The 54603-nt window shown below is 63.0% G+C and carries 49 protein-coding genes; 22 read left to right on the top strand and 27 right to left on the bottom strand.

What is annotated here, in order from left to right:
- Window positions 1-86 precede the first annotated feature (86 nt).
- The 5 genes from ACWGTO_RS08325 to ACWGTO_RS08305 are packed head-to-tail and all read right to left on the bottom strand — an operon-like array spanning window position 87 to window position 7634.
- The gene (locus ACWGTO_RS08325; protein ID WP_454574373.1) at window positions 87-2549 is read right to left on the bottom strand and encodes a GcvT family protein; all 2463 of its coding nucleotides are present in this window, start codon (window positions 2547-2549) and stop codon (window positions 87-89) included.
- Window positions 2546-3727, bottom strand: a complete 1182-nt coding sequence (locus tag ACWGTO_RS08320) for a pyridoxal phosphate-dependent aminotransferase (RefSeq protein ID WP_454574372.1) — start codon at window positions 3725-3727, stop codon at window positions 2546-2548. Before ACWGTO_RS08320 ends, ACWGTO_RS08325 begins: the two co-directional genes overlap by 4 nt.
- Window positions 3727-4626, bottom strand: coding sequence for a homocysteine S-methyltransferase family protein (locus ACWGTO_RS08315; RefSeq protein ID WP_454574371.1), 900 nt, complete (start codon window positions 4624-4626; stop codon window positions 3727-3729). The genes ACWGTO_RS08320 and ACWGTO_RS08315 overlap by 1 nt, the downstream gene beginning before the upstream one ends.
- On the bottom strand, window positions 4623-7076 hold the full coding sequence (locus tag ACWGTO_RS08310; protein WP_454574370.1) for a GcvT family protein: 2454 nt from the start codon (window positions 7074-7076) through the stop codon (window positions 4623-4625). Before ACWGTO_RS08310 ends, ACWGTO_RS08315 begins: the two co-directional genes overlap by 4 nt.
- A gap of 15 nt (window positions 7077-7091) precedes the next feature.
- On the bottom strand, window positions 7092-7634 hold the full coding sequence (locus tag ACWGTO_RS08305; protein ID WP_454574388.1) for a helix-turn-helix domain-containing protein: 543 nt from the start codon (window positions 7632-7634) through the stop codon (window positions 7092-7094).
- A gap of 281 nt (window positions 7635-7915) precedes the next feature.
- On the opposite strand from ACWGTO_RS08305, the gene ACWGTO_RS08300 reads away from it, so the two are divergent.
- The gene (locus tag ACWGTO_RS08300; protein WP_454574369.1) at window positions 7916-8620 is read left to right on the top strand and encodes a nitroreductase; all 705 of its coding nucleotides are present in this window, start codon (window positions 7916-7918) and stop codon (window positions 8618-8620) included.
- Between the two features lie 28 nt (window positions 8621-8648).
- Here the strand turns inward: ACWGTO_RS08300 and ACWGTO_RS08295 are convergent, their stop codons facing one another.
- The 5 genes from ACWGTO_RS08295 to ACWGTO_RS08275 all read right to left on the bottom strand — a co-directional run bounded on the left by ACWGTO_RS08295 (window position 8649) and on the right by ACWGTO_RS08275 (window position 15405).
- Entirely contained in the window at window positions 8649-10091 is a 1443-nt protein-coding gene (locus ACWGTO_RS08295) for an MFS transporter (RefSeq protein ID WP_454574368.1), read from the bottom strand.
- Window positions 10092-10268: 177 nt separating this feature from the next.
- Entirely contained in the window at window positions 10269-10856 is a 588-nt protein-coding gene (gene soxG, locus ACWGTO_RS08290) for a sarcosine oxidase subunit gamma family protein (protein WP_454574367.1), read from the bottom strand.
- A complete protein-coding gene (locus ACWGTO_RS08285; RefSeq protein ID WP_454574366.1) occupies window positions 10849-13842 on the bottom strand; it encodes a sarcosine oxidase subunit alpha in 2994 nt (997 codons plus the stop codon). The genes soxG and ACWGTO_RS08285 overlap by 8 nt, the downstream gene beginning before the upstream one ends.
- Window positions 13839-14135, bottom strand: a complete 297-nt coding sequence (locus ACWGTO_RS08280) for a sarcosine oxidase subunit delta (RefSeq protein ID WP_454574365.1) — start codon at window positions 14133-14135, stop codon at window positions 13839-13841. The genes ACWGTO_RS08285 and ACWGTO_RS08280 overlap by 4 nt, the downstream gene beginning before the upstream one ends.
- Window positions 14136-14145: 10 nt before the next feature.
- Window positions 14146-15405, bottom strand: coding sequence for a sarcosine oxidase subunit beta (locus ACWGTO_RS08275; protein WP_454574364.1), 1260 nt, complete (start codon window positions 15403-15405; stop codon window positions 14146-14148).
- A gap of 331 nt (window positions 15406-15736) precedes the next feature.
- Between ACWGTO_RS08275 and ACWGTO_RS08270 the strand changes: the two genes are divergently transcribed.
- The 12 genes from ACWGTO_RS08270 (at window position 15737) to ACWGTO_RS08215 (ending at window position 31306) form a co-directional block, all read left to right on the top strand.
- On the top strand, window positions 15737-18226 hold the full coding sequence (locus ACWGTO_RS08270) for a mechanosensitive ion channel family protein (protein ID WP_454574387.1): 2490 nt from the start codon (window positions 15737-15739) through the stop codon (window positions 18224-18226).
- Window positions 18227-18373: 147 nt separating this feature from the next.
- Window positions 18374-18637, top strand: coding sequence for a hypothetical protein (locus ACWGTO_RS08265; RefSeq protein WP_023670370.1), 264 nt, complete (start codon window positions 18374-18376; stop codon window positions 18635-18637).
- Between the two features lie 207 nt (window positions 18638-18844).
- The gene (locus ACWGTO_RS08260) at window positions 18845-20278 is read left to right on the top strand and encodes a UbiA family prenyltransferase (RefSeq protein WP_454574363.1); all 1434 of its coding nucleotides are present in this window, start codon (window positions 18845-18847) and stop codon (window positions 20276-20278) included.
- 3 nt (window positions 20279-20281) lie between these two features.
- Window positions 20282-21634 (top strand): FAD-binding oxidoreductase, encoded by a 1353-nt coding sequence (locus ACWGTO_RS08255; RefSeq protein WP_454574362.1) that lies wholly within the window; start codon window positions 20282-20284, stop codon window positions 21632-21634.
- Window positions 21635-21756: 122 nt separating this feature from the next.
- Complete coding sequence (locus ACWGTO_RS08250; RefSeq protein WP_454574361.1) at window positions 21757-22191, top strand: EamA family transporter; 435 nt, start codon at window positions 21757-21759, stop codon at window positions 22189-22191.
- Window positions 22188-23195, top strand: a complete 1008-nt coding sequence (locus tag ACWGTO_RS08245; protein WP_454574360.1) for an NAD-dependent epimerase/dehydratase family protein — start codon at window positions 22188-22190, stop codon at window positions 23193-23195. The genes ACWGTO_RS08250 and ACWGTO_RS08245 overlap by 4 nt, the downstream gene beginning before the upstream one ends.
- 69 nt (window positions 23196-23264) lie before the next feature.
- Window positions 23265-24695 carry an aspartate aminotransferase family protein gene (locus ACWGTO_RS08240; protein ID WP_454574386.1) on the top strand — a complete coding sequence of 477 codons (1431 nt, stop codon included), beginning with the start codon at window positions 23265-23267 and terminating at the stop codon, window positions 24693-24695.
- Between the two features lie 14 nt (window positions 24696-24709).
- Window positions 24710-25945, top strand: coding sequence for a hypothetical protein (locus ACWGTO_RS08235; RefSeq protein WP_454574359.1), 1236 nt, complete (start codon window positions 24710-24712; stop codon window positions 25943-25945).
- The gene (locus tag ACWGTO_RS08230) at window positions 25942-26697 is read left to right on the top strand and encodes an FkbM family methyltransferase (RefSeq protein WP_454574358.1); all 756 of its coding nucleotides are present in this window, start codon (window positions 25942-25944) and stop codon (window positions 26695-26697) included. The genes ACWGTO_RS08235 and ACWGTO_RS08230 overlap by 4 nt, the downstream gene beginning before the upstream one ends.
- A 154-nt stretch (window positions 26698-26851) precedes the next feature.
- Window positions 26852-29413: a GcvT family protein gene (locus ACWGTO_RS08225; protein ID WP_454574357.1), complete on the top strand. Its 2562-nt coding sequence runs from the start codon at window positions 26852-26854 to the stop codon at window positions 29411-29413.
- Window positions 29414-29544: 131 nt separating this feature from the next.
- Window positions 29545-30369 (top strand): M50 family metallopeptidase, encoded by an 825-nt coding sequence (locus ACWGTO_RS08220; RefSeq protein ID WP_454574356.1) that lies wholly within the window; start codon window positions 29545-29547, stop codon window positions 30367-30369.
- Between the two features lie 94 nt (window positions 30370-30463).
- Window positions 30464-31306: a DUF1194 domain-containing protein gene (locus ACWGTO_RS08215; protein ID WP_454574355.1), complete on the top strand. Its 843-nt coding sequence runs from the start codon at window positions 30464-30466 to the stop codon at window positions 31304-31306.
- Window positions 31307-31311: 5 nt separating this feature from the next.
- On the opposite strand, the gene ACWGTO_RS08210 is transcribed toward ACWGTO_RS08215, so the two are convergent.
- The 3 genes from ACWGTO_RS08210 to ACWGTO_RS08200 form a co-directional block, all read right to left on the bottom strand.
- Window positions 31312-32250, bottom strand: coding sequence for a GlxA family transcriptional regulator (locus ACWGTO_RS08210; RefSeq protein WP_454574385.1), 939 nt, complete (start codon window positions 32248-32250; stop codon window positions 31312-31314).
- 350 nt (window positions 32251-32600) lie between these two features.
- Entirely contained in the window at window positions 32601-32735 is a 135-nt protein-coding gene (locus tag ACWGTO_RS08205; RefSeq protein WP_023681787.1) for a hypothetical protein, read from the bottom strand.
- Between the two features lie 364 nt (window positions 32736-33099).
- Window positions 33100-33285: a hypothetical protein gene (locus ACWGTO_RS08200; RefSeq protein WP_454574354.1), complete on the bottom strand. Its 186-nt coding sequence runs from the start codon at window positions 33283-33285 to the stop codon at window positions 33100-33102.
- A 203-nt stretch (window positions 33286-33488) separates the two neighbouring features.
- Between ACWGTO_RS08200 and ACWGTO_RS08195 the strand changes: the two genes are divergently transcribed.
- On the top strand, window positions 33489-34388 hold the full coding sequence (locus ACWGTO_RS08195; protein ID WP_454574353.1) for a LysR substrate-binding domain-containing protein: 900 nt from the start codon (window positions 33489-33491) through the stop codon (window positions 34386-34388).
- A gap of 60 nt (window positions 34389-34448) precedes the next feature.
- Here ACWGTO_RS08195 and ACWGTO_RS08190 read toward each other — a convergent pair whose 3' ends face one another.
- The 12 genes from ACWGTO_RS08190 to ACWGTO_RS08135 form a co-directional block, all read right to left on the bottom strand.
- On the bottom strand, window positions 34449-35414 hold the full coding sequence (locus ACWGTO_RS08190) for an alpha/beta hydrolase (protein WP_454574352.1): 966 nt from the start codon (window positions 35412-35414) through the stop codon (window positions 34449-34451).
- A gap of 252 nt (window positions 35415-35666) precedes the next feature.
- Window positions 35667-35834, bottom strand: a complete 168-nt coding sequence (locus ACWGTO_RS08185; protein WP_454574351.1) for a hypothetical protein — start codon at window positions 35832-35834, stop codon at window positions 35667-35669.
- 186 nt (window positions 35835-36020) lie between these two features.
- Window positions 36021-38150: an ASKHA domain-containing protein gene (locus tag ACWGTO_RS08180; RefSeq protein ID WP_454574350.1), complete on the bottom strand. Its 2130-nt coding sequence runs from the start codon at window positions 38148-38150 to the stop codon at window positions 36021-36023.
- Window positions 38101-39075 carry a methyltetrahydrofolate cobalamin methyltransferase gene (locus ACWGTO_RS08175; protein WP_454574349.1) on the bottom strand — a complete coding sequence of 325 codons (975 nt, stop codon included), beginning with the start codon at window positions 39073-39075 and terminating at the stop codon, window positions 38101-38103. The genes ACWGTO_RS08180 and ACWGTO_RS08175 overlap by 50 nt, the downstream gene beginning before the upstream one ends.
- A gap of 77 nt (window positions 39076-39152) precedes the next feature.
- Complete coding sequence (locus ACWGTO_RS08170; protein ID WP_454574348.1) at window positions 39153-40244, bottom strand: methylenetetrahydrofolate reductase; 1092 nt, start codon at window positions 40242-40244, stop codon at window positions 39153-39155.
- Complete coding sequence (locus ACWGTO_RS08165) at window positions 40241-40864, bottom strand: methylenetetrahydrofolate reductase C-terminal domain-containing protein (protein ID WP_454574347.1); 624 nt, start codon at window positions 40862-40864, stop codon at window positions 40241-40243. The genes ACWGTO_RS08170 and ACWGTO_RS08165 overlap by 4 nt, the downstream gene beginning before the upstream one ends.
- Complete coding sequence (locus ACWGTO_RS08160) at window positions 40857-41159, bottom strand: virulence factor (RefSeq protein ID WP_454574346.1); 303 nt, start codon at window positions 41157-41159, stop codon at window positions 40857-40859. The genes ACWGTO_RS08165 and ACWGTO_RS08160 overlap by 8 nt, the downstream gene beginning before the upstream one ends.
- Before the next feature lie 198 nt (window positions 41160-41357).
- Window positions 41358-41945 carry a GNAT family N-acetyltransferase gene (locus tag ACWGTO_RS08155; RefSeq protein ID WP_454574345.1) on the bottom strand — a complete coding sequence of 196 codons (588 nt, stop codon included), beginning with the start codon at window positions 41943-41945 and terminating at the stop codon, window positions 41358-41360.
- On the bottom strand, window positions 41870-42136 hold the full coding sequence (locus ACWGTO_RS08150; protein ID WP_454574344.1) for a type II toxin-antitoxin system TacA family antitoxin: 267 nt from the start codon (window positions 42134-42136) through the stop codon (window positions 41870-41872). The genes ACWGTO_RS08155 and ACWGTO_RS08150 overlap by 76 nt, the downstream gene beginning before the upstream one ends.
- A gap of 55 nt (window positions 42137-42191) precedes the next feature.
- Window positions 42192-42974 (bottom strand): formyl transferase, encoded by a 783-nt coding sequence (locus tag ACWGTO_RS08145; RefSeq protein ID WP_454574343.1) that lies wholly within the window; start codon window positions 42972-42974, stop codon window positions 42192-42194.
- Window positions 42975-43081: 107 nt separating this feature from the next.
- Window positions 43082-43657, bottom strand: coding sequence for a DUF4893 domain-containing protein (locus ACWGTO_RS08140; protein WP_454574342.1), 576 nt, complete (start codon window positions 43655-43657; stop codon window positions 43082-43084).
- Between the two features lie 114 nt (window positions 43658-43771).
- Window positions 43772-44401, bottom strand: a complete 630-nt coding sequence (locus ACWGTO_RS08135) for a DUF1638 domain-containing protein (protein WP_454574341.1) — start codon at window positions 44399-44401, stop codon at window positions 43772-43774.
- 65 nt (window positions 44402-44466) lie between these two features.
- On the opposite strand from ACWGTO_RS08135, the gene ACWGTO_RS08130 reads away from it, so the two are divergent.
- Complete coding sequence (locus ACWGTO_RS08130; RefSeq protein ID WP_454574340.1) at window positions 44467-44607, top strand: EncA/B family entericidin; 141 nt, start codon at window positions 44467-44469, stop codon at window positions 44605-44607.
- Between the two features lie 89 nt (window positions 44608-44696).
- On the opposite strand, the gene ACWGTO_RS08125 is transcribed toward ACWGTO_RS08130, so the two are convergent.
- Window positions 44697-45395, bottom strand: a complete 699-nt coding sequence (locus tag ACWGTO_RS08125) for a corrinoid protein (protein WP_013531175.1) — start codon at window positions 45393-45395, stop codon at window positions 44697-44699.
- 260 nt (window positions 45396-45655) lie between these two features.
- Between ACWGTO_RS08125 and ACWGTO_RS08120 the strand changes: the two genes are divergently transcribed.
- From ACWGTO_RS08120 to ACWGTO_RS08090, 7 genes are all read left to right on the top strand, one after another.
- Window positions 45656-47230, top strand: a complete 1575-nt coding sequence (locus tag ACWGTO_RS08120; protein WP_454574339.1) for a trimethylamine methyltransferase family protein — start codon at window positions 45656-45658, stop codon at window positions 47228-47230.
- An 89-nt stretch (window positions 47231-47319) separates the two neighbouring features.
- Window positions 47320-48003: a hypothetical protein gene (locus ACWGTO_RS08115; RefSeq protein ID WP_454574338.1), complete on the top strand. Its 684-nt coding sequence runs from the start codon at window positions 47320-47322 to the stop codon at window positions 48001-48003.
- 113 nt (window positions 48004-48116) lie between these two features.
- Entirely contained in the window at window positions 48117-48848 is a 732-nt protein-coding gene (locus tag ACWGTO_RS08110; RefSeq protein ID WP_454574337.1) for a dienelactone hydrolase family protein, read from the top strand.
- A gap of 58 nt (window positions 48849-48906) precedes the next feature.
- On the top strand, window positions 48907-50085 hold the full coding sequence (locus tag ACWGTO_RS08105; protein ID WP_454574336.1) for an NAD(P)/FAD-dependent oxidoreductase: 1179 nt from the start codon (window positions 48907-48909) through the stop codon (window positions 50083-50085).
- 211 nt (window positions 50086-50296) lie between these two features.
- Window positions 50297-50857 (top strand): RNA polymerase sigma factor, encoded by a 561-nt coding sequence (locus ACWGTO_RS08100; RefSeq protein ID WP_454574335.1) that lies wholly within the window; start codon window positions 50297-50299, stop codon window positions 50855-50857.
- A gap of 2 nt (window positions 50858-50859) precedes the next feature.
- The gene (locus tag ACWGTO_RS08095; RefSeq protein ID WP_454574334.1) at window positions 50860-52977 is read left to right on the top strand and encodes a YfbK domain-containing protein; all 2118 of its coding nucleotides are present in this window, start codon (window positions 50860-50862) and stop codon (window positions 52975-52977) included.
- A 321-nt stretch (window positions 52978-53298) separates the two neighbouring features.
- Entirely contained in the window at window positions 53299-53487 is a 189-nt protein-coding gene (locus ACWGTO_RS08090) for a hypothetical protein (protein ID WP_454574333.1), read from the top strand.
- A gap of 22 nt (window positions 53488-53509) precedes the next feature.
- On the opposite strand, the gene bmt is transcribed toward ACWGTO_RS08090, so the two are convergent.
- Window positions 53510-54532 carry a betaine--homocysteine S-methyltransferase gene (gene bmt / locus ACWGTO_RS08085; RefSeq protein WP_454574332.1) on the bottom strand — a complete coding sequence of 341 codons (1023 nt, stop codon included), beginning with the start codon at window positions 54530-54532 and terminating at the stop codon, window positions 53510-53512.
- Between the last annotated feature and the right edge of the window lie 71 nt (window positions 54533-54603).

Below are 54603 nucleotides of genomic sequence, written 5' to 3'. Positions count from 1 at the left end.
TGCGATTCCCTCCGAACTTCCGTCTCAGAGAATCACAACCAGCCAATTACGCAACAGGCCCACAGGGGGAGAAGGAAGAAACTGCGCTACATCTTCACCCGCTCCGCCTTCGGATCGTACATCGGCTTCAGCGACGCTTCCGCCGCAAAACGCTCGCCGGCGATCTCGATCTCGTATGACGAGGAAAGCACATCCGCCTCGCTCTCGCCCTTGCACGGCACATAACCCAACCCGATCGCGCCGCCAAGATGGTGGCCGTAATTGCCGGAAGTGATCGGGCCGACGATCTTGCCGTCGCGCAGGATGGCCTCGTTGTGGAAAAGCAGGGGCTGCGGATCTTTCAGCCTGAACTGCACCAGCCGGCGTGACAGGCCGGCTTCCTTTTTCTTCAGCACAGCATCGCGGCCGATGAAGTCGCCCTTGGCTGTCTTGACCGCAAAGCCGAGGCCGGCCTCAAGCACATTGTCCTCGTCGGTGATGTCGTGGCCGAAATGACGGAAGGCCTTTTCGATGCGGCAGGAATCCAACGTATGCAGGCCGCAGAGTTTCAGGCCGATATCAGCGCCGGCTTCATCGATCGCCTCGAAGACGTGCGCTGCCTGATCGGTCGAGACGTAGAGCTCCCAGCCGAGCTCGCCGACATAGGTGACGCGATGGGCGCGGGCGAGGCCCATGCCGATCTCGATCTCCTGGAACGTGCCGAAGGGATTCTTCTCGTTGGAGAAATCGTTTGGGCTGACCTTCTGGATCAGCTTTCGCGCGTCTGGACCCATCAAACAGAGCACGCTTTCCGCCGCCGTCACGTCGGTGATGACGACGAAGTCCTCGCCGACATGCCGGCGTAACCAGGCGAGATCGCGCTGCAGCGTCGCGCCGGGGACGACGAGGAAGTAGGCTGTTACCGACAGCCGCGACACCGTCAGATCGCTCTCGATGCCGCCGCGCTGGTTGAGCATCTGGGTGTAGACGATCTTGCCGGGCGCCACGTCCATGTCGTTGGCGCAGAGCTTTTGCAGGAACGCACAGGCATCGCGGCCCTCGACGCGGATCTTGCCGAACGAGGTCATGTCGAACAGACCGACCTTGTTGCGGACGGCGAGATGTTCCTCGCGCTGGTTGTCGAACCAGTTCTGTCGTTTCCAGGAGTAGCGGTATTCGCGCTCCTGTCCTTCACGGGCGAACCAGTTGGCGCGTTCCCAGCCGGCGACCTCGCCAAACACCGCGCCGCGCGCCTTCAGATGCTCATGCAGGGGCGAGCGACGCACGCCGCGCGAGGTCGCCATCTGGCGGTAGGGGAAATGGTCGGCATAGAGCAGGCCGAGCGTTTCGGAGACGCGCTGCCTGAGGTAGCGGCGGTTCTTCTGGAACGGCTGGGCGCGGCGGATGTCGACCTCCCAGAGGTCGAAGGGCGCTTCACCGTCATTGATCCATTGCGCCAGCGCCATGCCGGCGCCGCCGGAGGAGACGATGCCGATCGAATTGTAGCCGGTCGCCATCCAGTAGCCGGATAGCTCCGGCGCCTCGCCGAGATAGTAGCGGTCGTCCGGGGTAAAACTTTCGGGGCCGTTGAAGAAGGTGTGGATGCCGGCTGTCGCCAGCATTGGCATGCGGTTGACGCCCATTTCGAGGATGGGCTCGAAATGCTCCATGTCCTCGGGCAACTGGTCGAAGCAGAAATCCTCGCGGATGCCATGCATGCCCCAGGGCTTGGCCACCGGCTCGAAGGCGCCGAGCATCATCTTGCCGGCGTCTTCCTTGTAGTAGGCGCATTCGTCCGGCACACGCAGCACCGGCAGGCGGGTCAGACCTGGGATCGGCTCGGTGACGAGATAGAAATGCTCGCAGGCATGCAGCGGGATGGTGACGCCGTTCTGTGCGCCGAGTTCACGCGCCCACATGCCGGCGCAGTTGACGACGATGTCGGCCTCGATAGTGCCCTGATCCTCGCCTTGCGCCCATGACACGCCAGTGACGCGGCCGGCATTGGTGTGAACCTTGGTGACCTTGACGTTCTCGGCGATGGTGGCGCCGCGTTGGCGCGCGCCTTTTGCGAGTGCCATGGCGATGTTGGCGGGATCGCACTGGCCGTCGAGCGGCAGATGCACAGCGCCGACGACGTCGGACACGTTGAGATGCTGATACATCTCTTTGACTTCTTTCGGCGAAATCTCGCGCACGTCGACATCGAAGGCGCGGGCGAGCGAGGCCTGTCGGTAGATCTCGTGCTTGCGCTCCTCGGTCAGCGCCACGGTGATCGAGCCGACCTGGCGCATGCCGGTGCCGACTTCGGTTTCGGCCTCCAGCTTGACGTAGAGGTCGGCCGAATATTTCGCCAGCCGCGTCATGTTCTGCGAGCCACGCAACTGGCCGATCAGGCCGGCGGCGTGCCAGGTTGTGCCCGATGTCAGCTGCTTTCGTTCAAGCAGCACAATGTCGGTCCAGCCGAGCTTGGCCAGGTGGTAGGCAACCGAACAGCCGGAGACGCCGCCGCCGATGATCACGGCCCTCGCTTTATTGGGAATGGCCTTGGTGGGTATCGTCTTGGTCATGCGGCCTCGCGGCGATAGCTGGATGCGAAGCGGTGCAGGCGTTTTGCCGCTTCCTGAAGCACGGGTTCCGGCTGGCAGAGGCTGATGCGGATATGGCCGGCGGCGGCATGGCCGAAGCTGGAGCCGGGCATGACGCCGACATTCTCCTTGTCGAGAAAGGCCCAGGCGAATTTCTCGTCGTCCGGCTCGACGGCGGAGATGTCGAGCATGACATACATGCCGCCTTCCGAGCCGTGCACGGTGACGTTGTTCATACCGCGCACGGCATCGAGCAGGACGGTGCGGCGTGTCGCGTAGCGTTCGGCGATCTCCTTGACGCCATACCGGTTCTCCAGCGCCTCGGCACAGGCGATCGAGATGAAGGCCGGCAAGCCGTAGGTCGTCACCAGATTGAGGTTGGTCAAAAGCGTGATCATCTCAGCCGGGCCGGTCAGCCACCCCATCCGCCAGCCGGTCATGCCGTGGCTCTTGGACATCGAATTGATGACCAGCGTGCGCTCGGCCATGCCGGGCAGGCCGCGCGGCGAGATGTGCTCGCCGCCGCCCAGTGTCCAATAGACCTCGTCCGACAGCAGCCAGAGATCATGCTCTTTGCAGATGTCGGCCAGCTCTTCCAGCCGCTCGCGCGAATAGACGGCGCCCGTCGGGTTGTTCGGCGTGTTGATCAATATGGCGCGCGTGTTGGGCTTGAGTGCCGCGCGGATCCTGTCGGCGCGTGGCTGGAAACCGTCCTCGGCCGGCGTCTCGACCACGGTGAAACTGGCGCCGGCGGCGCTGAATGTGTTGGGGTAGGTGGCGTAGTAGGGCGCCACCACGATAGCGTGGTCGCCCTGGTCGAGAACGGCCTGAACCGCGGCATAAAGGGCTGCCTGGCCGCCCGGCGTGGGGATGACCTGATCCGGGCTCGTCTCGATGCCGCTGCAAGCGGTCGATGCCGCCGCCATAGCCTTGCGCAGGCGCGGAACGCCGGAAAGAGGCGTGTAGTGGTGGTTGCTGCCGCGCACCGCCGTCACGCAGGCTTCGATGGTTTGTGACGGCGTGTCGAAATCATGGTCGCCGACCGATAGCATGATGATGTCCTGGCCGGCCTCCTTGCGGGCCCAGGCCTCGGTATGGACCTCCCAGCCATCCTTGCCCGAAGGCACGATGCCGGTAATGCGCGATGAGGGTCTGGGCATCAGAATACTCCCGAAATTTTGTAACCGGCCTGTTCGAGCCGGCCGCGCAAGGCGGCGATATGGGCCGGGCCGACCTCGCAGCAGCCGCCGACAATGCCAGCGCCGGCCTCGACCCAGCCGATGGCCTGTTCGGCATAGGCATCAGGACCAAGATCGTGGCGAGCGTGCAGCACATCGACGGTGCCGCCGTGCTTGAGCGCCTCGGTAGAGGTGAAGCCGTTGGCATAGGCGCCGACCGGGCCGCCGAGATCGATCAGCTCGGGCAGTGCCGCGGCGATCGCTTCGGGCCGACAGCAATTGACCAGCCGTGCCGCGAGCTGCAGGCCGTCGAGCGCACGGGAGGCCGCGGCGATCCCCTCGCCGCTGCGCAGGCGCGGGGTGCCGTGGTCGGCCAGCGTCCATGATACCCAGACCGGCTTGCCGCTTTCCGATGCCGCCGTGACGGCCGCACGCGCTTCATCGGCCGAGGCCATGGTTTCGCACAGAAACAGATCGACACCGTCCGCCTGCTCGGCAACGATGCGGCGGTAGATGTCTAGTGTGTCCTGATAGGAAATGGTCAGTGCCGGCGCATAGCTGCCGAACAGCGGCGACAGGCAGCCGGCGATGGTTGCCTCTCCGGCTTGCTCGCAAGCTTGCCTTGCAAGCTCGATGCCGCGCTTCTGCAGCGGCTTGAACAGGTCTTCCGCGCCTTCCCGCGCGAGCCGCTCCGGCGTGGCCGAATAGGTGTTGATGGTGATGACGCGGGCGCCGGCACGAATGAATTCCGCATGCAGGTCGCGCACCAGATCCGGTTCGTCGATCAGCACCCTGGCAGACCACAGCGGCGTCGGCTCGGATTTGCTGCGGCGGACCAGTTCCTGGCCCATACCGCCATCGGTGAGAATAACAGTCTTCACGCCCGCAGCCTCTCATTCTTCGGATCCCACAGCGGCTCGTCTTTTTGCACGACCGCCTTGAAGCGGTCGCCAAAAATCTCGATCTCGATGGCGGTATCCGGTTCAGCCAGGTCGGCGCGCAGCATGCCGAGCGCGATCGACTTGTCGATGCGATGACCCCAGCCACCCGAGGTCGTCTCGCCGACGATCTTGCCGTCATGCCACAGCGTCGACACGGAAGGCGCATCGCAATCGCCGGGGTTTTCGACCACCAGGGTGACGAAGCGCTTCTTCACGCCTTGCTGCTTTTCGTTCTGCAGGGCTGCCTTGCCACGGAATTCCGGCTTGTCCCATTTGACGAAGCGTTCGAGCCCGCCTTGCAGGATCGTGTAGTCGGTCGAGAGGTCGCCCTTCCAGGTGCGGTAGCCTTTTTCGAGGCGCAGCGAATCCAGCGCATACATGCCGAACGGTTTTAGGCCGTGTTTTTGTCCCGCCGTCCAGACGGCGTCGAAGATGGCTGATGTGTCGCCCACCTTGGTGTGGATTTCCCAGCCGAGTTCGCCGGCGAAGGACACCCGCACCAGCTTCGCCCAGCGGCCGGCGATAGTAGTTTCCTGATGCGTCAGCCAGGGCAGGGAGAGATCCGCATCGCAGACGTCGGCCAAAATCTTGCGCGAATTGGGACCGGCGAGGATTTGCGTCGAATAGTCTTCGGTCCTGTCGGTGAGGGTGAAAGCTGCGTCCTTCGGCAAGCGCGACTTCAGCCATTCGAAATCGTGCCATTGCGCTACCGCCGCGGTGATCAGCGTCATCTGCTCTTCGCCATGGCGCACCACCGACATCTCGGTGACGATGCGGCCCTTATCATCGGCAAAATAGACGAGGCCGATGCGGCCGGGCTTGGGCACCAGGCCGGTGACCTGCAGCGCCAGCCATTCGGCTGCCCCGGGGCCTTCGAGGTTGAAGCGCGAGAAGCCGGGCAGGTCCAAAATGCCGGCGGCATCGCGCACCGCCAGGCACTCTTCGCGCACGCGGTGGTGCCATGGCCCTTCGCGGCGGAAGGTGAGCGTCGCTTCTTCCGACGTGTCGTCACCGGGTTGCGCATACCAGGTGGCGCGCTCCCAGCCATTGTAAGCGTCGAACCGGGCGCCGAGCGCCTTGATGCGATCGTGGATCGGCGACAGCTTGCGGTCGCGCCCTTCCGGCCAGGCGTGCCTGGGGAACTGGATGGCGTATTCATTGCCGTAGATCTCCATGCCCTTGGCGACGACATAGTCGGGTGCCGCGGCAAAGCTGGTGAAGCGGCGCGGATCGCAGGACCACATGTCCCATTCGGTCTGGCCCTCGGTGATCCACTCGGCCAGCACCTTGCCGGCGCCACCGCCTTGCGCGATGCCGAAAGTAAAGACGCAGGCCTCGAACGCGTTGGGAACGCCGGGCATCGGGCCGATCAGCGGGTTGCCGTCCGGCGCGTAGGGGATCGGCCCATTGATGACCTTGGAGAGGCCCGCGGTGCCGAGGATCGGCACGCGCGCGACCGCGTCGGCCAGATAGTGTTCGAGACGGTCGAGATCGTCGGGAAACAACTGGAAGGAGAAATCCTCCGGCATCGGGTCGTTATGGGTCGCCCAATGCGCGCGGCAATTGCGCTCATAGGGGCCGAGATTCATGCCGTTCTTTTCCTGGCGCAGATAGTAGGAGGTGTCGACGTCGCGCAGCAGCGGCAGTTTCTTGCCCTGTTCCTTCGACCACGCCACCAGTTCGGGGATTTCCTCGAACAATATGTACTGATGGCTCATCACCATCATCGGCACCTCGCGGCCGAACATTTTGCCGACTTCGGCGGCACGGTAGCCGGCGGCATTGACGACGATCTCGCAGCGGATTTCGCCTTGCGGGGTTGCAACCACCCATTCGTCGTTCTCGCGCCGAACACCCGTCACCGGACAGAAGCGGACGATTTTCGCGCCCATGTCGCGCGCGCCCTTGGCCAGCGCCTGGGTCAACTGCGCCGGGTCGATATCGCCATCGTTCGGGTCGTAGAGCGCGCCCTTCAGATCATGCGTCTCGATAAAGGGGTAGCGGCGCTTGATCTCGTCGGGGCCGACAATGTCGATGTCCATGCCCTGGTAGCGGCCCATGCCCTTGGCGCGCTGGAATTCCTGCATGCGCTCTTTGGTGTGGGCGAGACGGAGCGAGCCGGTGACATGGTAGTTCATGGGGTAGTCGACCGCGTCGGCGAGGCCGCGATAGAGCTCGGTCGAATAGCGCTGCATGTTCATCAGCGACCAGGACGAGGAGAAGGTCGGCACGTTGCCGGCGGCGTGCCAGGTCGAGCCCGAAGTCAGCTCGTTCTTTTCCAAGAGCACGCAGTCGGTCCAGCCCGCCTTGCAAAGGTGATAGAGCGAGGAGGTGCCGACGACACCGCCTCCGATGATCACCACGCGTGCCGTGGGAGGCAAACCGGCCATGTCAAAACCCCTCGTTCAATAAACAGGCGGCGAAACCACCCAGATGACCACTGCCGGCTCGGTGCCGGGATTGCGCCAGCGGTACGGTTTGCGCTCGAAGCGGAAGGAATCGCCTTCGACGAGCCGGTGCCAGACGCCTGCTATCTCGATCTCGAAAATGCCCGAAGCGATGTAGCCGGCCTCTTCGGTTGGCCGCAGCTGCTCGCTCTTCAGCTCCGCGCCCGGCGCGAAGATCGAACGCACCATCTCGAAACTACCGCCGAGATCGGGCGACAGAAGCTCCTCCACCAGGCCGGATTCGCTTGTGCCAAGCGTACGCCGGCTGCCGGCGCGCACGATGACGCCGCGCTCCTTCTCGATCGGGACGTCATGGCTGAAGAACAGGCTGAGCGGCACGCCGAACAGGTCGGCGAAGGCCCTGAGGTCGCCGAGCGAAGGGGTCGACAGGCCGCGCTCGACCTGGCTGACCCAGCCGACGGAGCGGCCGAGCTTCAGCGCGATCTCGGAAAGCGTCAGCCCACGCGCCTTGCGCAGCGCACGGATATCGCTCGCCAGCAGGCGTTCGTCAGGTCCCTGCAATGTTCCGGCGGTAGCTGAAGGCACAGCGGTCACATGATGAAAAATCGGAGGTGAATTTCATGAGAAACCACACCCATGAAAAAATCAAGAGGATTTTCATGGGACCACAAGATTTGCTTGCGCGATTTTGACGGTTCATGCAAAGGCTCGGCCACGAACGGTTGAATTGGGGGCGTCCGGTCGACGACCAAGGTTTGGAATCGGCGCATGATTTTTCCGGAAGCCCGTTCAGCTTGACGGTATGCGCAAAGGGACGGCCCATGCTGGAAAAAGAAGCCCAAATTGCGCAAGATGCGGCTGTTGTCGACGAGGCGATCCTGACGCGCCGTTCGGTGCGCGCTTTCCTGCCCGACATGGTCGACGACGATACAATCCGCGCCATTCTGGCCGTTGCCGCGCGTGCGCCTTCAGGCACCAATATGCAGCCTTGGCGCGTCTATGTGACCAAGGGCGAGATCAAGCAGCAGATCACCGATGCCATCCTCAATTCCGGCATCCGCGCCGAAAAGGCGGATTGGGACGAGTATCGCTACTATCCCACCCAGTTCTTCGAGCCTTATCTCACTCGCCGGCGCGCCAACGGCTTCGGGCTTTACGGCGCGCTCGGCATCGGCCGTCGCGAGGTTGACAAGATGCGCGCCCAGCACGACCGCAACTTCGTCTTTTTCGATGCGCCGGTCGGCATGATCTTCACCATCGACCGCCGGCTGAACCAGGGTTCTTGGATCGACTACGGCATGTTCCTGCAAAACATCATGGTGGCGGCGCGGGGCAGGGGCCTGCACACCTGCCCGCAAGCCGCCTTCGCACCCTATCACCGGCAGATCCGGCCGGTGCTGAACATTCCGGACGAGGAGATCGTCGTCTGCGGCATGGCGCTCGGCCATGAGGATACGTCCAAGCCCGAAAACGACTTCCGCACCGACCGCGTGCCTTTGGAAGAGTGGGTGACGTTCAGCGAGTAGGGGTGCACCAGGTAAAGCTGGTGCACGTCTATTCCACGCTCAATTGCGCTCCGTGGCCGCTGACATGGGCACCGTCCTGCGGTGTCAGCTTGAGATAGGCGATCAGCGCGCAGAGCGTGATGATGCCCTCAACCACGAACAGGATGCGGAAGTCGTTGGTCACGGCCGGCCCGCCGCCGGCCAGGAATGAGAGCAGTGCGGCTGCCAGGCCGACGCTGATCGCCACCGCCAGCTGCCACAGAATGTAGTAGAGGGCGCTGAAGCGGGCGAGTTGGTCCGGCGCAATATCGGAATAGGCGAGATTGCCTGTCGAGGCCCATTGCGCCGAGCGCAGAACACCGAAGGCGAAGATATAGGCAAGCACGATCCAGACCGGCGTGGTTGCTTCTATCAGGGCGAAGCCGGCAACCATCGCGGCAACGATCGGCGTGTTGACGACCAGCACGCGGCGAAAGCCGAAGTGGTTGAGCAGGCGCGGCATGAAGACACGCATGATCAGCGAGCCGATCGCCGCGACGAAGGTCAGCGATCCCGCCTGCACCGCGCTCATGCCGAAGCCGAGCTGGAACATCAGCGGCAGCAGGAAGACGACGGAGCTTAGGCCGATCGTGTCCAGCCCGCCGCCGGTGAGGAAGGAGATGCGGAAGGTGCGGATGCGCAGCAGTTTCAGGTCGAGCAAGGGGTTGCGGGCACGCAGGCAGTATAAGGAGGCAATCGTCAGGATGACGATCGCCAGCGCCAGCTCAGCCGCAATCATGCTGCTGCTCGCGTCTTTCGCGGCAAGCGAATCCATGCCGAAGACCAGCAGCACCATGCCGCTGCCGACCAGCAGGAAACCCGGAAAATCAAACGGCGTGCGCACCGGTTTGGTGACCGTCGGAAACAGCGAGGCGGCAAGCACGGCCGCTGCCAGTGCGAATGGCACGTTGATGAAGAAGATCCAGCGCCAGGAGATGTAGGTGGTCAGCGCGCCGCCGACGAGCGGGCCGACCAACGGCCCGGACTGGCCGGCGAGCGAGATATACATATTGATCTTGAGCGTGCGGCTGCGCGGGAAGGTCGACAGGATAACGACCTGGCCGAGCGTCCCCATCAAGGCGCCGCCGAAGCCTTGCAACGCACGGGCGCCGACCAGCGTCCAGATGTCGTTGGACAGCCCGCACAGCGCCGATGACGCCGCAAACACCAGCAAGGCAAAGCAGTAGACATTGCGCAGGCCGAAGCGGTCGGCGGCCCAGCCGCCAAGCGGCATCGAGATGATCAGGCTGGCGACATAGACGGTGATCAACAGGCCGAGCTGGCTCGGCGGGCGCGCGAGGCTTTCGCCGATCCCGGGCAGGGCGGTGACCACGACATTCTGGTCGAGGCTGGTCATGAACACGCCGCAGGCGACCGTCAGCGGCAGCAGGAGCAAGGCTCTGGCCGACACATCGGCGCGATCCGTGGCGCCGGCGGATATTTCAGCAGTCATGGGGATGTTCGAACCAAACGACGATGCCGACTCTGAGACGGGATTCTTTTAAACCCCTTGGACCGGTTGGGCGGCCACGCTTCCCACCATGGGCCTCCACGGCAGGATTCTCTAGCGACAGAACCGGCTGGCCTTGATGCCAGAAGCCGGATGACTGAGCCTTTCTTACCGCGTCCGCTACTGCACTTCGTAGCCGACTTCCTCGCTGGCATGGCAGAGCGCCTTCCAGAACGAACGAGCAAAGGAGCGGAAGACATAGATGTCGAACTGGTCGGCGCCGGTGCGCTGGATCTGGGCGAAGACGTCGTGATGGGTGGTCGAGCGGCCGGCGCCGATGGGGAAGGCGGGCAGGGCGAAGTCGATGGCGAAGAATTTCGCCAGCACCCATTCCGCCTTCGGCCCGGCGATGCGGATCGCGGTGCGGCCATGCGACAGATCGGTCACCGTGCCCATGGCCGGGGTGACGACCTTTGCAAAGGCCGCTGCCAGGCCCTCGGCCGCATCGACGACGGTGAATTTGCCCGGCGCAAAGCCGAACACAGCTTTGGCGCCATCGGCGATGCCGCCGCCGGCGCCATCGGGCAGAGCGAGGCCGGTGACACTGCGGATGGCCGCGATGAGTTTCTTCTCCTCGCCGGGCCATGCGGCGAGCTGCAGGATCGATCCCGGCCTGGTTTCGGACAACAGGACATCGACGCCATGTTCGAAATTGCCGTGCGAACCCGGATGGAACACCGGTTCAAGCGGTGATTGACGCTCAACCATGCATGCGGCTCCCGTCCGGGTCGTAGAAGTGGTTGGAGACGATCTCGACCGGCCCGAACCGTTTGCGCAGCGGATCGGAGACGAACGCGCGGGTGCCGTGCCTGGCCTTGCCGCCCTCGACCAGGGCCAGCGCGATGTGCTTGCCCAGCGCCGGCGAATAGCAGCAGGCGGTGATGTGGCCAATGGAATCGTGCGGGTTGGCTTCGTCCAGTTCCTCGACGATATGGGCGCCGCCATTGAAAGGCCGGTTGTCGAGCGAGACCAAGCCTACCAGCTGCAGCCGGTCCGGCGCGATAAGGCCTTCGCGATCCATCATCGCCGAGCCGATGAACGGCTTCTTCTTCGACAGCATCCAGTCGAGATGCAGGTTGCGCGCCGTGGTGCGGCCGTCGATCTCGGCGCCGGTGACGTGGCCTTTCTCGATGCGCATGGTGCCCAGCGCTTCCAGTCCGTAGGTGACCAGCCCGAACGGCTTGCCGGCCTCGACCAGCGCTTCCCAGACATGAGTGCCGTGGCCGGTGCCGGAATAGACCTCGAACGCCATCTCGCCGGAGAAGGACAGCCGGCAAATCATCACCGGAACGCCGGCAATCTGGCCGTGCACAATGCCCATGAAGGGCAGGGCTGTGTTGTCTACCGCAGTGCCGGAGACGCAGGCGGCCAGGATGGCGCGTGCCTTCGGCCCGCCGATGGCTGCACCAGCCCATTCGTCGGTCACCGAGGTGACGTGCACCTTCAACTCCGGCCAGATGACATCGAGGAAATATTCCAGATGCTGCATCACCTTGCCGGCGTTGGCAGTGGTGGTGGTCATCAGGAAATCCTGTTCGCCAAGCCGCCAGGTGGTGCCGTCGTCGAAGGCAAGCCCATCCTCGCGCAGCATCAGCCCGTAGCGGGCCTTGCCGACTGCAAGGGTGGAAAACATGTTGGTGTAGACGCGGTCGAGGAATTCCGCCGCATCCGGCCCCTGTACGGCGATCTTTCCCAGCGTCGAGACATCGACGATGCCGGCACTTTCGCGCGTGGCCTTGGCTTCACGAACATAAGCCTGCTCGATCGTCTCGCCGGCAAGGCCGTAGATCATCGGCCGGAACCAGAGGCCGGCAGAATACATCGTCGCGCCATTGGCCAAGTGCCAGTCATGCATCGGCGTCAGTCGCTCGGGCTTCAAATCGCCGAAACGTTCAGCGGCGAGCGAGCCGATCGACACCGCCGAATAGGGCGGGCGGAACCGCGTCGTGCCGACTTCGGGGATCGGCTTGCCGAGCGCCTCGGCCATGATGGCGAGACCCGGCACGTTGGAGTTCTTTCCCTGGTCGGTCGCCATGCCGAGCGTGGTGTAGCGCTTCAGGTGCTCGACCGAGACAAAACCCTCGCGATGCGCCAGCCGCACATCTTCCGCGGTGACGTCATGCTGGAAGTCGACGAAGCTCTTTCCTTTCGCCTTGATCTCGAACACCGGCGCCGGATCGGGATTGCCGGGTGCCGCTTCGACATCCGGCAAGGCCGCCGGCGCACTTGCGCCACCTGCCGCGGACAGGCCGGCGGCGCGGCCCTCAGCGATGGCTTCGACGGTCGAAAAACTGCCGTTGAAGGCGCCGGCGCCAATCCATTGCCGAGTCGGTTTCGGCGGCAGGAAGGCTTGGCGGTCGGCGTTCCATTCTGCCCTGGCACCGGCCTGGCTGGCGAGATGGATGGTCGGCGACCAGCCACCCGACATCAGCAGGCAATCGGCGTGGATGCTCCTGATATCGCCGCTCAGCACGCCCGAGTTCATGTCGAAGCGCTGCACCTTGAGGCCACTCAGCGCCTTGCCGCCTTCGGTGGCGACCACCGCATGGCCGGAGAGGATTTCGGCTTCGGCCTCGGTGGCGAGGCTGCGCATCTCGGCGGACAGTTCGGCGCGAACGTCGACGATGGCGACGATGGCCGCGCCGGCTTTCTTCAGCGCCAGTGCCGAGCGATAGGCGCTGTCATTGTTGGTGAACAGCGCGATCCTGTCGCCCGGCAGCACGCCATAGTCATTGGCATAGCGTTCGCCGGCATGGGCCAGCATGACGCCCGGCCGGTCATTGCCGGGAAATACCAGCGGCCGCTCGAAGGAGCCGGTGGCCAGCACCACAGTCTTGGCGCGGATCGCCCAGTAACGATGGCGCGGTTCACCTTTCCCGGGCGTTTCCTTGTGGTCGGTGACGCGCTCGAGTGCGGCGAGCGTGTTGCCGTCATAATAGCCCCACACCGTGGTGCGTGGCAGCAGACGGACCGTGTCATGGCCTTCGAGCTGGCTGACGGTGCGCGCCGCCCATTCGGCGGCCGGCGTGCCGTCGATGGTTTCGCCGGACCAGTTGGCCGAGCCGCCGAAACGCGGCTCGAGTTCGGCAAGGATGACGCGGGCGCCCTGATCAGCAGCCGTCTTTGCGGCCGACAGGCCGGCTGGGCCGGAGCCGACAACCAGCACGTCGCAGAACGCGTTCATGCGCTCGTAGCGTGAGGTGTCGGCGGCAATGCCAGCGCGGCCTAGCCCGGCGGCGCGGCGGATGAAATGCTCGCAGAACATCCAGAAGCGAGTGCCTTTCAGCGGGCCGAAGACCGGACCCATGAAGGTCTTGTAGTAGAAGCCGGCGGCCAGGATCTTGCCGCCAAGCTGGTTGACGGCGTTGACGTCCCAGGCGAGCGAGGGAAATCGGTTCTGGCTGACGGCCACCAGCCCGTCATAGATCTCGACCATGGTCGCGGCAACGTTGGGCTCGCGCACTTCGCCGCGCAGCACCGTGACCAGCGCATTCGGCTCCTCGACACCGGCGGAGAGCACGCCGCGCGGACGGTGGTATTTGAACGAACGCCCGAACAGCGTGACGCCGTTGGCCAGCAGCGCCGAGGCCAGCGTGTCGCCGGCATGGCCGGTGTAGGGCGTGCCGTCAAAGGTGAAACGGATGGTGCGCAGCCGGTCGATGCGGCCGCCGGTCTCGGTGCGGCGCGGGCTCACGACTTGCCCCCCGCCTTGTGCCGGCCGGCGGCATTGTGGTCGCCGCGGGCGAAGCCGGTGCTGGAAATCTCATGTGTGACGGTGTTGCGCACCATCCTCAGATGCGTGCGGCAGCCGCCGGAATGCTGCCAGATCTCATTGTGGTCGCCGGCCGGGTTCAGCCGGTCGTAGACATAGGCGTTCCAGGCGTCGAGGTCCTGCGAGGCGGGCTGCGGGCGCTCGCGGTTGCCGTCGCCCTGATAGGTGAATTCGATGACGTCGCGCGGGCCGCAATAGGGACAGGTAATAAGCATTGGTTGAACCCTAATGCAGCCGGGGCGTCGCGCCCTGGCCTTTGTCGTCGATCACCAGGCCGCGATAAAAACGGTCGAGCGTGAACTGCGCGTTGAATGCGTGCGGTTCGTCCTTGGCGATGGTGTATGCAAAGCACCAGCCCGAGGCCGGCGTCGCCTTGAAGCCGCCATAGCACCAGCCGCAGTTGAGATACATGCCGGGCAGCGGCCCGGTGGTGATGATCGGCGAACCGTCCATCGACATATCGCAGACGCCGCCCCAGGAGCGCAGCATGCGCACGCGGGCAAGGCCCGGAAACAGCGCCAGCATCTCGCTCATCACCTCGTCGACAACAGGCAGATTGCCGCGCTGGGCGTAGCTGTTGTAGCCGTCAATGTCGCCGCCATAGACGAGGCCGCCCTTGTCGGACTGCGACATGTAGAAATGCCCCATGCCGAAGGTCAGCACCGTATCTATGAAGGGTTTCAGCGATTCGGTGACGAATGCCTGCAGCACATGGCTCTCGATCGGCATCCTGTCGACACCGGCAAGCTGCATCACCCGTCCGGTGCTGCCGGCCACCGCCACGGCAACCTTCTTGCCGCGGATCTCGCCGCGCGTCGTCTGCACGCCTGTGATGCGGTCTCCGTCGCGCAGGAAGCCGGTGACCTCGCAATTCTCGATGATGTCGACGCCACGGCGGTCGGCGCCGCGCGCATAACCCCAGGCGACGGCGTCGTGGCGGGCAGTACCTGCGCGCGGCTGCATCAGGCCGCCGACGATGGGAAAGCGCGCCGAGGCCGACATGTCGAGCGCCGGCACCAGCCGCTTGATCTCTGCCGTGCTCATCAGTTCTGCGTCAACGCCGAGATGGCGCATGGCGTTGCCGCGCCGTGCATAGTCGTCGAACTGGGCCGGCGTGTGGGCAAGGTTCAGGCAGCCGCGCTGCGAGAACATGACGTTGTAGTTGAGGTCGTGCGAGAGGTTCTCCCACATCTTCATCGAATGTTCGTAGAAGCGGGTATTGGAGGGCAGAAGGTAGTTGGAGCGCACCGCTGTGGTGTTGCGGCCGACATTGCCGGAACCCAGCCAGCCCTTCTCCAGCACGGCGACATTGGTGATGCCGTGCTCCTTGGCCAGATAATAGGCCGTCGACAGGCCATGGCCGCCACCGCCGATGATGATGACATCATAGGAAGCCTTGGGATCCGGCTTGCGCCAGGCCGGCTTCCAGTCCTGGTTTCCCCTGAGCGCGTTCGTGAGAAGCGAAAAGGCCGAATATTCCGCCATTCTTCATGCCATCCCTAGAGCACGATGCCGAAAAGTGTGAAGCGGTTTTCGGACGACATCATGCTCTGTATCTTTGATTTTCAGAGCCGGATCGCTTCAGGTCGAACAGACCTGAAATCATCCGGCTCGGGTGCGATGCGGCAGACTATAGAGCAGGCGGCGGGCGCAAAGCCAAGATTGCGCCATGGCTTTTCGACTGGCCGACTCCCGCAAGGCCGCCAATCGCCATGACTTGGCGCCATGACTTGGCCATGACTTGCCCCTTGGGATGAGCGTCTTTATCAAGGACCGCTTTAGAAGCGGCCTTTGCCGCGATTGAGTCGTGAGCATTATGTTTTTTCGCTTCTTCCGCCTGCTGCTCATCCTCGCGCTCGTTGTCTCTGCGCCGCATTCGTTCGGCGCGATGGCGCAGGGGCTGGGCCAGGCGCCTGCCGGGCTGGTCGCCGACCAGCAGAAAATCCTCCAGGACCTGAAGACGAAAACCGACACTCTGGAGAAGAAGGTCCAGGACGACGGCGTTGAGGACGCCACCCTTGTCGACATCCGCCTGCAGTTGGAAGAGCTGTCGCGCGATGCTCTGAACAGCGCGCTGGCATTCCGTTCGCGGCTTGGGGAGATCAACTCAAGGCTTGAGCAGATCGGCGCGCCGCCGGCCGCGGGGCAGCCGCCTGAACCGGATATCGTGACTGGCGAGCGCCAGGCGCTCGCCTCCGAAAAGGCCGAGATCAATGCCGTCATTGCCAGCGCGCAGACCCTGTCGATCCGTATCAATGCGCTGATCGAGGCGATCGGCAACAAGCGCAGCGAGCTGTTCCGCAGCGGGCTTACCAAGCGCTATGTGCTGTCCGATGCGCTGAGCCCGCAGGTCTTTTCAGACGCCCGCGACGAATACGCCAACCTTTTCAGGGCGGTATCGTCGTGGCTGAGCTTTGCCTTCAAGTTCAAGTTCCAGGCGATGCTTGCAGCGACATTCATGTCGCTGGGGCTGGCGGCGGTGCTTCTCGTCGGGGGACGCCGCCTGTTCGGGCGCATCTTCGAAGCCGATCCATCGGTCGAGGATCCTACCTATCTCAGCCGGCTGTCAGTGGCGTTCTGGTCGACCTTGCTGCCGACGCTGGCGGTCAGCGCCTTCCTCGTTTCGACTGTCTTTCTCTACAATTATTACAATGTGCTGCGCGGTGACATCGGCGTCTTCCTCAACGCCCTGGCCGCGGTCATCGCGGTGGTGTTCTGCGTCAATCGCCTGACCAATGCGGCGCTGGAACCGCGGATGCCGAACTGGCGCCTGATCCAGGTCGAAACCGGCCCGGCGCGCTGGCTGGTGCGGCTGACGACGGCCATGGCGGTCGTCATCGGCGTCAACAACTTTCTGTCGATCGTCAACGACAAGATGGGTTCGCCATTGTCGCTGACCATCGCCAGAAGTTTTGTCGCCACCGTCATCGTCGGCGTCATCCTGATCCTGATGGCGTTGCTGAGGCCATATAAGGGAGCCGACGGTAGCTGGCGCCCCTGGCCGGCCTGGCTGCGCTACACATCCGTTGCGCTGGGTCTATCGACGATTACGGCGGCGCTGTTCGGTTATATCGGCCTTGCGATCTTCGTCTCGCTGCAAGTCGTGGTCACCGGCACTATCCTGGTCACCGCCTATATCGGCTTCCTGTCAGCGCGCGAGGTCGGCGAGGAGGGCGGTTTCGCCGGCACCTCGATCGGACGCTGGCTGTCGGCCAATGCCGGCTACGAGGATACCGCGCTCGACCAGCTCGGCCTGGTCGTAAGCGTCGCCATCAACCTGATGATCGTGCTGGTGTTCCTGCCGCTGATCCTGTTTATGTGGGGGTTCCAGCCCGGCGACATCCAGGCTTGGGCCTACAAGCTGGCGACAGGCATCACCATCGGCTCGGTGACGATTTCGGTTACTGGCATCCTCACCGGCATCGTCGTCTTCATCATCGGCTATTTCCTGACCCGATGGTTCCAGGGCTGGCTCGACGGCTCGGTGATGGCGCGCGGCAAGGTCGATACCGGCGTGCGCAATTCGATCCGGCTGGCGGTCGGCTATGCCGGCGTCGCCGTTGCCGGTCTCGTCGGCATCTCGGCTGCGGGTATCGATCTCTCCAACCTGGCGCTCGTTGCCGGCGCACTTTCGCTGGGTATCGGCTTCGGCTTGCAGAATGTCGTGTCCAACTTCGTGTCCGGCTTGATCCTGCTCGCCGAGCGGCCGTTCAAGGTCGGCGACTGGATCGTCGCCGGCGACACCTCAGGCACGGTCAAGAAGATCAGCGTGCGCGCCACCGAGATCGAGACCTTCCAGCGGCAGTCGGTGATCCTGCCCAACTCGAACCTGATCAACAATGCCGTCGGCAACTGGACGCACCGCAACAAGCTCGGACGTGTGGAGATCAAGGTCGGCGTCGCCTACGGCAGCGACGTCAAGCGGGTGCACGCCATCCTGCTGGAGATCGCGCGCGGCCATGCGCTGGTGCTGAAGAACCCGGAGCCGTTCGTTCTGTTCACCAATTTCGGGTCGGCGGCACTTGAGTTCGAGATCCGCGTGTTCCTGGCCGACGTGCTGAACGGCGCGATCGTTCAGAACGATATTCGCTTTGCCGTACTCGATGCCTTCGATAGCGAGCATATCGAGATCCCTTCGACGCCGCGCGCCGAGGTCAAGGTCAAACAGACCGAGGCATGGCCGCTCGACGACGACAAGATCGAAGTCGAGTTCGCCGAGAAGGAGCAGGCGGAGGCGGAAGCGGCAGCCGAGAAGGCGCGCCTGGCCAAACCGGGCCGAAAGGCGCGCAAACCCGATCCCAGCTAGGGGGCCCCAGGCTCCTTCCAAACCAATTGCGGCATGAATGCGGCATTCAGTTGCGGTTCAGCTTGCATCTCATATAAGCTCCCATGCAAAGGCGAGAATGCCTTGCCAAATGCAACAGAGGCGGTGTGGAAACACCGATATTGCAAAATGTGGAAGTCGCTCGTCGTCGCCATCGCTCTTACCGCAGCGAGTGGCTCGGCCTTTGCCGCCAGCGCGGTCAACAAGGACGCTGAAACCCGTACGCTGATCGTGACGGAAGGCGGCGGCAAGACGGAGCTGGCGCTGGCCGCCGGCGAGACCGTGGAATTCTGCCCGAACGGCTGTTTCGTCACCTTGCCCAATGGCGACCTCGAGGCCCTGACCGGTTCGGAAACGGTCGAAATCTCGGGTGGCGTTGCCCGCATCAAGTAAAGTCGGCAGGAAGCTCTTGCAGAGGCCGGGCAATGCCCGGCCTTTTATTGTTCGTGGTAGTGATTGCTTAACAATGACGCAGGAAATATCGCGGCATCTACCGGCTGCAACCAGGCGTTTTAACGTTCACTATGCCGTTCCGCCGCTATACCCATGCGAAGACGCCCAAATACGGCGCGACGGGTTTATGAGCAGGACAGGACAGACATGGATGCGCGGTCGGACAAGAACGCAATCCCACTTGCGGTCGACCTCGACGGCACGCTGATCGCGACCGACCTTCTGTGGGAAGGCCTGTTCATTCTTCTCAAGAAGAATCCGCTCTATATCTTCCTGGTACCGTTCTGGCTTGCCGCCGGCCCGGCGCGGCTGAAGCAAGCCATCGCCGACCGCATCGACATCGATCCGGCGTCGCTGCCCTATCGCGAAGCACTGCTGCAGCGCCTGCGCGCCGAGCATGCCGACGGCCGCAAGATCGTGCTGGCGACAGGTACGCCACGCAAGTTCGCCGAGGCGATTGCCGCGCATCTGGGCATCTTCGACTATGTGCTGGCGACCGACGGTCCGCACAACATGACCTCAGTCCGCAAGCGCGACGCGCTCATCGCCGCCTATGGCGATGGCGGTTTCGACTATGCCGGCAACAGCCGTCACGATCTCAAGGTTTTCGAAGCCGCGCGCGACGCCATCGTCGTGGCGCCCGACCGCCATGCGAAGCGCTGGCAAGCCACGCATAGCGCCGAAACGATGCCTGCGCCGAAAAGGACATTGAAGACATTCGTCAAGATGTTGCGGATGCATCAGTGGCTGAAGAATTCCCTGATCGCGGTGCCGATGGTGCTGTCGCACGAATACTTCAACGCCAACATGATCTGGCAGTGCCTGCTGGCGTTCGTCTCCTTCAGTGCAGTGGCTTCGGCCATCTACATCCTCAACGATTTCTTCGACCTTGCGCTTGACCGCAATCACCCGACCAAACGCAACCGGCCGTTCGCCAGCGGCGCGCTGTCGATCCCGTTCGGTATCGGGGCGATGGCGGTGCTTGTGGTGATCGGCATCGCCGCCGGGCTTCTGTTGCCGATCGAGTTCCTGGGTGTGCTCGCCGGCTACATTATGGTGACCACGGCCTATTCGCTGTCGTTCAAGCGCATGCTTCTCGTCGACGTGCTGACGCTGGCCGGCCTCTACACGCTGCGCGTGCTGGCGGGCGCTGCGGCGACCGGCGTCGAGGTCTCGTTCTGGCTGCTCGCCTTCTCGATCTTCTTCTTCCTGTCGCTGGCGCTGGTGAAGCGCTATGTTGAACTGCGCACTACTGCCATTCCGGTGGGCGAGCGTATTGCAGGCCGCGGCTACCGCATCGAAGACCAGGAGATCGTCGCCCAGGCCGGCATGGCGTCGGCCTTCTCCTCGGCGCTGGTGCTGGCGCTCTACATGGACAGCGCCGCTGTGCGCGAACTCTATCCGCATCCCTGGCTGGTCTGGCCGCTGGCGCCGATCGTGCTGTATTTGACCATGCGCGTCTGGATTCTGGCGCGCCGCGACGAGATGAATGACGATCCAGTCGTCTTCATCATCCGCGACTGGCGCAGCCAGATCATCGTAGCTATCGGCGCAGCACTGCTGGTCGCTGGAGGCTGGTAAGAAATGGCGGGCAAACGATTCCAGAGTTTCGGCCGCGCCACGCCTGCCGCAAAGCGGACCGTCGCGGCTGACACGGCGATCGAACTGATGAAGAGCGGCAAGGCAAAGGCAAACGGCTTGCTCGCCTATGGCAACGGTCGCTCCTACGGCGATTCCTGCCAGAACGAAGCGGGCGCGGTCGTCGACATGCGGCCGCTGAACCGTATCGGTGCCTTCAACGCCGAGACCGGCCTGATTGAGGCGGAAGCCGGCGTGTTGCTGTCCGACATCATTGCGCACGCCGCTCCCTACGGCTTCTTTCCGGCGGTGGTTCCGGGCACCCAGTTCGTGACCCTTGGCGGCGCCATCGCCAACGACGTCCACGGCAAGAACCATCACCGGCGCGGCACCTTTGGTTGCCATGTCGAATCGCTGACGCTGCTGCGCTCGGACGGTCGAACCTACACCTGCTCGGCAACCGACAATGCCCGGCTGTTCGGGGCAACGATCGGCGGCATGGGGCTGACCGGCCTGATCCTGTCGGCCTCGATCCGGCTGATGCGGGTGTCTTCGCTGGACATTGTCGAGACGGCGACGCGGTTTGCCGATCTCGATGAATTCTTCGAGCTGGCCGAGGCTGCCGACCAAGCCAATGAATATGCCGTCGCCTGGATCGACCAGCTGGCCGGAGGCCATGGCCGCGGACGCGGTTTGTTGTTGACCGGCAATCATGCCGAACATGGCTCGCATGCGGCGTCTCGTGCCGGCTCCCGCCTGTCGGTGCCGGTCCAGCCGCCTTTCAATGTGCTCAACCGGCCGTTCCTGACTGCTTTCAACGCCGCCTACCGGTGGAAGAAAGGGCGCTCAACAGAACCGCGTCAAACCGGCTACCAGGGCTTTTTCTTTCCGCTGGACGGCGTCGGTAACTGGAACCGGCTCTATGGGCCGAAGGGTCTTTACCAGCACCAGAGCGTGGTGCTGGAAAATGCCGCGCGCCAGACCGTGCCGGCGCTGCTGGAGGCCGCACGGCGAGCCGGGCAGGGCTCCTTCCTCACCGTGCTGAAGCGCTTCGGATCGATCCGCTCGCCGGGTCTGCTGTCATTTCCTCGGCCCGGCTTCACGCTGACGCTCGATTTCCCCAATCGAGGCGGCAAGACGCTGGCGCTGCTTGGCGAACTCGACCGCATCACGGTCGCGGCCGGCGGCGCGGTCAACCCTTACAAGGATGCGCGCATGAGCGCCGATGTTTTCGCCGCGTCCTTCCCGGATTGGCAGCGGCTGGAGGCGCTGCGCGACCCGGCGTTCATGTCCAGTTTCTGGCTGCGGACGGCGAAAAAGCTCGACATACGGCCGGGGCGCGTCGAAGCGGCGGAATAGGTAGAATTCGGATAAATTGGGGTCAATAGTCCGCCAATCCCAGCGTAGTTCAAACATTGTCGTGGCTTCACGAAATGTTTGCAGGTTTGTAATAGGACGCTTGCAAGCGACGAGTGGAAAATATGAAATATATCGTCTTCATTCTGTTCACGGTCATGACCAACGCCGCGGCGCAGCTGATGCTGAAGCAAGGCATGATGTCGCTCGGCCCGATCTCGTTCGAAGGCACCAACCCGCTTCTGAAGCTGTTGCAGATCGTCTTCAGCCCGTGGGTGTTCCTCGGCCTGTGCACCTTCGTCATCTCGATGGCCTCGCATCTCTATGTGCTGTCCAAGGTCGAGCTCAGCTTTGCCTATCCGTTCCTCAGCCTTGCCTATGTCGCGGTCGCGATCTTCGCCTATTTCATCTTTCGCGAGGACCTCAACGCCTGGCGCATTGCCGGCATCGCCTTCATCTGTGTCGGCACCGTTCTGATCGCGCAAAGCGGGCGCGGACATGACGACAAGACCGCTTCCCTCACCCCCGACCAGATCCACGCAAACGAGACCGTTCGATGAGACATATGATTTTCGGTGGTGACGGCTTCGTCGGCCGTCATCTTGCCCCGAAACTTGTGGCCGACGGTGAAGAGGTTGTCGTTGCCGACATCGTCAAGAGCGACCTGCCGCATTATCGTTCGGTCCGCTTCGCCACCTGCGACGTCACCGATCCGGCCTCGGTGGCCAAGGTCGGCCTGAAGGCCGACGACATGGTCTACAATCTGTCGGCCAAGATGCTGTCGCCGATCCAGGTCCGCGCCAAGCGCCACGACTTCTTCTTCCCGGTGAATTTCCACGGCACCGAACACATCATGCAGGCCATGGACAAGGCCGGCGCACCGAAGCTCGTCCACTACACCACCGACATGATCTACGGCCACACGGTGACCCAGCCGATGACCGAGGAGCACCCGGTCGCGCCGCTTGGCGAATATGGCTGGTCGAAGCAGAAGACCGAGGAGCTCGCCGCCGAGTGGCGCAAGCGCGGCATGTCGATCTCGCTGTTTCGGCCGCGCCTGATCATCGGTCCCGGCCGGCTCGGCATATTGGAAAAACTGTTCAAGCTGATCGACTGGAACCTTCCGGTGCCGATGATCGGTTCGGGCAAGAACCCCTACCAGTTCATCTCGGTGTTCGACTGCGCCGAGGCCGCCCGCGCGGCCTGGAAGGCCGGCGTGCCCAACGAGGCCTATAATCTTGGCTCGCTCAATCCGCCGCCGGTGAAGAAATTGCTCGGCGACCTGATCAAGCATGCCGGGTCGAAATCGCTGCTGATCCCGACGCCGGGCTGGGCGGTCAAGCGCACGCTCGACCTGCTCGATCTCATGAACATGCCGATCATGGATCCCGAACAATATCTGATCGCCGATGAGGAGTGTGTGCTCGACGTGTCCAAGGCCGAGCGCCACCTCGGCTGGGTGCCGCAATATCGCGACGAGGACATGCTGATCGCCGCCTACAGCGAATACCGCGCCAAGAAGGACGGTCTTGCCGTCACCGCCAATCATGTCCCCGCCGAGTAAAGATGGGACGACCAGGAGAACTCCGAGATGACCGTCATGGCCAAGCCTGAGCAGACGAACGCGCGCAACATGGTCAGTGCGCCGGCGCTGTCGCCCACCACTGTTGCCAAGCCCGAACTGATCAGCGTCGAGCAGGCGAAGGCGATGGATGTCACGCGCATGACAGACCTGTTCAAGGCGCATCTCAACCCGGGCCAGTTGCACTTCATGAAGCTGCTCGGCTTCCACAAGATCAAGATCGAACGCGCCGAAGGCATGTTCTACATCGACCAGAACGGCCGCAAGATCCTCGACTTCTTTGGCGGTTTCGGTTCGCTGGCCTTCGGCCACAACCATCCGCGCATCCTGGAGGCTCGCCGCAAGTTCCAGGAGGAAAAGCGCCAGGAAATCGCCATCGCCTTCATGTCGCAATATGCAGCTGCGCTTGCCCACAACATCGCCAAATGCTCGCCCGGCGATCTCGACATGGTGTTTTTGGGCTCGTCCGGCTCGGAGGCGATGGAAGCGGCGGTGAAGCTTGCCGAGCGCGCCGCCGGGCCGAAGCGTCCGAAAATCGTCTATGCCGAGAACTCCTTCCACGGCAAGACCAAGGGTGTGCTGGGCATCACCGACGGCCAGCTCTACCGCGCCGACTTCAAGATGGCGGAGAATACGGTGCGCATTCCGTTCGCCGATATCGACGCGGTCGAGCGGTTGTTCCGCTCCGACCCGGAGGTCGGTGTCATCGTGCTGGAAACCATCCAGGGCGGCGGCGGCATCATCCAGGCGCCTGCCGAGTACTGGCAGAAGCTGCGCGCGCTGTGCGACCAGTTCGGCGTGCTGTTGGTGGCCGACGAAGTGCAGTGCGGCTATGGCCGTTCCGGCCGCTTCTATGCCTTCGAGCATTACGGCGTCGTGCCGGATGTGACGGCGCTGGCCAAGTCGCTCGGCGCTGGCAAGGCGGCGGTCGGCGCGATGATCGCGCGACGCGAGGTCTACATGAAGGCCTATGGCACGCCGAAGACGGCGATGATCCATGCCATGGCGACCTTCGGCGGCATGGGCGAAGCCTGCGTCACCGCGATCGAGGGCATCAACGTGCTCTATGACGAGGGGCTGATCGACAATGCCGCCTCGACCGGCGACTATTTGCTGCAGCGGCTGCAGGCGCTGAAGGAAAAATATCCGAAGATCATCAAGGATGTGCGCGGCAAGGGCTTTATGGTCGGGCTCGAGTTCCACGATTTCTCGCAGACCTTGCCGATGGTGCTGCGGCCGATCGTCAGCGTGCTCGACGACAAGCTGAAGGGCTCGCTGTCGGGCTTCGTCGGTTCGCTGCTTTTGCGTGACTATGACGTGCTGGTCGCCTTCACCGAATATAACCGGAATGTCATCCGCCTCGAGCCCCCGCTGATCTGCCAGCGCGAGCATGTCGACCGCTTCGTCGAGGCCTTCGACAGCCTGTTGTCGCGCGGCATCGTGTCAATCGTGAAGGATTTCGTCAAAAGCCAGGTCCGTTGAGCGAAGTCCTGACGATGCTGAGCAAATCTCCCGCCCCGCAAAACGCACTCGACCGGCTGACCTCGGCCGTCTTGGCGTGGGGCGAGGGGACTTATGCGCGATGGGCAGCACCGATCGGGGCGGCGGCGTTTTCGCTCTACATCCTGCTCACGGCGTTCACCGCCTGGACGATGCCCAACGCAAACTGGGACATGCTGCCCTATCTGGCCATTGCCGAGGAGGGCGCTTACCCGGATGCACAGGCGCTGCATGACTATGCCTACAGCACGGTCCAGGCCGGCGTGTCGGCCGCCGACTACAAGGCGCTGACCGACGATGGCGGCGGCTTTCGCAGCCACATGGCGCAGAATGCCGCCGACTTCCATTCGCTGCTCGGCATGTACCGGATCAAGTTCCTCTACGCCGAAATGTTGTCGACGCTGAGCGCGGTGATGTCGCCGGTCGAGGCGATGCGGGTACTGCAAGTCGCCTCGGTGCTGCTGTTCGGGATGATCGTGCTGCTGTGGCTCAGAACCGAAGGCGCGCTAGCGCTGGCGCCCCTGGTTGGCGCGGTGCTGATCATGGGCGATTTCGGCGATGCGGCACGCGCCTCGACGCCGGATCTGTTGTGCTCGGCGCTGTTCCTCAGCGGGTTGCTTGCCTATGTGCGCGGCCGCGAAGCGGCAACGGCCGTCCTGCTCTTCCTCGCCTTCATGGCGCGGCCGGACAACATTGTTTTCCTGGCCATCTTCGCCGTGCTGCTGCTGGTGTTCCGGCAGCGGGCATGGGGCGCGCTGGCCGGCTTTGCCGCTTCCTTTATCGCCTATTTCGCCATCTCGCACTGGGCGCAGCATCCCGGCTGGTGGCCGCATCTGTGGTTCTCCAGCATCGAGCAGCACTACAATATGGACGGGTTCGAGCCGCCGTTCTCGGTTGGCGCCTATCTCAAGGCGTTCGCCGCCTCCTTCATTCGCGCCATCAGCGTCAACAGCTGGGTTGGCGTCTGCGTGCTCGCGCTGGCCGGCTGGTTTGCGCTCAGCCGCGCGGGCTTTCGGCTCGAACGCCGCGCCGGCATCCTGCTTGCCGCACTTGTGCTCGGCGTGCTGGCGAAATTCACCGTCTTCCCGATCCACGATACCCGCATCTACTTCCCCAACCTTCTGCCGCCGTTCCTGCTGCTGGTGGGGCCGATCATGGCGCTGTGGGCATCGGCAAGCTTGACTGGAAGGCGGCCCATCGCCTTGCAGGTCATACCAGGAGATAAGCCTTGAGTTCTGTATCCGGCCTGGCGCGCATTGCCCTTTCACTCGGTCTGCCCGCCGGTCTGCTCGATCGCGGACCGGCGTTGCGCGGCACAAAATTCCTGGCCAAGGCGGCGCTGAAGGCGCGCCTCAGTGGCGGGCAACCGTTCCAGATGGTCAATGTCGGCGCCTGCGACGGCGCGCTGTTCGACGACGTCACACCTTGGTTGCATCGCATTCCGCGCGCCCGGGCCGTGCTGGTCGAGCCGATTCCTTACAATCAGAAGCGGCTGCGCGCCAACTATCCCGACACGGAACGCTTCGTCATCGAGCCGGTGGCAGTGACGAAGACCAAGGGGACGATCACCGTCCACACCTTCGATGCCGCAGCACTCGAGGCCGGCACGCTGCCGATCGAGTTCATCGGCTGCTCGTCGGTAACCGACACCAATCTGATGTCGGGCAAGAATGCCTGGGGCGAGGATGACGCCAATTTCAACAAGTTTGCGCCGCACCTCAGGGATATCGAGGTGCCGTCGGAAACCCTGCAGACGCTGCTCGATCGCAACGGCGTCACGCACATCGACGCCTTTCTGGTCGATTGCGAGGGCGCTGACTGGATCGTCTTCGAACAGCTCGACCTCAAGCGCTACCGCCCCGGCATGATCAAGGTCGAGGTCGGCGCGCTGCCGGCAACGGAAATCGGCCATGTCGTGGTCAAGCTGAAGACCGCAGGCTACCAGGTCGGTTTCCAGGCCGAGGATATCTGGGCTTTCGCCTGACGACAAAAGGCTTTGACGGCGAGCTTGCGTCCGCCGTCGCGCCGTACTTGTGGCGTGTCGCAAACAGGCGGTAGCTCGGTCGTCGTCCTCTGCATATTGTGCGCCATTCGAACGGGCGCCGGCGCGCCTGCGTATTCCTTTGGAGCAGCGGTCAATGGCAGAGTTTCCGAAACAGGCGAAGGTCGTCATCGTCGGCCTGGGCGGCATTGTCGGCGCATCGATCGCCCATCATCTGATCGAACGCGGCTGGACCGACATTGTCGGCATCGACAAGTCGGGCATCCCGACCGACATCGGCTCGACGGCGCACGCCTCGGACTTCTGCTACACGACCAGCCATGACTTCCTGTCCTGCTGGACGACGCTCTACTCCATCGATTTCTACGAGAAGATGGGCCACTACGCCCGCATCGGCGGGCTTGAGGTCGCCCGCGTCGGCGAAGACAGCCGCATGGACGAGATCAAGCGCAAGATCGCCTCGGCCAAATCCTTCGGCACCCGCGCCCGCCTGATCGAGCCGGCCGAGATCAAGGAAAAATTCCCGCTCATCGAAGAATCGATGGTGCAGGGCGGTCTGTGGGATCCGGATGCCGGCCTGGTCATTCCGCGTTCGCAGACGGTCGCCGGCAAGCTGGTCGACCAGGCGGAAGCGTCGGGCAAGCTCAAATCCTTCGCCAACACGCCGGCCAAATCCCTCATCGTCGAAGAGGGCCGCATCAAGGGTGTCGTCACCGACCGCGGCACGATCATGGCCGACTACGTCATTGTCTGCGCCGGCATATGGGGCCGATTGATCGCCGAAATGGTCGGCGAGGACCTGCCGGTGATGCCGATCGACCATCCGCTGACCTTCTTCGGCCCCTACACCGAGTTTGCCGGCACCGGGAAGGAGATCGGCTGGCCGCTGCTGCGCGACCAGGGCAATTCGGCCTATATGCGCGACACCGGCGATCCCAAGACCGCTGAGGGCGGCCAAATCGAATGGGGCTACTACGAAGAGACCAATCCGCGGCTCTGCCATCCGCGCGACCTGCTGGAAAAAGACCAGGCGCGGCTGTCGCCGTCGCAGCGCGACCTCGACATGGAGCAGATCATCGGGCCGCTCGAACGCGCCATGGAGCTGACGCCGATCCTGGGTGAACTCGGCTATAACGAAAGCCATTCCTTCAACGGCCTCTTACAGGTTACCGCCGATGGTGGCCCTTCCATGGGCGAGAGCCAGAAGGTGAGGGGTCTCTGGTACGCCGTCGCCATCTGGGTCAAGGACGGCCCCGGCATGGGCAAGCTGACCGCCGACTGGATGACCGACGGCCGCACGGAAATCGACCACCACGCCATCGACTATGCGCGCTTCTATCCGCACCAGACGAAGGAGCAGTTCATCTGGGATCGCTGCACCGAAACGGCGATGAAGGTCTACAATCCGGCAGTGCATCCGCGCGAGCCGTTTTCAAAAGGCCGCAACATCAGGCGCTCGCCGTTCTGGGAGCGCGAGAAGGAACTCGGCGGCTACTTCATGGAGCTCGGCGGCTGGGAGCGCGCGCATGGTTACGCCGCCAACGAGCATCTGCTGGAGAAGTATGGCAACCGGGTTCCCGTGCGTGAGAACGAGTGGGACAACCGCCATTTCTGGCGGGTGTCCAATGCCGAGCACCTGGCGATGAGCGAGGATTGCGGCATCGTCAACCTGTCGCATTTCTCCATGTATGACATTGAGGGACCCGACCATGTCGCGCTGCTGGAATGGCTCTGCGCGGCCAAGGTCGGCGGCGACAATAACATCGGCAAGGGCATCTATACCCACTTCCTCGACGAGGAAGGCATGGTGCGCGCCGACTTCACGGTGATCCGCATGGCCGATCGCTGCCGTCTGATCGATGGCGCCGATGCCGGCCCGCGCGATTTCCGCTACATGCAGCGTACCGCGCAAGACAAAGGCTTTGACGTCACCATCACCGACGTGACGGAAAAATATGTCACCATCGGCATCTGGGGTCCGAACGCACGGGCGACGCTGCAGAAGGTGGTCGAGAATCCGGACGGCCTGTCGCCCGAGAACTTCCCGTTCGCGGCGATCAAGCCGGTCAGGATCGGCGGCAAGGATGTCACCGCCTTCCGCATCTCCTATGTCGGTGAACAGGGTTGGGAGCTGCATATGCGCTACGAAGACGGTCTCGCCGTCTGGGATGCGCTGCGTTCGACCGGCGTGATGCCGTTCGGCGTCGAGACTTATGCCAACACGCGCCGCATGGAAAAGAGCCTGCGTCTGCAGAACGCCGACCTCCTGACCGAATACAATCTGCTGGAAGCCGATCTCGCGCGTCCGAAGGTCAAGGAGAATGATTTCTGCGGCAAGGCGAAACATGTCGAGTACCGCGCCCGCGAGCATCAGCCGGCGATCCTGTGCACGCTGGTGATGAAAGAGAACGTCGATTCGAAGGGTGTTGCCCGCTATCCCGTCGGCACGATGCCGGTGATGGACCCGAACACGGGCGAGACGCTGGTCGACGAACTCGGCCGCCGGTCCTTCACGACGTCGATGGCCTATGGCCCGACCATCGGCAAGAACATCGGCCTCGCCTATCTGCCCTGGGCCCAAGCTCAGGAAGGCCGCAAGCTCGCCATCGAATATTTCGGCGAGACCTATCCGGTCGAGGTCGCGGCCGTCGGCTACAAGCCGCTCTACGATCCGGAGAATTTGAAGCCGAGGAGTTAACCGCCAGTTCCCCGGCAGCGTGGCTGGTGTTGCGTGGTGGAAGCAAGTGAACGAAAGCCCGGCTTTGCCGGGCTTTTCTCTTTTTAAACAGGTGATTTCCGCCTACCGTTGCACGAGGCGGAGTGAAGCACTTGCGGCGGTTTGGCTGGGACAGGAAGAACGATGCGCTGGTGTTCAACCTTAAGGGGGACATCCCCGTTCGCGTCAGCTGGACCTTTGCCATCCCGATTATCCTCCCCTTCGTGCACGAGTGGTCGACGCGCCCCAAAAACGCGCTGATCCACACATCGATCTTTGCCGCGCTGTTCTTCGTATCGGTGCTCCTGCATGAACTGGCGCACGCGTGGGCCGCTCGGCGGCAAGGTATCGGCACCGACAGGATAGAGCTCTATCTGTTTGGCGGGGTTGCCTACTTCAAGCGTGGCGCAACCTCATCGTATGGATGGGCGTGGATTGCATTTGCCGGACCCCTGGCCAACATCCTGCTGGCGGTCTTTTTCGCTGCCTCCTACTATCTTCTCGACAGGCCTCCGGCGGCCATAGAGGCGGGCAGCCTGTTCAGTGCGCCGCCACCAATGCCGATCACCTATCTGTCATGGACGCTGTGGGTCGGCGCCCTCTTGAATGGGGCTCTGGCCATTCTCAACATCCTGCCGGCATACCCTCTCGATGGCGGAATGATCGCCCGGCATTTGCTTGCGCGCCGTTTTGGCGAGGGGCGGGCGGCGCGTATCGTCGGGTTCTGCGGTGTCGTGCTCTCTGTGTTGCGTTTTGCCGTGATCCTGCCGGCTGCCGCGGTGGGTATCCTGTTGTGGCTCCCGCCATCCTTCAGGCCGAACTGGAGAGCGTTGCGTGGCGCCGGCAGAACGAAGACCCGTGCGAGCCCGGAAGCGGCAAAGGCAGGGGCTGACGACGTGGAATGGCGCGGCAAATGTGGGTGGCCTGTCAACAAATAAGGCCGAACCGCGGCTGCTGTTCCGAGATTAGACGCAGAGCCCGCAGTTCCGGCTTTTCCCTTTGTCAGCAGCCGATTCTCGCTTACCCTGGGGCATGTCTGCATTTCCGCGCGCAAGACATTTCCTTTCAGGCAGTGCCGCGCTGGCGCTGGGGCTCTGGCTGACGCCGCCGGTTGAGGCAACCGAGCCGGTCGATGTCGAACTGGTGCTGGCGGTCGACGTGTCGCTGTCCATGTCGCCGGGCGAACTTGAAATCCAGCGTCACGGCTATGCGGCGGCACTGACGCACGGCAATGTGCTGCAGGCCATCGCCGACGGCGCCTATGGCAAAGTCGCCGTCACCTATGTCGAATGGGCGGGAGCAACCACGCAGGTGGTCGTCGTGCCGTGGACGGTGATCGCCAACCGCGCCGATGCCGAGCGGGTGGCAGCGCAGCTTTCCGCCCATCCGCCGGCGAGCGCCCGGCGAACCTCGATTTCAGGCGCGCTGGAGTTCGGCAGCGATCTTTTTGCGGAGAGCGGCTTCCAGGGGACAAAGCGCGTCATCGATATTTCCGGCGACGGCCCCAACAACCAGGGCGCGCCCGTAGACATCGCCCGCGACGCGGTGGTCAAGCAAGGCATCATCATCAATGGCCTGCCGCTGATGACGCGCGGCAACGGGTTTGGCGGCTTTGACGTCAACAATCTCGACCGCTACTACAGCGACTGCGTCATCGGCGGCCCCGGCGCCTTCATGATCCCGGTCAATGACTGGACGCAGTTTCCCGAAGCGATCCGCCGCAAGCTCGTGCTGGAACTGGCCGGTCCCACTTCGCAATGGGCGAGCGAAGAGGCCGTGCATCCACCGGTGGTGCTGGCGCAGGACCGCCCCTCCGACTGCCAGGTCGGCGAAAAAATGTGGCGCGACCGGAGCTGGATGTTCGACGCCCACTAAGGGACTCAGGCGGCCAAAAGCTGCTTGCGGTCGACGCGCTCCTGCTGCGGCGAGCGGGCGTAGAGTTCGCGGTAGCATTTGGAGAAATGCGACGCCGAGACGAAGCCGCAGGCTACGGCAACCTCGACCACCGGCATTGACGACTGAATTAGCAGATGCCGGGCGCGGTCGAGGCGGATCTCGAGATAGTAGCGGGCAGGGGAGCGCCCCATCTCGGTGCGGAACAGGCGCTCGATCTGACGGCGCGACAGGTCGACATGGTCGGCGATCTCGATCAGCGACAGCGGCTCGGAGAGGTTGCCTTCCATCAGCTCGATGATGGTCAGCACCTTGGAATTCTGGACGCCGAGGCGCGCGCGCAGCGGCAGGCGCTGGCGATCGGTCGGGCTGCGCACGCGGTCGGTCAGCACCTGCTCGCACACGCGGTTGACCAGATTGTCGTCGAAATCGTCGCCGATCAGCTTCAGCATCATGTCGAGCGCGGCGGTGCCACCGGCACAGGTGTAGATGTTCTGGTCGATTTCGAAGAGGTCGGCAAAAACGTTGGCTTTCGGGAAGGCTTCGGAGAAGCCCGGCAGGTTTTCCCAATGGATGGCGCAGCGCTTGTTGGAGAGCAGGCCGGCGGCGGCAAGGATATGCGCGCCGGTGCACAGGCCGCCGACGGCGACGCCTCTGTTGTACTCCTCGCGCAGCCAGGCGAAGGCCGACCTGTTCTGGTACCGCTCGACATTCATGCCGCTGCAGACGATGGCCATATTCGGCCGATCCGGCCCTGCCATTTTCTTGCGCTCTTCCTCGAGCGAGGTGTCGACGGCACATTCGACGCCGTTGGAGGCGCGCACCGGCTTGCCGTCAATGCTGGCGAGGCGCCAGCGATAGGCCTCATAGCCAAGCATGCGGTTGGCCGAGCGCAGCGGGTCGAGCGCCGTCGCAAAGGCGATCATGGTGAAGTCGGGGACGAGGAAGAATACAAACGATCGTTTGACCGGATGCTTTACGGCGTTCAAGGGAACCTCACGCAGCCATGGCGCGAACAGGATGTCGCGAACAGCATAGCGACATCAGGAAAAACCATTCCTGTCAATCGGCTAGAAGGCCAAGCGGCAACTAAATTTGCGACATGGGTCGCAAATGGGCAATGGTCCGGGACGATAGGCACGGGCTGCCGCCGGATTGAGCATCGCTATCCGGCAACATCGGCTTCGGAACGAAAAACGCCGCCTCGGTCAAACCGAAGCGGCGCTGTTATCCGCTGTTGGCAGCGGCAGGGAAGCGCTGCGCGGCAGCCGTTATCTCAGGCGACGAAGCCGAGGCGCACCGCATTCATGGCGCCGGTCTGGCCGGGCATGGTGTTGGCAAGGCGCTGGCGCTCGAGAGCGGTCGTCAGGTTCATTTCGCGGCGGGCAAAGAGGCGGGCAAAAAGCTTCATCATCATCTCCTATCGGTTGCTCAGACGGGTCGCCTTCGCTTGATGGAGTGGGGCAGCTCGTTTGCTGGGGCTCATATAGGCTTGCGTGAGGGAAAACTAAATCGCAAATGCGAAGCGCTAGATCAGAAAAGCGACATCGATTGCGACATTTTTGTGCATGATGCTCAGAATTTATGTTTACTTACAACATTTTAACCGCGGCGCTCAAGCGCTATGCAACTTGCACATAAGCGGCATGCAATGGCCGCATGGCTCTAAAAGTCATTTGAGTGCAAATAATTTTCAGCAAGGGCTGGTGCTAAAATAGAGAAGGCCTGCCGGGCTGGTGCGCGCGGCAGGCCTTCAGCACATGGTACACAATGGTTTACTTTGCTCCAGCCCAGGATCCGACGCCGTGGCGTGCACCGGTCTTGGTGTCGGCAGCTTCAGGCCAGCCGATATCCTTCTGCAGTTCGATCGGCAGCGAGCGGATCGCACGTTCGGTCTGGAAGCGGGCGCGGGCCGCGCTGAACTCGGTCGCAAACCGACCGATGGATGACAGGATAGACATTTCATTCTCCTTTGGTTGTGGCACGTCCCGCATGAACGCGTTTCGTCGCCGGGATATTCCGAACCGATTGCAGTTTCGTGTCAGGATGTTTCGAGGCGATGACACGTCCTGCCCTCGATGGAGTTGACTATCCTCCCAATCTGATGTTCAATCAAACGAAATGGAATGATGCTTTACATCAGAAAAATTGAAGGTCGATCCCGATGAACGCCCCACTCAATCATCCGTTGCCACTGCTCGATCTCGATGTCTTGCGCACCTTCGTGGCCATTGCTGAGACCGGCAGTTTCACCACCGCGGCCAATGCGGTTTTCCGCACGCCTTCGGCGGTCTCGATGCAGATCAAGAAGCTCGAGGACATTCTCGGCCGTTCCGTCTTTGCGCGCGATGCGCGCTCGGTGACGCTGACCACCGATGGCGAGATGCTGCTTGGCTATGCCCGCCGGCTGTTGTCGATCAACCGCGAGGTGGTGTCGAAGTTCATCATCCCCGAGATCGTCGGCGTGGTGCGGCTCGGCTCGCCGGACGACTATGGCGAGCGCGTGCTGCCGCATGTCTTGAAGCGCTTCGCGCAGTCGCATCCGTCGATCGCCGTCGACGTCACCATCGACCAGAGCAGCAATCTGCGCCGGCGCATGGACGATAGGGCGCTCGACATCACGCTGTTGACCAACTCCTACAAGACGAGCGCACTCGGCGCCGAGGTGCTGCTCACCGAGCCGATCGTCTGGGCCGGCGCCAAGGGCGGCTGCGCGCATCTGCGCGAGCCATTGCCGGTGTCGCTGTGGGAAGAAGGCTGCGCCTGGCGGGCCGGCGCGCTCGAAGCTCTCGGTCGCGAGGGTCGCAACTACCGCATCGCCTATATGAGTGCCCACACCGCCGGCCAGCGCGCCGCCATCATGTCGGATCTCGCGGTTGCGCCGCTGCCGAAGTCGTTTCTCGGCAACGACATGGTCGAGCTTTGCCCGAAGGACGGCATGCCCGACATCGGCACCTACAATCTGGCGATGGTTGTGGCGCCCGACGCCAGCGCCCCGGTGAAGGCGGTCGCCGACCATATCCGCGCGACCTTCGAACTGTTTCGCGAAACCGGGAAGTTCTGATCGTTCTTTGTCGGACGCAACTGCGCAAGGGAAAGCGCTACACACTTTTCCTGGAGTTGCTTATTCCGCCGCTTCCGCGGGGCGCGCCGTAAAGGCGGTTCGCGTCCTGCGCCGCGCGTTGGCGCGCTGCTTCGCTGGGTCGCCGGCAAGGAAAGTGACGATGCTGTCCCTGGCGCGGCGCGTCTCCGGCATCTCGATCAGCGGCCAGACGTGGAACATGCCTTCCTCGTAGACCACGTCGATATCGACGCCGGCGGCACGCGCCTTCTCGGCAAAGATCAGATTGTCGGGGCTGAGCAGGTCGCGCGAGCCGGCGAGCAACAGCGTCTTCGGCAGCACGGAGAGATCGCCGTAGAGCGGGCTGATGTGCCAGTCGCGGCTATCGATGCCGGCGCTGTACATCCGGATCGCTTCCAGGCCGCCCGGAATGCCCAGCCACGGATCGTTGCGCTCGGCCTCGAAGACCTCGGGATTGGCGAGCGACATGTCGAGCCCGGGCGAGATCAGCACATGGCGCGACGGCAGGGGCAGGCCTTCCTCGGCCGCCATCATGGTCAGCACCACGGCCATGTTGCCGCCGGCGGAATCGCCCATGAAAACGATATCTTCGGCATTCGTCTCATCCAGCATCTGACGGTAGACGTCGCCGACCATGCCGAACATGGCGTGGAAATCGTGTTCGGGCGCGATGGGGTAGATCGGCACTGTGATGCCGAAACCCAACCGTTCCGCCATCTCGGCGATCAGCCCCCAATGGTAGGAGGTGATCTGGAAGACATAGGCGCCGCCATGCATGTAGAGGATGCGCCTGCGCTCGCCGGCCTTCGGCGCGATCTCGTAGACGGGGAAGCCATCGACGCTGCGCTCGGTGATATGGAGACGCTCACGCAGCAATGCCGGCGGATGATGGTCCTCGGTCTTGCGCGCATAGGCGATCCAACGCTGCAGGTTTTCCGGACTGGCAAATGCCTTCTTGCGGCTATGCCGAAGGATGAAGGAAACGAGATGGCTTTTGAAACTGGGCATTCGAATACACAGGCTCGGCCGCAGCCGACTAAGAGAATTTCCCCACTACCCCGAAGATCGTACCTCCAGCCGAAATGTCAAGAATTTGGCCCAACGCTACACGGTTGTTTGATCAACCGAGTTCGCGGTTTTCCCGCAAACGGTATCAGCGCCGGGGCAGCAGCGCAGCGCGCAGCTTGATGTCGGTGGTCGCCGGGACCACACGGCGGTCCCAGCGTTTGGCCAGCAATTTGAACTTGTCGGCGAATGTCATCAGCGTCCCGAGCCCAGGATCAGGCGCGTCAGATTGGCCTGAGCGTCGATGCGCGGCGACACGGGCCAGCCGATGTCCTTCTGCACTTCGGGCGGCAGGCTGTTCATGGCACGCACGGACTGCGCATGCTTGATGGCCGCGCGAAAACGGCCGAGGGTCTCGAACATCGTTGTTCTCCTTTGAAGCGTTGTGACGGCGCAATAGTCCGGCCCGCCCTTCGGTGTCCGTTAAATGCTTCACGTCTGTATCGGGTGGATTGCGCGAAAACAGCGCTTCGGTTTCCAGATCGGGGCGATCTGGAAACATTTGCATACAAATGAAATTATAAGAATTCGCCAGCCTTGGCGGCCGGCCTATTCCCGACTGCGCCTGGCCGCGTGGCCTTCGCGCGAACGCCGGCGTGGGGCAGCGTCGCCCGCGACGCCATCCTCGCTTACCGTCTTGCGCGGCGGCAATTTCACCGCCGCCGACAATTTCGGGAACGGATCGACCTTGTTCGGCAGCGCCATGGCGTAGACGAAATGCTCCTGGAATTTCGGCTCAAGCGCGGTTTCGATCTTCTCGATATGGCTGACCGTGTCCTCGATCTCGCGGCGATAGCCGCGATTGAGCAGCGCCATGCGGGCGCCGGCGCCGGCAGCGTTGCCGACGGCTGACACCTTGTCGAGGTCGCAATCCGGGATCAGGCCAAGCACCATGGCGTATTTCGGATCGATGAAGGAGCCGAAGGCGCCGGCGAAATGGATACGGTCGACGTGCTCGGTGTTCTGCTTTTCCATCAAAAGCTTGGTGCCGGCATAGAGTGCTGCCTTGGCGAGCTGGATGGCGCGCACGTCGGTCTGGGTGATGGTGATCTTGGGCTCGCCTTCCTTCAGCACATAGGAGAAGGTGCGGCCGTTGGCGGTGACGCGTGGCGAGCGGGCGGCAAGGGAGCCATCGACAACGCCGTCCTCGGAGATGATGCCGGCGAGGTACATTTCGGCGACGATCTCGATGATGCCGGAGCCGCAAATGCCGGTGACGCCGGTCGCCTGCACGCTGTCGAGGAAGCCTGGTTCATCGGACCAAAGTTCGGAACCGATGACGCGGTATTTTGGTTCCAGCGTGTCGGGATCAATGCGCACGCGCTCGATGGCGCCGGGGGCGGCGCGCTGGCCGCCGGAGATTTCAGCGCCCTCAAAGGCCGGACCAGTGGGCGAGGACGCCGCGACAACGCGCGTGCGGTTGCCGAGCACGATCTCGGCATTGGTACCGACGTCGACGATCAGCATCATCTCGTCCTGGCGGTGCGGGCCTTCCGACAAAGTCACGGCCGCGGCGTCAGCGCCGACATGGCCGGCGATGCAAGGCAGCATGTAAAGGCGGGCGCCCTGGTTGAGCTTCAGGCCGATGTCGCTAGCCTTTATGCGCACGGCACCCGACACGGCGAGCGCGAAGGGAGCGCCGCCGAGCTCGGTCGGATCGATGCCGAGGAACAGATGGTGCATGATCGGATTGCCGACAAAGACGCTGTCCAGGATATCGTTGCGCTGGACATTGCCTTCGGCACAGACCTTGTCGACGAGGCCGGAGATCGCCTCGCGCACCGCGACCGTCATGCCTTCGCGGCCGTCCGGGTTCATCATCACATAGGAGACGCGGCTCATCAGATCCTCGCCGAAGCGAATCTGCGGGTTCGACGTGCCCGAGGAAGCAGCGACGCGGCCTGACAACAGCGACACAAGATGCATGGCAATCGTGGTCGAGCCAATGTCGCAGGCCAGCCCATAGGCCTCGTTCTTGAGGCCGGGCCACAGCGCGATGACGCGGGCGATGTCGCTCTCGGCATCCTTGTGGATGGCGGCGGTCGCGGTCCAGTTGCCCTTCCGCAGAATGCCTTGCACCTGCGGCATCAGGTAGAAATCGAATTCGAGGTTTTTGAAGCCCCAATCCTTCATCAAGGCGATCTTCAGGCGGTCGAGATCGCCGAGCGGCTTGTGCATGTCGGGCTCTTCGATCTCGACATAGCACATGCGGATCGCCGCATCGCGGGCGATGACCCTGGTGTCGGCATCCTTGCGGATGGTCTGCGCATTGATGACGGTGTCCTGCGGCACGTCAATGACGAGGTCGCCGAGGATCTGCGCCGAGCAGGAGAGACGGCGGCGTTCGGGCAGGCCGCGCACGCGCTCGTAGCGCTCTTCCTTGGCGCCCTTGGGCGAGATGTGGTCGTTGGACGAGACGATCTTGTGCTTGGCGAAATTGCCTTCCTGCACCTCGATCTGGCAGCGTCCGCAGGTGGCGCGGCCACCGCAGACGCTTTCGACATAGACGCCAAGCTGGCGCGCGGCATCGAGCACCGGCGTGCCGACCGGAAACCGCCCGCGCTTGCCCGACGGCATGAACAGCACGAGCGGATCGGTGATGTTGGCAGGCGAATTCACGATTGCGCGCTTATCCCCTGGCCATGCGGGCTTCACGGCCGCCGCGCCGGCGGCCACCATTGCCGCCAGCTTCGCCCGGAGCGTTGACCGCCACGGGCGCGGCAGCCGCCTGGCCACCTTCGGCCGGCTTGTAGTCCTTGTAGGTCCTGATCCAGTTGGTGCAGTTCTCGTCGGTGCCGTTGAGCACATTGGCGCCGCGCACGGCTTCCATTTCCTGCGGCCGCACCGGGTTCATGATTGCCGAGGTCATGCCGGCGCCGATCACCATCGGGATGAAGGCCGCGTTGATGCCGTGGCGGTGCGGCAGGCCAAACGAGATGTTGGAGAGGCCGCAGGTGGTGTTGACCTTGAGTTCTTCGCGCAGGCGACGCAGCAGCGCAAACACCTGGCGGCCGGCATCGCCCAGCGCGCCGATCGGCATCACCAGCGGGTCGACGACGACGTCATGCGCCGGAATGCCGAAATCGGCGCAGCGCTCGACGATCTTCTTGGCGACGGCGAAGCGTACATCCGGATCCATCGAAATGCCCGTCTCGTCATTGGAGATGGCGACGACCGGCACATTGTATTTCTTGACCAGCGGCAGGATGGCTTCGAGTTTTTCTTCCTCGCCGGTGACGGAGTTGACCAATGGGCGGCCCTTGGCGACCTTGAGGGCTGCCTCGATGGCGGCAGTAACGGAGCTATCGATCGACAGCGGCAAATCGACCAGCCCCTGGACGATCTCGAGCGTTTGCACGAGGAGGCCCGGTTCAGTTTCGTTCGGATTGACCGAGGTGACGCCGGCATTGACGTCGAGCATGGTGGCACCGCAGGCGGCCTGTTCCAGCGCGTCCTTGATGACGGTCTCGAAATTGCCGGCAATCATCTCGGCGGCCAGCTTCTTGCGGCCGGTCGGGTTGATGCGCTCGCCGATGACGCAAAAGGGCTGGTCGAAGCCGATGATGATCTCTCGTGTCGCCGAGGCGACGATGGTACGGGTCATGAAGTCTCTCCGCCTGATATAAAGTGCTTCTTTATATCGTGTCTGGTTTCGTTCCAGGGTCTGGTGCTCGGCCGGGCTTAGTGCGCGGTCTTTACCATGTCCACCTGTGTTTCGGTAATCTCGTCATGCAATATGCGGTCGAGCCGGTCGGCGACCATCTGGTCGTCGTGGCGGATCTCACGTTTCCACGGCTGGCGGCCTTTCAGCACGCCCGATTCATCGACGATCTCGGCGACATATTCCTCCTGGCGGTAGGCCATCACATGGATGCCGGAGACGCCTGGGATTTCCTTCACCTCATTGATGATGTCGGTGCAGAGCTGCTTGCCTTCCTTCTTCTGGTCCTGCGCGCCTTCCAGCCGCTTGATGATCGCGTCCGGGATATGGATGCCCGGCACGTTGGAGCGGATCCACTTGGCCGTCTTGGCCGAGGCCAGCGGGCCGACGCCGCACAGGATGAAGACCTTTTCGGTGTGGCCGAGATCGCGCGCCTTCTGCATGAAGGTTTTGAACATCGGCACGTCGAAGCAGTACTGCGTCTGCACGAACTGCGCGCCGGCGGCGATCTTCTTGCCGAGGTGAATCGGACGGAAGTCGAAGGGCGGCGCGAAGGGATTGACGGCGGCGCCGAGGAAAATCTGCGGCGGTGTCGTCAGCTTGCGGCCGGACAGGAACTTGCCGTTGTCGCGCATGATGCGGCAGGTTTCGAGCAGCGACATGGAATCGAGATCGAACACCGGCTTGGCGCCGGGCTGGTCGCCGGCCTGCACGCCGTCGCCGGTGAGGCACAGCATGTTGGCCACGCCCATCGCAGCCCCGCCCAGCACGTCGCCCTGGATGGCGATGCGGTTCCTGTCGCGGCAGGCGATCTGCATGATCGGGGCATAGCCCATGCGGGTCAAAAGCGCGCAGATGCCGACCGACGACATGTGGCAGTTGGCGCCCGACGCATCGACCGCGTTGATGGCATCGACCCAGCCGTCGAAGATCTTGGCCCGGTTATAGACGTCTTCCGGATCGGCGCTGTCGGGCGGGTTGAGCTCGGTGGTGACAGCGAATTCGCCGCGTCGCAGCACGCGCTCCAGTCGGCCGCGTGAGGAGTGGCCGGGCAGGGGATCGAGCGGCAGATGGATGCCGGCCGGGTTCTCGTCGCGCTGGCGGCCGATCATGCGGCAGCTCCGGTCTTGGCATTGGCCGCGGCCTCGCGGGCTGCCGCGGACTGCGCCGTCACCCGTAGCCACGCCGATGTTTCGCGCAGCGACTGGTCGACCGGCTTCTGCACGGTCAGGATCTTGTCGCCATGCTCCATGTTCTGCGAGCCTTCCCAGGCCTTGACCCAGACGCAGGGCATATCGGGCTCGACCTCGCAATTGCCGTTGGCGCGCACGCCGCCGCAAGGGCCGTTGCGCAGCTGCTTGGGGCAATTCATCGGGCAGGACATGCCGGTCGAGGACAGGATGCACTGGCCGCACATGCGGCAGTCGAACATGAAGCCTTTGACGCGCTTTTCAACGAACTTGATCGGCGCCTCGACGCGTCCGTAGCCAAGGCCTTTCCACAAAGGATGGAGAAGCAGGAACATGTCGGCGAACCGAGAGTAGAACCATTCGAGGAGGCGCGAATGGCGGATCGACCACAGCCTGACGGCAAACGAGCGCTGCACGCGCCGCTGCGGCGACACGTCGGCCGGCTTGTAGTCGGATTTCGGCGCTGCCTTCTTGACCAGAGTGGCCTGGGTAACCGTCTGGATTTCCCTTTGGCCGTCTTTGCCAGGAACAGTTTCAGACATTTTCTTTCCCACCCGCCTTGACCAGAGCGACCAGCCGCTCGCGGTCGTATTTCGCATCGAGCTCCTGAAACGCCTTCTCGACCTCGGCGTCGAGATCGTCGCCGACCGGAACCGGTTCGGCCTTGCGCCATTCGGCGAGGTAGTCGTCGGTGCCGCCGGCGCCTGTGCGCATGGCGCACATGTCGATCGCCTCGGTGAAGCGCAGCGGCAGTTCGCGCTTGGCGTTCTGCCGGCCCTTCTTGACGATCACCTGGGCAGGGATGTCGCGCCAGTAGACGACGATCAGATCGGCCATGAAACTCTCACTCCCGTAGAACGCCGTGCGTCCAGTTGGACGCACACAGGACGCTCTACCGCTTTATTCAGCAGTGTCGAGCATTGCCGCATGCGCCATGAGGCTGCTTGTTATGGGACGACGCGCGCGCATTCAAAAACGACGCTGGGAGTGAGCGCGCGAAGAAGGCCGTGCCGGCAGCTGACCGAGGTGGTCCGTTCAGGCTTGCCGCGCGTCTCCGAAACCACTTGCTTTGAGGTCGGCGATGCGCACGATCATGCTTCGCTTGGGATCGAAGGGAGTTTCGACGAAATCGAAGCCGCGATAGAACGCTCGCACGCTCTCATCAAGTGGGTGTGTCAGGACACCGAAGCAGCCGATATCCGCCGACAATCGAACCGCCGTCCTGAGTGCGAAGAGGAGAAGTGAGCGCCCACAGCCGCGAGCTTGATACCTTCGATCCACGGCGAGCTGGCCGAGTAGAATCGTCGGGATGGCGTCCGGGCGGTTGCGCTGCGCGGATTTTGGCAGATAGGCACGTTCGATCTGGCCGGCGCTCAAGGAAACATAGGCGGCAACCATGCCGCTGGCCGAATCGAAAATGACGCTGGTTCGCGAAATTCCGTCCTGCTGATTGCGCCAGGCATGACGGCGAAACCAGCTGTTGAGTGACTCGCGGCCGCAGTCGAAGCCGTCCCTGTCATCATCGGCCGCAAGCGGCCGGGGCGGCGTCAGTCCTGCCATACTGGCTTTGACGCTGCCAGTTTTCGCAATCCAGGCAAGCTCCTGGGAGGAGACTTCGCCCATTCCTCGAACTTTTCCCAATCGGCTGCCGGTATAGTCACGATACGACTGTCCAGCACCTCCATTTCGGCGGCTTCAACAGCCTTGCGGCGAATGAAGTCGCTGAGATTGGTGTTTGCCTGACTGGCGGCGGCTTCAAGGATATCGCGCTCGTCTGGGGTAACCCGGACGCTTAGAGGGGCCATATTGGTCATCTGCTATCTCGCTTTCTGTAGGACAATAGCATACAGAATGCGTTGGGGACAATGCCTACCACACGCGCCTGGTGAGGCCGGTCCAGAGGTAGAACCAGATGGTCGGGTGGTACCACTGTCTCGATGGCAGGTCCGGCTTGATCGTCGTCAGCTTGCCGGCCAGTGTATCGCGGACCGCCTCGACGCAGATGTCGCGCGAGAACGCCGCCTGACGCAGCGCATAGCTTGAAATTGTGTCGCCGGGCTCGGGCCTGCCGCGCGCCTGTTTCAGTGCGCCGCCGGTGTCGACGCCGGCATCGACCAGATGCACGGTGGTGCCGAAATTTTCGGGATCACCGGAAGCCAGCGCCCAGTAGCCGCCATTCATGCCCCGATATTTCGGCGCGATGCCGGCGTGGTAGTTGAGCACCGGGCAAGGCATTTGCGCCAGCGTCTGCCTCGACAGCAGCCGGCAGCCGGCGAGCAGCACCACACCCGGGCGGATGTCGGCGATCGCCTGCAGGCAATCGGCTGCGTTGGCAGAGGAGACGTGGATGATCTTTTGTCCCGGCTTTGGCTCGGTCCGCAATTTCTGTTCGGCAATCAGCCGCTCGGCATGGCTGGCGAAAAAGCGCTTGCCGAGCCTGGTCAGCACCATCGTGCCGAGCTGGCCGATGGCGGAAATCCAGCCTTGGCGGCGGGCGCGGCCGAGCAGCAATTGCTTTTTGGATTCAGGGCTTTCGAGGATGACGCTGACAGGGCCGAGCTGGTCGGCGACGGCGTTGACAATGGCCCAGATGTGCGGCCCGCCTTCGGTGACGACGACGATTGCAGCACTTTCTTTGTCAGCTGAAGCCATGGTGCGCCTTCCTGCCGGCGCGCATCCATTTTCACCGCGCAGCCCGGCGCAATTCTGTGCCGGGCGGGGTTAAATCTTGATGACCGCGCTTGTGAGAGACCAACAGCTCAGCGCTTCAATTCCATGATGTCGAGATGCGATTCGTAGTAGGGTGCCGGGAATTCGATGCGCCATTCAGTGGCGCTGTTGCGGAAGGCATAGCCGACCTGGTCGCTTTCAGGGCCGCTGCCATAGGGTTTTGGCTTGTTGTCATTGACATAGCCGGAGCCGAGATAGATCGCGCGTTTCTCGCTATCATCGAAGAAGCGGCCAGTTGTGCGCTGAGAGCCGCTGATCTTTTCCAGCCGCCAGCCGGAGCCGTCGTCGCTCACCTTGCATTTGAACCAGCCATAGATGACCAGCGGGCTGATGCCGCCGACCTTGATGGTGCGGCATTGCCAGTTGCCGGTCAGGTCCTTGTCGGAGAAGGCCACCAGCGGCTTTGCCAACAGTGCGTCGAGTTGACTGACCTCTGCGGGTTCTCCGGCTTTTGCCTCGGCCAGGGCCGCCTTGCGGGTCTCGCCATATTTGTCGAGGCGCACCTTGTCGGCCGGCGTGATGATCTTTTGCACTTCGCCGTCGGCGTGAGCGGGCAGGACGAGGCAGAGGAGGCCAAGGGCGGCGAGCAGGAGGCGAGGGGTCATCGGGACGTTTCCGTGTTCGGATGGCTGAATCAGGCTGTTGCTTGTGGCGCACAACTTACCCATTCAGGGCGGCCTGTCATCTGCTCTCGAGGGCGTCGCGGCTCAAGAATTGCTTCAGGCGTGGGCGGCGGCCCGCGCCAGCCCGACCGTCAGGTCGCCATAGCCGGTGGCGCGGCGCTCATAGACGAGACCGAGCAGCTTGGCGGCCTTCTCGGCGACCCTGTCGAGTTCGGGATCGTCGGTCTGGGCGATGTAGATCAGTTTCTCGTAGTTGCCGAAATAGTCCTTGATCAGCTCCGGATGCTTGTCGAGGCCAAGCGGCTTCATGAAGAAGGCATCGAACTGGCGGCACAGGAAATCGGTCATATAGAACGACATCATGTCGTCGTCGGCGACCTTCGCATAGGCATCCATGCCCTGGTAGAAGGCAAAGCAGTGGGGGCCGGCCATGCGCTCGACACCGTGCTTCTCCAGCACCTGGTCGAGCAGGCCGCCAGTGCCGCAATCGGCATAGCCGACGAAGATGTTCTGGTAGCCGTCCGCCTTGGCCTTCTCGATCGCCTTGTCCATCGCCGGCGCAATGCGGTCGGGGTAGAAATGGAACTCCGCCGGCAGGCAGGTCAGGTCGAGATGGTCGAGCTTGAGCTGCTCCTTGACGGCCAAAACTTCGCGCGCAATCATTCCGCAGGCGATGACCAGCAGCCTGTCGTCTTGATTCGGTTTCGTTTTTTGTTTCCTGGCCATGGAACTCGGTCGAAACGGCCTTCGTTGCTGTGGGGCGAATCTATCGAGAGAGGGATAAACCGTCCATGAAACTGTTACGCGTTGCGCCGATCGCAATCCTTGCTTGCGTACTGGCTCTTACGGCCTGTGCCAACACCGTCCGCGGCGTGGGCCGGGATATCAAATCGACCGCGAAAGCCATCGACGACACCGTGACCAAACCCTGACGCCGCTATCCGTTCCAATAGCTGGGAACAAAAAAGCCGCGCTGCAAGGCGCGGCTTTCGATTGTTGGCCAGACGCCTTGCTGAAAAGATCAGGCTGAAGCGCGCACGTTATGCTTGCGCTTCATGAAGTCCTTGGCGGTCTCGACCGCCACCGCCGCGTCGCGGCAATAGGCGTCGGCGCCGACGGCCTTGCCGAATTCCTCGTTGAGCGGCGCGCCGCCGACCAGCACGACATAGTCGTCGCGGATGCCCTTTTCCTTCATCGTGTCGATGACGACCTTCATGTAGGGCATGGTCGTGGTCAGAAGCGCCGACATGCCGATGATGTCGGGCTGGTGCTGTTCGATGGCGTCGAGATATTTCTCCACCGCATTGTTGATGCCGAGGTCGATGACGTCGAAGCCAGCACCTTCCATCATCATGCCGACGAGGTTCTTGCCGATGTCGTGAATGTCGCCCTTGACGGTGCCGATGACCATCTTGCCCTGCTTGGGCGCGCCGGTGGCGGCGAGCAGCGGACGCAGGATGAACATGCCGGCTTTCATCGCGTTGGCCGACAGCAGCACTTCGGGAACGAACAGGATGCCATCGCGAAAGTCCTCGCCGACGATGCGCATGCCTTCGACCAGCGCTTCGGTCAGCACCTTGTAGGGCGCCCAGCCGCGCTCGAGCAGGATGTTGGTGCCTTCCTCGATCTCTTCCTTCAGCCCGTCATAGAGATCGTCGTGCATCTGCTGCACCAACTCGTCGTCGGAAAGCTCGGAGAGGATGATCTCGTCGTCGGACATTTTTCTCAGGCTCCTTGCCGCGCGGGATGAGATCGCGGCGGCTCAAATTTATCGCGTCAATACCTAACCCGGCGGGGGCGTGTATCCATAGCTGATTTGCGACTTCCCGCAAAAGGAAAGCGACCGCAAATCTATTGGAATTCTTGTCGATTTTGCGACAGGCGTTGGCGCTGGCGGGCCGTTTCGAATAGGGTGCATGGCTACGATCCGGGCGAGAAGCCGCGATATGCGGCCGCAAACGGTTTTTAGGGAAAACGATCATGAGTGAGAACGCGTCAGTCGACCAGGAAGCGTCCAATGCGCGACGCGGGCGTGCGGCCAGCGGCGGCGCAGCCGCCAGGCGCGCGGCGCGCTCGGGTGGCGGACCGGGCACGCAGCTCACCTACATCAAGCGCAAGATCAACATCTATGAGGTCCTCAACGAGGAAGGCCTGGCGATCATCGAAAGCAACACCGACACGGTGCTGGAAGAGATAGGCATCATCTTTCGCGACGATGCCGAGGCGCTGCAGCTGTGGAAAGAGGCCGGCGCCGACGTCAAGGGCGAGCGCGTGCATTTTCCCAAGGGTCTGTGCCGCTCGCTGCTCAAGACCGCGCCGCCCATCTACACCCAGCATGCGCGCAATCCAGAGCGTTCGGTGCAGATCGGCGGCAATGCCACCGTCTTCGCGCCGGTCTACGGCCCGCCCTTCGTGCGCGATCTCAACGGTGTCAGACGCTACGCAACGATCGAGGACTTCCAGAATTTCGTGAAGCTCGCCTATATGGCGCCGTCGATCCACCATTCGGGTGGCACGGTGTGCGAGCCGGTCGACGTGCCGGTCAACAAGCGCCATCTCGACATGGTCTATTCGCACATAAAATATTCCGACAAGCCGTTCATGGGCTCAGTCACCGCGCCCGAGCGGGCCGAAGACACCGTCGCCATGGCCAAGATCGTGTTCGGCGACGATTTCGTCGAAAACAACACGGTGCTGACCAGCCTGATCAACGCCAACTCGCCGATGGTGTTCGACGAAACCATGCTGGGCGCGCTGAAAGTCTATTCGCGCCACAACCAGGCCTGCATCGTCACGCCGTTCATCCTTGCCGGCGCGATGAGCCCGGTGACCGTAGCCGGCACGCTGACACAGGTTCTGGCCGAGGTGCTGGCCGGCGCCTCGTTCACGCAGCTGATCCGCCCGGGCGCGCCGGTGCTGTTCGGCACGTTCGCCTCGTCGATCTCGATGCAATCGGGCGCGCCGACCTTTGGCACGCCGGAGCCATCGCTGGTCTCCTATGGCGCCGCACAGCTGGCGCGCCGGCTCGGGCTGCCGTTCCGCACCGGCGGCTCGCTCTGCGCCTCCAAGGTTCCGGACGCACAAGCCGCCTATGAAAGTGCCAACACGCTGAACTCGACCATTCTGGCCGGCACCAATTTCGTGCTGCATTCGGCCGGTTGGCTCGAAGGTGGGCTCGCCTCCTGCTACGAAAAATTCATGATGGACATCGACCAGCTCGGCATGCAGCAGAAATTTGCCGAAGGCGTCGACCTGTCGGAAAACGGCCAGGCGATGGACGCCATCCGCCAGGTCGGTCCGGGCAGCCACTATCTCGGCTGCGACCACACGCAGGCGAATTTCCAGACCGCCTTCTACCGCTCCAGCATCGCCGACAACAATTCCTACGAGCAGTGGCTTGCCGAGGGCGAAAAGACCGCACCGCAGCGCGCCAACGAGCTCGCCCGCCGCTGGCTGGAAAGCTACGAGGCGCCTTATCTCGATCCGTCGATCGATGAGGCGCTGAAGGATTTCATTGCCAAGAAGAAGGGGTCGATGGCCGACGCCTTCACGTGAAAGGAGCCCGAGTCAGGCGGGGCTAAAGTCGCCAACATCATCCACAAGGAAGTCTGGCGGAGCGCTTTCTCCGACCCGGACAAGAAGGGATGATTGCGCGCGGCACCGCTGACGACATAGAGGCTGCGCTTTCCGCCAACGGCCTCATCCTTCGCGGCTGTGTCACGTTCGCCGAAGGCGAGGAGGTACCCTCTGGCCTGTCACGCGCTTCCGCCAAATCAGCCCTTTTGGTCGGGCAGGCGGGTGCCGCACCCTGGCCGCACTTCCTGCGCTGGCGGGAACAACAGCCAGGGGCATCAGCCAATCCGTTGGATGACTGGTCTCGGCACGTCATCGGCGATGTTGCCAAGAGATTCAGGGCTCGCGCCGTTTCTCCGTCCGACAAGCCCTATCTGCCATTCCAGCAATGGGCGATGCGGGCGGAGGGGCTGAAACCGTCGCCGCTCGGCATTCTCATGCATCCGAAATACGGGCTTTGGCACGCCTATCGCGGCGCGCTGCTGTTCGAGGAGGAGATCGCGGTCGAGGCGTCTCAGGCATCGATTCACCTTTGTGATGCATGTGTCGAAAAACCCTGCATGAAATCCTGTCCGGTCGACGCCTATTCGCAGGATGGCTTTGCCTATCAGTCATGCCTCGCGCATGTGCGCGGAGCGGATGGTTCGCCTTGCCGGACCGGCGGCTGCCTCGACCGCAACGCCTGCCCCTACGGTACAGCCTATCGCTATCCCGCTGGCGTACAGGCCTTTCACATGGCGGCGTTCGCGCGCTGAGTTTCCGTTCCAGCGGCAGGCAATACGGATTTGTGAACGCGGCGGGCCTTCGATTGACTTGCCCAGCCGCCCGGCACGGATATGTATCGCCCGACAATGAGACGGAGCGGGCCATGGCCAAGCGAGATATGGAGATCGAGACCAGGGATGGCGTGGCCAAAGCGGGGCTGTTTCGCCCAGCCGGGCCGACGAAGGCCGGCGTGATCCTCTATATGGACGCCTTCGGGCCGCGCCCCGTGCTCGATGAGATGGCGGAACGGCTGGCAGGGCACGGCTATGCGGTGCTGGTGCCGGACCTTTTCTATCGCAATGCGCCCTATGGGCCGTTCGACGCCAGGACGGCGTTTGCCGTCGAGGAAACGAAAGTGGCGCTGATGGCGCTGGTCACCGGCACGACGCAGGACATGACCATCCGCGATAGCGGCGCCTTCCTTGCCGCACTGGCTTCGGAAGGCATCACGGGGCCGGTTGGCACTGTCGGCTATTGCATGGGCGGCGGACGGGCCCTGAATGCGGCGGCCACCTATCCCGATCGCATCGCGGCCGCGGCGAGTTTTCACGGCGGCAATCTGGCGAGCGACGCGCCCGAGAGCCCGCACCGCAAGGCGGCCTCGATCAAGGCGCGCGTCTATGTCTGCACCGCTGGCGTCGACCGCAGTTTTCCGCCGGAACAGTCGGCGCGGCTTGCCGAGGCGCTGAGAGTGGCCGAGGTCGACCACGTCATCGAGAATTATGTCGGCTCCGGCCATGGCTGGTGCATACCGGACCACGGCTCCTATGACGAAGCCGGCGCCGAGCGCCACTGGAAGCGGCTGCTGGCGTTCTTTGCCGAAACGCTGGCTTGACTTCTTCCCGTCGATGGCCTGCTAGAGCGGCGCCAGTCGAGCGGGAACGAACAGCCTGATGCAATCCTATGATGTCGTGGTGATCGGCGCCGGTGCCGCCGGAATGATGTGCGCTATCGAGGCGGGCAAGCGTGGCCGCTCGGTTCTGGTGCTCGATCACGCCGCAAACCCCGGCGAGAAGATCCGCATCTCCGGCGGTGGCCGCTGCAATTTCACCAACATCCACGCCAGCCCGAAGAATTTTCTCTCGGGCAATCCGCATTTCTGCATCTCGGCGCTCAGCCGCTACACGCAGCGCGATTTCATCGCGCTCGTGGAACGCCGCGGCATCGCCTATCACGAGAAGACGCTGGGACAGCTGTTTTGCGATGGCTCGGCGCGCCAGGTCATCGACATGCTGGTTTCCGAAATGCAGGACCGGGGTGCGGAATTGGCGCTGTCGACCGAGGTGAGGGATGTCAACCGGACCGCGGAAGGATTTACCCTGAGCCTCTCCAGCGGCACCGTCGCCTGTCGATCGCTGGTCGTGGCTTGCGGCGGCAAGTCGATCCCTAAAATGGGCGCATCCGGTTTCGGCTACGAGCTTGCGATGCAATTCGGCATGGCCGTGGTGGAAACGCGGCCGGCGCTGGTGCCGCTGACCTTCGACGCAAGAACGCTCGAGCGGCTGGCGCCCTTGGCCGGCAATGCCGTCGACGCCGAAGTCGCCTGCGGCAAGGCGCGGTTTTCGGAGGCGATGCTGTTCACGCATCGCGGGCTGAGCGGGCCGTCCATCCTGCAGATATCGTCCTATTGGCGTGAGGGCGACGAGATCCGCATCGCCATGCTGCCGGGGATGGATGTGGCAGAGCAGCTGCGCGCCGCCCGGCGCGTCAACGGCAGGCAGGCGGTGCAGACGGTGCTGGCAAACCATCTGCCGAAGCGGCTTGCCCAGGTGGTCGCCGAGCGCAGCGGGATCGACGGCAATCTCGCCGATTTGACCGACCTGCAGATGAAAACCGTCGAAGCCGCGGTCAATGACTGGCGTATCAAGCCGGCCGGCTCCGAAGGCTATCGCACCGCCGAAGTGACGCTTGGCGGGGTCGATACCAGTGCGCTGGATCAGAAGACAATGCAGGCGAAATCGGTGCCGGGGCTGTTTTTCATCGGCGAAGTCGTCGATGTGACGGGTTGGCTCGGCGGCTATAATTTCCAGTGGGCATGGTCGTCCGGCTGGGTCGCCGGCCAGGTGTGTTGATCTTCAGGTGAGGCCGACCTGCGAGCCACGGTCTCCTGCGCTTCCGGTGCTCGCGTACGTTAAGTACGCTCCGCTCCGGTTCTCGGAGCCCATCGCTCTCGGCTCGGCCTCACCTGAATATCAACACACCTGACGCTCATAAGCCGCTATTCGAAAAAATCTTTCCATAAACCCAAGGATTGGTCATTAGCCTTCGTCCAACAGGCAAATGATGGCGATGATGCTGGATGAAAGCGAAGCCTCCGACGCCGAATTGATCGGGCGGGCGAAAGGCGGAGACAGGGGTGCCTTCGGCAAATTGCTGGAGCGGCACTATGACTTCGTCTATCGCGCCGCCTATCGCTGGTGCGGCAGGAAGGCCGATGCCGAAGACATCGCCCAGGAAGTCTGCGTCCGTCTCGGCAAGGCAATCCGCGACTATCGCGGCGGCGGAGCGTTCACGACATGGCTGTACTCCGTGACGATGAACGCGGCGCGCGACATGATGCGCAAGACCACGCGCGAAAACGTCAAGACCGAAGCCTATGGCGCCTACAGCATGATATCGGGAGAGGCTTCGGTCGAACCCGAGGATCCCACTGAGGCGCTCTGGGCAGCGGTGCGGCAATTACCGGACAAACAGCGCGATGCAGTGCTTCTGGTCTATGGCGAAGGTTTGAGCCATGCGGCCGCCGCCGAGGCGATGTCAATCTCGGAGACGACGGTTTCCTGGCACATCCATGAAGCGAAGAAACGGCTGAAGACGTTGATGCGTTCAGCCGGGGAAGTGTGACCATGGTCGACGACAACGAACTCAACAGGCTGCGCGACGCAGCGGTACCGGCGCCGGGCGAGAGCGCGAAGGCGCGCGCCTTCGAAGCCGCCATGCGCGCCTATGATCAGGAAAATATTTCTGCCGTCACCCAAGGATCGGCTGGCGGGCTTCGTCTCACGGAACGAGCACACAAGCTCTGGAGTGAGATCATGCAAAAGAAACTCATCGCCACGCCGGCCATTGCCGGGCTCGTCGCCCTGCCGATCGCCGGATACGCCACCTTCCATATGCTGAGGGAACAGCCGTCGCCGTTCGGCAAAGACGAGAAGATCACCGAGACGCTGGCCGACAAGCCTGCGCTCAATGCGCCTGGAAAAGACAAGCAGGCGCCGGTCACCGAAGGCGACAACCAGAAGAAGGCCGACGCGGACGCCGAAGTGCGAAGCCGCGACGCCATTCCGGCGCTTCAGACGCCGCCGCCGGCGCCGAAGTCCGAATCGACCGTTGCTGTCGCCCCGGCGCAGCAGGATGCGCTGGGGCGCGGCCTGCCGGCCGAGCCCGCGCCGGTCGAGAGCCGCGAGTTTTCGCTTGACGGTACTGCTGCCCCGGCTGGCACCGTGCGGGTCGACCGCATGGCCGGCGCCACCGATTCCAAGTACCTGGCGCAGCCTTCGACATTGCCGGCCGACCAGATTGCGCCGCAGGAGCCAAACCGCGACCGCATCGAGGACTTCAAGACCAATCCGGTGCATGCGGCACTTCAGGATCCGGTCTCGACCTTCTCGATCGATGTCGACACCGCCTCCTATTCCTTCGTGCGCAGCTCGCTGAAGCAGGGCTACCTGCCGCAGGCCGACACGGTGCGCGTCGAGGAGATGGTCAACTACTTCCCCTATGATTGGAAAGGACCGGACTCCGCGTCGACGCCGTTCAAGTCGACGGTCAGCGTCATGCCGACACCGTGGAACGGGCACACCAAGCTGATGCACGTCGCCATCAAGGGGTTCGACACAAAGCCGGTCGAGCAGCCCAAGGCCAATCTGGTCTTCCTGATCGACGTCTCGGGTTCGATGGACGAGCCGGACAAGCTGCCGCTGCTCAAGTCGGCGTTCCGGCTGCTGGTCAGCAAGCTCAAGGCGGACGACACGATCTCGATCGTCACCTATGCCGGTGACGCCGGCACGGTGCTGATGCCGACCAAGGTCACCGAGAAGGACAAGATCCTCAATGCCATCGACAATCTCCAGCCGGGCGGCTCGACGGCCGGCGAGGCGGGCATCAAGGAAGCCTACAAGCTTGCCCAGCAGTCCTTCGTCAAGGACGGCATCAACCGTGTGATGCTGGCCACAGACGGCGACTTCAATGTCGGCCAGACTGATGATGAGGACCTGAAGCGGTTGATCGAGCAGGAGCGCAAGACGGGCGTCTTCCTGTCGGTGTTCGGCTTCGGCCGCGGCAATCTGAACGACCAGATGATGCAGACCATCGCCCAGAACGGCAACGGCACCGCCGCCTATATCGACACGCTGGCCGAGGCCGAGAAGGTCCTCGTCGAGGATGCTTCCTCGACGCTGTTCACCATCGCCAAGGACGTCAAGATCCAGGTCGAGTTCAACCCGGACAAGGTCTCGGAATACCGGCTGATCGGTTACGAGACCCGCGCCTTGAACCGCGAGGATTTCAACAATGACCGCGTCGATGCCGGCGACATCGGCTCGGGCCATTCGGTCACTGCCATCTACGAGATCACGCCGAAGGGCAGTGGCGGCGAGCAGATGGATCCGCTGCGCTACGGCCAGGCAACGGTCAACAATGGCGGTGTGGCCAATGCCGACGAATATGCCTTCGTGAAGATCCGCTACAAGCTGCCGAACGAAGACGTTTCGAAGCTGATCACTACGCCGGTGACCTCGGCCAACGAGGTCGAGTCCTTCGACCAGGCCAGCACCGACCAGCGTTTCTCCGTCGCTGTCGCCGCCTTCGGCCAGAAGCTGCGCGACGAGGATGCGACCGCGAAGTTCGGCTACGACAAGATCATGGAGATTGCCACCGCCGCCCGAGGAGCCGACCCGTTTGGGTACAGGTCCGAGTTCCTTTCGCTTGTGCGCCTTGCCTCGGCGCTGGGCGGTAACCGGTAGTGGCAATAACGCCGGTTCCTTTCAGACGGGGGTCGTTCTGACAGGGAACCGGCTACGGGCGGGTGAGGCAGGCCGGCGAGGGATCTTTCCCTTGCCGGCCTTTTTTCGCATCCTGCGCGCCTCGAACAAAGGGTGATGTGCCGGATCGTTAAATTGTGCGGCAATTCCGGAACGGGATCGCAATTTCCTCTTGTTACGAAGAGCTAATACAGGGCTTTGGGGGCCGAATTGCAGATCAGAGACATTGCGACTTCGATGCCGGCGGCAAGGGACGTTCAGTCGACCGCTTCGCAGGCGCCTTCGGCGGAATCTCGGCGCATCATGAATGATGTGGCTGCGGCTAGAACCACGGCGATGTCGGCGCTGAACAACGACCGCTTCCGGGTCATGCTTGAGCAGATCACCGATCCCGGCGCATCGGGTACGCTGATGACCATGGGCGGCGACGCCGGCGGCACCAGCACGGATTTCAAGACGGCGCTGTCGCGTTACGCTGAAAACAGCGAATAATCGAAACAGCCACCGATCGATATCAGGCCCGGCTGCGGCGGCGTTCGCGGCGGGCTTCGCTGGTCTCGGCGGTGTTTTCCGTCGCCACCTTGTTGCGCATCGGGCCGATGCGCTCGACGATCGCCGCAACAGTCGGACGATCCGCCCTGGTGTGTGCGTCGAGCGCCTTGCGCATGGCGGCAAGGTGCTGGAACGAGGTGCCGCAGCAGCCGCCGACGATCTTGGCGCCGGCATCGACCGCCAACCGGACATAGTCGGCCATCAGCTCCGGCGTGCCGGAATAGTGGATCTCGGTGCCGCGGAATTCCGGAATGCCACAATTGCCCTTGACGATCACCGTCGCCTCCGGCTTCGCCTCGGTCATGTCGAGCAGCGAGGCCAGGATGTCGGAAGCGCCGACACCGCAATTGGCGCCGACGCCGAGCGGTGTCTCGGAAAGTCCGTCGACCACGCCGTGGATATCCCTCGGCAGCAGCCCCATCATGGTGCGGCCGGCTGTGTCGAAGGAGCCGGTATAGGTGTAGGGCAGGCCGACGCGGATGGCGGCTTCGGCCGCGGCGCGGATTTCGTCAGGCGCCGACATGGTTTCGATCCAGGCGACTTCGGCGCCGCCTTCCTTCAGCCCCTCGATCTGTTCGGCGAAGGCCTCGACCGCTTCGTCATAGGTCATGGCGCCGAGCGGCACCAGCAACTCGCCGGTCGGGCCGACCGAGCCGGCGACGATGACTTTCCTGCCGGCCTTGTCTGCGACTGCGCGGGCGATCTCTGCGGCGCGCTTGTTCAGCGCATGCACGCGGTCCTGTGCATGATGCAGCTTCAGCCGGTGGCGGGTGCCGCCAAAGGAGTTGGTCAGGATGATGTCGGCGCCTGCATCGACGAAATTCTGGTGCAGGCTGGTGATGGTGTCAGGCGCCGTCTCGTTGAGCAACTCGGGCGCTTCACCGGCCTCCAGACCCATGGCGAACAGATTGGTGCCGGTGGCGCCGTCGGCGAGCAGCACGCCCTTTTCGGCCAGCAGTGCATCGATGGGATTGGTCGCGGTCATCGGATCGGCTTTCAGATTTTCGAATGGAATAAGGATATAAAGAAGTCTTTATGTCCAGTCAATGTATTTGC

This window comes from Mesorhizobium sp. PL10, assembly GCF_053714315.1.
The sequence above is the reverse complement of the archived record's forward strand: the minus strand, read 5'-3'. Positions and strand labels throughout refer to the sequence as shown.

What these genes read in the sequence shown, in the direction of transcription:
- ACWGTO_RS08325 (WP_454574373.1), bottom strand. Translation starts at nt 2,549, where the DNA reads ATGACCAAGACGATACCCACCAAGGCCATTCCCAATAAAGCGAGGGCC.
- ACWGTO_RS08320 (WP_454574372.1), bottom strand. Translation starts at nt 3,727, where the DNA reads ATGCCCAGACCCTCATCGCGCATTACCGGCATCGTGCCTTCGGGCAAG.
- ACWGTO_RS08310 (WP_454574370.1), bottom strand. Translation starts at nt 7,076, where the DNA reads ATGGCCGGTTTGCCTCCCACGGCACGCGTGGTGATCATCGGAGGCGGT.
- ACWGTO_RS08300 (WP_454574369.1), top strand. Translation starts at nt 7,916, where the DNA reads ATGCTGGAAAAAGAAGCCCAAATTGCGCAAGATGCGGCTGTTGTCGAC.
- ACWGTO_RS08295 (WP_454574368.1), bottom strand. Translation starts at nt 10,091, where the DNA reads ATGACTGCTGAAATATCCGCCGGCGCCACGGATCGCGCCGATGTGTCG.
- soxG (WP_454574367.1), bottom strand. Translation starts at nt 10,856, where the DNA reads ATGGTTGAGCGTCAATCACCGCTTGAACCGGTGTTCCATCCGGGTTCG.
- ACWGTO_RS08280 (WP_454574365.1), bottom strand. Translation starts at nt 14,135, where the DNA reads ATGCTTATTACCTGTCCCTATTGCGGCCCGCGCGACGTCATCGAATTC.
- ACWGTO_RS08275 (WP_454574364.1), bottom strand. Translation starts at nt 15,405, where the DNA reads ATGGCGGAATATTCGGCCTTTTCGCTTCTCACGAACGCGCTCAGGGGA.
- ACWGTO_RS08270 (WP_454574387.1), top strand. Translation starts at nt 15,737, where the DNA reads ATGTTTTTTCGCTTCTTCCGCCTGCTGCTCATCCTCGCGCTCGTTGTC.
- ACWGTO_RS08265 (WP_023670370.1), top strand. Translation starts at nt 18,374, where the DNA reads ATGTGGAAGTCGCTCGTCGTCGCCATCGCTCTTACCGCAGCGAGTGGC.
- ACWGTO_RS08260 (WP_454574363.1), top strand. Translation starts at nt 18,845, where the DNA reads ATGGATGCGCGGTCGGACAAGAACGCAATCCCACTTGCGGTCGACCTC.
- ACWGTO_RS08255 (WP_454574362.1), top strand. Translation starts at nt 20,282, where the DNA reads ATGGCGGGCAAACGATTCCAGAGTTTCGGCCGCGCCACGCCTGCCGCA.
- ACWGTO_RS08250 (WP_454574361.1), top strand. Translation starts at nt 21,757, where the DNA reads ATGAAATATATCGTCTTCATTCTGTTCACGGTCATGACCAACGCCGCG.
- ACWGTO_RS08245 (WP_454574360.1), top strand. Translation starts at nt 22,188, where the DNA reads ATGAGACATATGATTTTCGGTGGTGACGGCTTCGTCGGCCGTCATCTT.
- ACWGTO_RS08240 (WP_454574386.1), top strand. Translation starts at nt 23,265, where the DNA reads ATGGTCAGTGCGCCGGCGCTGTCGCCCACCACTGTTGCCAAGCCCGAA.
- ACWGTO_RS08235 (WP_454574359.1), top strand. Translation starts at nt 24,710, where the DNA reads ATGCTGAGCAAATCTCCCGCCCCGCAAAACGCACTCGACCGGCTGACC.
- ACWGTO_RS08225 (WP_454574357.1), top strand. Translation starts at nt 26,852, where the DNA reads ATGGCAGAGTTTCCGAAACAGGCGAAGGTCGTCATCGTCGGCCTGGGC.
- ACWGTO_RS08215 (WP_454574355.1), top strand. Translation starts at nt 30,464, where the DNA reads ATGTCTGCATTTCCGCGCGCAAGACATTTCCTTTCAGGCAGTGCCGCG.
- ACWGTO_RS08210 (WP_454574385.1), bottom strand. Translation starts at nt 32,250, where the DNA reads ATGATCGCCTTTGCGACGGCGCTCGACCCGCTGCGCTCGGCCAACCGC.
- ACWGTO_RS08205 (WP_023681787.1), bottom strand. Translation starts at nt 32,735, where the DNA reads ATGAAGCTTTTTGCCCGCCTCTTTGCCCGCCGCGAAATGAACCTGACG.
- ACWGTO_RS08200 (WP_454574354.1), bottom strand. Translation starts at nt 33,285, where the DNA reads ATGTCTATCCTGTCATCCATCGGTCGGTTTGCGACCGAGTTCAGCGCG.
- ACWGTO_RS08195 (WP_454574353.1), top strand. Translation starts at nt 33,489, where the DNA reads ATGAACGCCCCACTCAATCATCCGTTGCCACTGCTCGATCTCGATGTC.
- ACWGTO_RS08190 (WP_454574352.1), bottom strand. Translation starts at nt 35,414, where the DNA reads ATGCCCAGTTTCAAAAGCCATCTCGTTTCCTTCATCCTTCGGCATAGC.
- ACWGTO_RS08185 (WP_454574351.1), bottom strand. Translation starts at nt 35,834, where the DNA reads ATGTTCGAGACCCTCGGCCGTTTTCGCGCGGCCATCAAGCATGCGCAG.
- ACWGTO_RS08180 (WP_454574350.1), bottom strand. Translation starts at nt 38,150, where the DNA reads ATGGTGGCCGCCGGCGCGGCGGCCGTGAAGCCCGCATGGCCAGGGGAT.
- ACWGTO_RS08175 (WP_454574349.1), bottom strand. Translation starts at nt 39,075, where the DNA reads ATGACCCGTACCATCGTCGCCTCGGCGACACGAGAGATCATCATCGGC.
- ACWGTO_RS08170 (WP_454574348.1), bottom strand. Translation starts at nt 40,244, where the DNA reads ATGATCGGCCGCCAGCGCGACGAGAACCCGGCCGGCATCCATCTGCCG.
- ACWGTO_RS08165 (WP_454574347.1), bottom strand. Translation starts at nt 40,864, where the DNA reads ATGTCTGAAACTGTTCCTGGCAAAGACGGCCAAAGGGAAATCCAGACG.
- ACWGTO_RS08160 (WP_454574346.1), bottom strand. Translation starts at nt 41,159, where the DNA reads ATGGCCGATCTGATCGTCGTCTACTGGCGCGACATCCCTGCCCAGGTG.
- ACWGTO_RS08155 (WP_454574345.1), bottom strand. Translation starts at nt 41,945, where the DNA reads ATGGGCGAAGTCTCCTCCCAGGAGCTTGCCTGGATTGCGAAAACTGGC.
- ACWGTO_RS08150 (WP_454574344.1), bottom strand. Translation starts at nt 42,136, where the DNA reads ATGACCAATATGGCCCCTCTAAGCGTCCGGGTTACCCCAGACGAGCGC.
- ACWGTO_RS08145 (WP_454574343.1), bottom strand. Translation starts at nt 42,974, where the DNA reads ATGGCTTCAGCTGACAAAGAAAGTGCTGCAATCGTCGTCGTCACCGAA.
- ACWGTO_RS08140 (WP_454574342.1), bottom strand. Translation starts at nt 43,657, where the DNA reads ATGACCCCTCGCCTCCTGCTCGCCGCCCTTGGCCTCCTCTGCCTCGTC.
- ACWGTO_RS08135 (WP_454574341.1), bottom strand. Translation starts at nt 44,401, where the DNA reads ATGGCCAGGAAACAAAAAACGAAACCGAATCAAGACGACAGGCTGCTG.
- ACWGTO_RS08130 (WP_454574340.1), top strand. Translation starts at nt 44,467, where the DNA reads ATGAAACTGTTACGCGTTGCGCCGATCGCAATCCTTGCTTGCGTACTG.
- ACWGTO_RS08125 (WP_013531175.1), bottom strand. Translation starts at nt 45,395, where the DNA reads ATGTCCGACGACGAGATCATCCTCTCCGAGCTTTCCGACGACGAGTTG.
- ACWGTO_RS08120 (WP_454574339.1), top strand. Translation starts at nt 45,656, where the DNA reads ATGAGTGAGAACGCGTCAGTCGACCAGGAAGCGTCCAATGCGCGACGC.
- ACWGTO_RS08115 (WP_454574338.1), top strand. Translation starts at nt 47,320, where the DNA reads ATGATTGCGCGCGGCACCGCTGACGACATAGAGGCTGCGCTTTCCGCC.
- ACWGTO_RS08110 (WP_454574337.1), top strand. Translation starts at nt 48,117, where the DNA reads ATGGCCAAGCGAGATATGGAGATCGAGACCAGGGATGGCGTGGCCAAA.
- ACWGTO_RS08105 (WP_454574336.1), top strand. Translation starts at nt 48,907, where the DNA reads ATGCAATCCTATGATGTCGTGGTGATCGGCGCCGGTGCCGCCGGAATG.
- ACWGTO_RS08100 (WP_454574335.1), top strand. Translation starts at nt 50,297, where the DNA reads ATGGCGATGATGCTGGATGAAAGCGAAGCCTCCGACGCCGAATTGATC.
- ACWGTO_RS08095 (WP_454574334.1), top strand. Translation starts at nt 50,860, where the DNA reads ATGGTCGACGACAACGAACTCAACAGGCTGCGCGACGCAGCGGTACCG.
- ACWGTO_RS08090 (WP_454574333.1), top strand. Translation starts at nt 53,299, where the DNA reads ATGAATGATGTGGCTGCGGCTAGAACCACGGCGATGTCGGCGCTGAAC.
- bmt (WP_454574332.1), bottom strand. Translation starts at nt 54,532, where the DNA reads ATGACCGCGACCAATCCCATCGATGCACTGCTGGCCGAAAAGGGCGTG.